This window comes from Dyadobacter sp. HNCC25DJ185, from assembly GCF_056895195.1.
In genome coordinates, this window is sequence record NZ_JBXHAR010000002.1 from 57,672 (window position 1) to 115,342 (window position 57,671).

Consider the following 57,671-nt stretch of genomic DNA (forward strand, 5'->3'; position numbering starts at 1 on the left):
TACATGATATCAAATTCAACCACTTTGAAAGGTGGCGCGACCTTGTTCTTCACAACTTTCACACGGGTACGGTTGCCAAGGATTGCATCTGCACTTTCTTTGATCTGACCTACCCGACGGATATCAAGACGTACCGAAGCATAATATTTAAGTGCATTACCACCTGTAGTCGTTTCAGGGTTTCCGAACATCACACCGATTTTCTCGCGAAGCTGGTTGATAAAAATGCAGCAGCATCCGGTCTTGTTGATCACCCCGGTCAGTTTGCGAAGAGCCTGCGACATCAACCGTGCCTGTAAGCCCATTTTACTGTCGCCCATTTCCCCTTCAAGTTCAGCCCTTGGGACCAACGCTGCAACGGAGTCGATCACAATGATATCTACCGCGCCACTACTAATCAGGTGCTCGGCGATCTCCAGCGCCTGCTCGCCGCTGTCTGGCTGGGAGATCAATAAGTTACTCGTATCAATACCCAGTTTTTCAGCATAAGACCTGTCAAAAGCATGCTCCGCATCAATAAAAGCAGCTAACCCACCCTTCTTCTGAGCCTCGGCGATACAATGCATGGACAATGTGGTTTTACCGGAAGATTCCGGCCCATATATTTCCACAACCCTGCCGCGAGGTACTCCACCAACGCCTAATGCAAGATCAAGCCCTAATGAACCGGTAGAAATAACCGGTATATCCAAAACCTTACTGTCGCTCAAGCGCATAACAGTCCCTTTTCCATAAGCTTTGTCAAGCTTTTCAAGCGTGGTCTGAAGTGCTTTTAGTTTGTTGTCTTTATCTGTGTTTGGTTGTGCCATAAAATGGTAACAAAATATTTAGTTTGTACATAAAAAAGCGGCTTTTGCGTCACAAAAACCGCTCAAAATGGGTCTTTACTGAGTTGTAAAAATATCGAATTTCGCCCGTAATTGCAAGCCGATTTTGTACCTGTTTTAATAAAGGACAACGGGGTTGGTATGTTTACGCATATTGCTAAAATGAATTTTTAACCGGCTATTTTTACTTATCAATCGGTCTTTGCGGCGCCATTATCATCTCATAAAACGAGTCACTCTTTCCAAGATACTGATCCGCTTCCCGTTGTGACCATCGATCCTTTAATACCTCGTAAATATTGGGGTAGGTATCATAGGGGATCGGCTCAAATGCGACTTTATTCGAAAATAAGCTTTTTGTTATCGTATTCGTTCTGATAGACCTCCCAACTCGTCCGATCGCAATAAACGAACAGGAAATCAACAAAATCAAACAGATCACAACAAAAAACGATTTCCTTACTTGATTCAAGAGGGTTATCCAGGAATTATATGCCAGCGGATAAAACAGGTATACGCCAATGATTAAGAGATACGGCATCATTCCCCGAAATAAGAAATCGTTTACCTTTCCTATCCGATACATGGGAAAGAGCATGAAGAACGCCATGATCAAATAGAATGGGAAAGGGTCCAGGATAAAGGAAGTCCAGTTTCTCGAATACTGGTAAAATAAAAAAAACAGCACCAGATTGATCCCGATGTTGACAAGGTATTCAATCAACCGGCTGGGCAAATGGTCAGGGAATTGCCAAATAAACCCTGATATGGGCGCCTCTTGGTGGGATAGGAAGAAAATGAGGACCGGCAAACAAGTCAAAAAAGGAATAGCGACAATTTGAACTGTAAACGCCCAATCCAATCTGAATCTTAATTGCACCCACTTCCTGACAATCAGTACGGCGGCCAGCAGTCCAGATGTAAATGCAGGAAAAACTGCCCACCAGAAAGTGAGCGCCACAGGAAAAACAATATGCTCAACGGGAAGTTGGTTTTTCAAGAGATAAACAAAAATGCCGCCCACAATAAGTGTAGGTATTACCTGATTGGGAACCCACAACAAATTCTCAAAATTGGACCAGGATTCAATCCCAAAATCACCCATTTGATACCAGACGTGGGTGAATTTATAAAATACCGTTTTGATTACGTGAGGGGTATCGCCAACGGCCGTAGCCAGCAAAGTGTAGAGGATTTTCTTATTCAGCACGATGTAAATCCACGCCAATCCCAGAAAGAATCCAAGCGCAGTCCAAATAAAAATAAAGGTTTCGCTAATACTCCCCAACCATTTGGACACGAGTGCAGGTACTACATAATAACCGTAATAATAGGAAATTACAGGCCCGGTTGAAGGGATTCGAATAGGCCATGGGTATTTGAAAAGCTCGTAAAACTTTGTATTGTGGCACCAGTGATCGAAAGTCTGATAAGATAGGCCAATGATACCGGAAACAAATGTCAGAAGAAAAGCTACGCCGGCCAGCAAAAATAAATCCTGCTTTGACAAAATCATCGCCTCATTTGACTCTTCCGACTTAATACTGCTTGCAAATGCCACAGCCAGAACCATAATACCCATTGTCGCGATTGCAGGTGCCGTCCAGTACAAGAAAAAGATCAGATTGGGGAGTAGTAAGTAACCTAGCGTTATAGGTTTAAGCAAGTTCAATTTCATGTTAGGCGGGAAGGTAATAAGTGTACATAAGGATACAAATATACCTATCTCGCCTACCCAGGCGTATTAATTTACCGTTAAGTTACTATACGGTTACGATCAGTCAATTCTATTTGTTTGACCTGCCCAAAATAGGTTGATTTGCCTAAATTTGTCAGGAATCACAATTCATCCATATATTTCCTTTGTCCTGTGCGTAGAAAATGGTTTTTAGGTTTTTTGGCGGCATTTCTTATATTGATCATCTATTATCGTGAAGTCCTCAGTTACGGATTGATGCAGGCGAAGGGGCAAATCGGTATCCTCACCAATGTTGAAGATGTGGAAGATGTTTTGAAAAACCCATCTTTCCCTGATACCCTTAAAGCGAGGATCCGGCTTATTCAGGAAATAAAAAAATTCGGGGTCGATTCCCTGGGCCTCACCCCTTCAAAAAACTACACTACCTTTTACGACCAGCACGGAAAGCCACTGATCTGGCTCATTACGGCTTCCGAGAGGTACAAGATCGAGCCTCACAAATGGCATTTTCCAATTGTAGGGACTTTCCCCTACAAAGGATTTTTCGATTCTACCAGGGCTGTTGCCGAGGAAAAAGAATTGATCAAACAAGGGCTGGACACGGATATAGGGGATGTATCGGCCTGGTCGACATTAGGCTATTTTAAAGATCCGATCCTGTCCAGTATGTTAAAAAGAAAGGATGGAAGCCTGGCCAACCTGATCCTGCACGAACTTACGCATGGTACGCTTTTTGTGAAAAATAACCTCGAGCTGAATGAAAACCTGGCCAGTTTTGTCGGGGATCAGGGGGCTATCCGATTTTTGAAATACAAGTATGGTCTGGACTCGCCCCAATTACGTACATACCAATATTCAAAAAAATACAATGATGCCTATTCCGGTCACATGCTAAGAGGCGCAGTGAAGCTGGACAGTCTTTATAAAACATTTGGAAGTGACATGTCGCCGGACAAAAGGAAAGATTCCTTAAAAAGAGCGATGATATTTAACATACTTAACGATGCTGATACACTTCTGTCAGGCAAACGTACGTTTAAAACCAAAACCGGGCTTTCAGGAGACCATTTACCTAACAATGCCTATTTTATCAGCTACCTGACTTATAAATCGAAGCAAAATATGTTTCTTGAAGCGTTTGAAAATAAGTTTGGAGGGGATTTAAAAAAATATCTGGCTTACCTGAAGACGAAATACCCCTCTATGTAATTCCTTTTTAGCATGAAGAAATCGTACCTCTTACTAGGCATTTTAACTTTACTGTTTTTACTATCTTTCCGCCAGTTCGAAGAAAAATTCGAGCAAAACAGGGTTATACCCAATAACAGTTTTGGCACAGGAGAAAGGGTTGAATATCGGGTACATTATGGTTTTATCAACGCCGCCGAGGCAAAAGTGGAAGTTTCCAAATCTGTATCAACGATTAATAGCAGGCCTTGTTTCCGGGTAAATGTGACAGGCAGAACGGTGGGTGCGTTTGACTTGATCTCCAAAGTACGGGATACATGGCGATCGTATATCGACACTTCAGCGATCCTGCCGCATCTGTTTGAGCGTCAAATCCAGGAAAACAGGTATCGTAAGGAGGAGAAAATCTATTTTAACCATAGTAAAGATCAGGCCATTTCAAGCGTAAAAGACGAAACAAAAACCTTCAATGTACCCAACAACATCCACGATATCATCAGCGGCTATTTCTTTTTGAGAACGGTCAATTTCGATAAGGTCTCGGAAGGTGAAATCATCGAGGTACCCACTTTCTTTGATGGTGAAGTTTATAAATTAAGGGTTAGATACGTTGGCAAAGATGTAATCAAAACCAAATTCGGGAAAACCCGTGTACTGCGCATCAACCCCTTAATTCCTGATAACAAATTTTTCAAAGGCGAGGGTGCCATGCGTTTATGGGTTTCCGATGACTCCAATAAAATCCCGTTGAAAGCAGAGGTCGAACTTATGATAGGCTCACTCGAAATGGACCTTAAATCGTATAAGGGACTGCGAAAAGACCTTATCTGGTTTTAATGGCAAGTCTTTTTCGGAAATTTTGCAGCTGTCGAAATGGCTGCCAGAGCCGGTTCCTGCTGATCTTTACATAGGGGACCTCCTTCGCTCCAAAGCTCCTGTAAAAAGTGGATATGCTGTCAATGTCCGGACTTTCAAAATCAAATATCTGTAAATCTTGCGCCTCAGTATTGAAGAATTGGTCCAATAGAAATGTTCTTGCATTTCCTTTTCTGCCCATCGGGTCCGCGGCATTGAATAAATAAATTGCCCTACCGGCATGTTTTACAATTATAATCCCTGCGTGGATAGTCCCCTCTTTTTGAGCATACCATAATTCCGCTCTATTTAGCATCCACATGTTCAGAAAAAGCGACTCCAATGTTTCGTAAGCCTCACGATCTACGCCACCTTCGATGCACAAAGCGTGATTTTGAACAAAAAGATAAATCAGGGGATGAATATTCCTACTTTTTATAATTTTCCAACCGACCTTTCTGCTTCTTTTCAGGTTAACGCGGCGATCCGCTGAGTAACTATGGTGTAGTGTATCGTAATCCCTGTCCAGATCCAACCAGTGCGTAATCTGCTTGGAAAAAATAACGTCACTGAACCGAGTTCGGATGTTCATGAGCAATGTGTAATTTTCGGGATTGAAATGATATGCGGATATATACGAAAAATGAGCTGAAAGGGTTTTCAGGAACACCTCAGCCTCCTCGGCAGTAAGCCGCGCTTTCGAAAAAATACCCAAGTATTGGCAAAACAACGGCTGATAAACGATCAGCTTGCCTACTTTCCTGCGGACCGGCAATGGCATTACAATCCGGTAATCGTACCGTGACGGCCAAACCAGCGCCTTCCAATCTCTGCATACGAGATCCAAATAATAAGTAAACCCATAAATGACGGATTGTTCAGATCGCTCGATAAGCTTGTTCCAGGCAAGGTTCCGGATTTTGGATCTGGGAATGAGGGCAGGTTTCAAAATGCAGTATCAGGACGAAAATAGTTTTACCTGATACTTAGACGTCTGCGTCTATTTAAAGTAACTTCTAAGCTTTTGTAAAGTTTCCTCCACGTCCGGACTTTCGCCCATCAACAGGTTTACACTTTGAATGGAATGGATCACGGTACTATGGTCGCGGCCCCCAAAATGGTACCCGATGGATTTTAACGGAAGGTCGGTATACTCTTTGGCCAGAAACATCGCAAGTTGGCGGGGATATACAACCTCCTTTTTACGGCTTTTGCTTTTAAGGTCGGCAATAGTCACCTGAAAGTAGTCGGCAATCACTTCCTGAATGGTGTCGATCGTTACTTCCTTACTCTCATTCATTACAATGTTGCGCAAGGTATTTTTTGCCAGCTCAACGTCAATTTCCCTTCTCGTTAGCGAAGCTTGCGCCATCAGGGAAACGATCACACCTTCCAGTTCACGCACATTGGAGTTGACACTATGCGCGATATATTCTATTACGTCATAATCTATGAAAATACCTTCGGACTGTATCTTTTTCTGGATGATGGCGATACGGGTTTCAAAGTCAGGAGCCTGCAAATCTGCTGTCAGTCCCCATTTAAAACGAGACAACAGGCGGTCTTGCAATCCCTGCAATTCCCTCGGAGGGCGGTCGCTCGTCATGATGATCTGCTTTCCCAGCTGATGCAGATGATTGAAAATATGAAAGAAGGTGTCCTGCGTCTTTTCTTTACCGGAAAGAAACTGGACGTCATCGATCGCAAGTACGTCCACTTTCATATAAAAGTCCGTGAAATCCTGCAGCGTGTTATTTTTAATCGAATTGATAAACTGGTTGGTGAATTTCTCGGAAGATACATATAGCACCAGCTTGTTCTGGTAGTGGTTCATAATGTAATTCCCGATGGCCTGCACCAAATGCGTTTTCCCCAATCCCACCCCTCCGTACATCATCAACGGATTAAAAGAGGTAAGTCCCGGGCGCTGCGCAACAGCAAAGCCAGCCGATCGGGCCAGCCTGTTACAATCACCTTCGATAAAATTGTCAAATGAATAATTGGGGTTCAGGTAAGTATCCAGGTTCATGGAATCCTGGTCTTTGTCCTTATGATTGGAGCCTAGCCTGGGATCCGTCACGAAATTGTCCGGCTTGGAATAATTGGGTGATTTCTGGGTAGAAACATTCATGGTCAGCGGCTGGTGCTTCTCATTGCCTGTGTCTACAATGATGGAATATTCCAGCATACCATCACGGCCAATCGCATAATCGAGCGCTTTTCGGAGAAGGTTTACGTAATTGTCTTCGAGCCACTCATAAAAAAACTGACTAGGCACTTGAATCGTAAGTACTTTACCGTAAAGCTTTAACGGCCGGATAGGTTCAAACCACGTTCTAAAACTCTCCTCCGGGATGTGCTGCTGGATCACTCGCAGGCAGGCATCCCAAATCTGGTCGACTTCTTTATATGCGTTCGTTCTTTCCAATGTATAGCTTACCAAACTCTATGCTTTATAATTTTAGGGACGGCAAAGATATAAAAATACCTGGTCTCGCAACTTTGAACCAGGGTTCAATTTAACATCAATGGCATGTTTCTCCAAACGCTAAACTAAAAACAGTTGAATTATCTTGTAGCACTTTGTTCGCGGATACACCTCCCCGTAGCCTGAAAATTATTGTTTCAAATTTGTAGCTTTGCTCTTACTCCGCATATCCTATTTATCCTGCTTAACTGAAAAAATGCCAACTACTTTGTTTTCAGAATTCGGTCCAATGGACAAAGGCGCTTGGAAAAAACAAGCGTCGAGAGAGCTGAAAGAAAAATTCAGTTCAGTTGCCAGCTGGGAAGTAGGCTCGGGATTGTATACAGATCCCTACTGTACGGCGGAGGATCTTGATACTGAAAAGGTATCAGAAATGCAGGCTTACCAGAAGAAAATACCTGGCTGGCTTAACATGCCCGTTATCACTTTTTCGGATCCTGTTTCAACCAATTTATCTTGCAGAAATGCTTTAAGCAGCGGTGCGGATGCTGCGATCATTAACTTGGGCAGATCCAACCTTGCGCAATGTGATTTCCCAAAGTTGCTTCACGGAATTCGTTTGAGCGACACACCGGTTTTCTTTCAAACTGCCGAGAATTCTGCCGATTTATTTACACTGATATCAAAAAATGCCGGTTACTATCTGAAAGGTGGAATCTTTTTTGACCCGATTGCCCACTGGATGCGAACCGGCAGGGAATTCGGCGGAGGGTTCGATGCAGCAGCAAACCTATTTAGCCGTACCAAAAACATGCGGGAGTTCAGGCCATTAATGGTTGAAACGCATATTTACCACAATAATGGTGCAAATCCCGTAGAGGAACTCGCTTTGGCAGTGGCAGCAACAGCCACCTGTATGGATTTCCTGACAGACGCGGGCATTTCGCCATTGATCGCCTTTAACAGAATGCTTTTTTCGGTGTCAATCGGGACGCAATACCTCACCGAAATTGCCAAATTAAGGGCTTTGCGGTTTTTATTGGGGAAAATCACGAGCGCATACGCATTGCCAGAAGAGTTGTGTCACCCTTATATTCATGCCCAGGGCTCGGCATTTTACCATTCAGAGGCATCGTCCCATACGAATATGGTCAGGTCGTCGTCGGAAGCAATGAGTGCCGTTGTTGGCGGCTGCAATGCGCTTACCGTTTCACAATTCCATGCGGATTCCGAACTTCGGAACGATTTTGCCGAACGCATCGCCCGCAACACCTCTTCCCTATTGAAGTATGAAAGCGGCCTTGGATCCGTTGCGGACCCGGCTGCCGGATCTTACCTGCTGGAGAGTATGTCCGCCGGACTGGCCAATGCGGCGTGGGACATGTTTCTTGATCTGGAAGAAAAAGGTGGGCTTGTCAACTGTTTCAAAAATGGAATTGTCCGGGAAATGCTCACAAATTCATTGAACAAGAAAATTGAACTGCTTGCGAGTGGACAGGTATTTGTGGGTGTAAACCGGTTTACTGAAAACGGAAAGGCTTCTGGCTTGCGGACCACTTCCGTGCTGGCCGATAACCCATTGCTTTTGCAAGACAAGAACCTTCAGGCCTGCTTTGAACAAAGATATCCCGGCTTATGAAACCTGACTTCAAAAACACCCCAATCAAGGCCGACCGGGCTGAAACCCAACCCGGTTACCCGCAGGCAAAACCTTCACAAACCGCCGAGGGGATCAGACTGAAACCGAATTTTACCCAGGAAGATATCAAAGAAGCGGAGCACCTCCATTTCGGCGCGGGCGTGGCCCCGTTCCTCCGGGGGCCTTATGCAAGTATGTATCTGGAACGCCCATGGACTATCCGTCAATATGCGGGATTTTCGACAGCGGCTGAGTCTAATACTTTTTACAAGAGCAACCTTGCGGCTGGCCAAAAAGGACTCTCAATAGCTTTCGACCTTGCGACACACAGAGGTTACGATTCGGACCACCCCAGGGTAACCGGAGATGTAGGCAAGGCTGGCGTTGCCATTGATACGATCGAGGATATGAAAATCCTCTTTGACCAAATCCCGCTGGATCAAATGTCGGTATCTATGACCATGAACGGTGCTGTGATACCCATAATGGCTTTCTTCATTGTAGCAGCGGAAGAACAGGGCGTCCGACCCGAACAATTATCCGGTACCATCCAGAATGATATCCTGAAAGAATTCATGGTCAGGAACACTTATATCTATCCTCCCGGACCTTCTATGCGTATTGTCGGGGATATTTTCGCCTACACTTCCCTGCACATGCCCAAATTCAATTCCATCAGCATCAGCGGTTACCATATGCATGAAGCTGGCGCCCCTGCACACATTGAGCTGGCATATACGCTCGCCGACGGGCTCGAATATATCCGCACCGGACTTAGGGCCGGTATTCCGATCGATGAATTTGCGCCTCGGCTGTCTTTTTTTTGGGGAATCGGGATGAGCCATTTTATGGAGATTGCTAAAATGAGGGCAGGGCGCCTGCTGTGGGCTAAAATTGTCAAACAATTTGATCCTGTCAATGAAAAATCGCTTGCGCTCCGTACCCATTGCCAAACCAGCGGTTATAGCCTGACGGAGCAGGACCCGTTCAACAATGTGGCAAGAACAACCATCGAAGCGATGGCGGCGGTCATGGGGCATACACAATCGTTGCATACCAATTCGCTGGACGAAGCGATGGCGTTGCCTACGGATTTCTCCGCCAGGATTGCCAGAAACACCCAGTTGTTTATTCAGCATGAAACAGACCTCTGCCATGCTGTAGACCCTTGGGGTGGTTCTTATTACGTCGAATACCTGACAAAAGAACTGACCGAAAAGGCTTGGCAGCTCATTGAAGAGGTTGAGCTGCTGGGGGGAATGACAAAAGCAATTGAAACTGGTTTGCCAAAGATGCGGATTGAAGAAGCCGCAGCCAGGAAACAAGCCCGGATAGACTCAGGAAAAGATGTCATTGTGGGTATCAATCGTTTCAAGATGGAGAATCCCGAACCCATCGACCTCCGCGACATCGACAATCAGACGGTGAGGATTGCGCAAATTAAGGCTCTTAGGCGAATTAAACAGGAAAGAAACCCTGAGGAAGTTGGCAAGGCGCTTGTAGCAATCACAGCGGCGTGCCGCCAGGCCGGCGGCAAGGACATGAGCAGCAATTTGCTGGCACTTGCGGTGGTTGCGGCACGTAAAAGGGCTACTTTAGGAGAAATTTCAGATGCTATGGAAAAGGAATTCGGGCGTTATAAATCAACCATTCGCTCGGTGTCGGGCGTGTACCAGGCCGAGGCTTCCGATGACGAAAATTTCCGTCTCGCCATGCAGATGTCCGATCAGTTTACAGAGCTGGAAGGTCGACGCCCGCGCATACTGGTTGCCAAAATGGGCCAGGATGGTCACGATCGCGGCGCGAAGGTTATTGCCACAAGTTTTGCCGACCTCGGATTTGATGTCGACATCGGCCCGCTCTTTCAAACGCCGGCGGAAGTAGCCAGGCAGGCTGCTGAGAATGATGTCCATGTTGTTGGTGCCTCCAGCCTCGCTGCAGGCCATAAAACCCTGATCCCGGAATTGATCGCGGAACTAAAAAACCTGGGGAGAGATGATATCATGGTGGTTGCCGGCGGAGTGATCCCGCCCCAGGATTACCAGTTTCTCTATGATGCTGGTGTGAAGGGTATATTTGGGCCCGGAACCATCATTTCGGTAGCAGCACAAAAAATTCTCGCAGAACTCATGCAGGAAGATTAGTTTACGGCCCCGAAAACCAGTGAGGTGCAATTCCCGCCAAAGCCAAACGAATTGGAAAGGGCATAGCCGATTTTCCTGTTTTCTGAAAAGCCAGATACCGGCGCCTTATCCGGTGTGCCGATCGGCGTCCGGAGGTTCAGGCTTGGATATAATTCCGAATGGACAATACTTAAAATACTGAAAATCGCTTCTATGGCACCCGCAGCCCCAAGCGTGTGCCCGGTAAAGGATTTCGTAGAACTATAAGGTGGCATATCTGCGAATAAATGGGTTAATCCATAAAACTCCACTTCGTCGTTATTTTGAGTACCGGTGCCGTGCGCATTTACATAACCAATTTCCTCAAAATCAATTCTGGCAGACTCAACTGCTTCCCGCATAGATCGGATCGCCCCGATCGCATCGTCAGACATAGCCGAAGGATGATAGGCGTCATTTGCATTTCCGTAACCGGAAACCTCTGCATACACTTTCTTATCCTTTACAAGTTCCTCCGCTTCGAGCACCAGATAACCAGCACCTTCACCCAGATTGAGCCCGTTCCTGTTTTGATCAAAAGGTCGGCAAACCGATTCTGAAAGAATTTTTAATGCATTAAATCCATTGACCGTGTATTTGGCCAGACTATCCACTCCTCCCACGATGGCCCTTTTTGCCCGGCCGGTTCTGATCAGTCGCGCTCCCATCATGATCGCATTTGCAGAAGATGAACAAGCAGTATTGATTGTATCTGTAAAACCCTGCATTTTATAGCGTCTAACCAGCTTAAGGCTATGTGCCGAACAGCCGTAGGCTTCCAGATAAGGAGATCCTGCCGAACGGAGATTTGCATCCTCATAGAGCTGATCGGTCAGGCACATTCCCCCAACCGTGCTTGCCGAGATGAGTGCAGTCTTGTAAGACGACACCTGGTCCGGAGTAAGGCCGGCATCGAGTATTGCCTCTGAGAAAGCTTTATTTGCGAGCAGGCACGTTCGGGTGTAATCGGTGCAGTCTTCCAAACCCAAGCCCTCCTTTAACTTGTCGTTGCTGATACGGCATTCACCAAAAGGCAATGTGGCGGCATAGTGAGAGTCGAAATGAGAGGCTTTGCCTATTCCGGTTCGGGCATTGCGCAAACTGGCATGGTTGTCTTTCAGGTTCTCTCCAATTGCAGAGATAATCCCCATGCCGGTAACCAGCGCTTTACTCATTTTCAGGCCGTTTTGGTATGAGCAAGAATGTACTCCGCCATATGGTTTACATCCACCAGAATTTTTCTCCCTTCCGCGGGGTTGGTGATTTTAATGCCATACTCGCGTTCAAGCAATACAACCAATTCGAGTGAATCAATAGAATCCAGCCCAAGGTCACCGCCAAACAAGGGTTCATCGTCCCTAATATCCGCCGGATTGATATCTAATAAATTCAAATACTGCACAATCTGCCCTTTAAGGATGGGCTTCAAACTTTCTATGTCCATTATGAGTTGATTATTTGCTTTCTGCGAATTCAAACTTAAATAATTCTTTCTAACCTGAGCTTAAAATACGTGCCTAATTGACAGACCAGGATAAAAACACCTAAAAAAGAGAATACATATCTCAAATCCTGCCAGCTTCCTCCTTTGAGAAACAACACGTAAAAACCTTCGAGGCACCAGTGTAAAGGCGAAAAGTTGCTCGCAAACTGCATGAAACCCGGCATCACGAAAGTCGGGACCAAAATCCCGCCGATGGCGCCGAAAACGATGATCGATATAGCACCAAACCCATTGGCCTGTTGCTCCGTCCTAGAAAATGCACCTATCATTAAAGCGTAGCTCACCGCAGCCATACTGCTGAGAAAAACGACCGCAGCCAGTGCGATAATATTTTGCGGAATAGTCAGCTCGGGAAGTCCGAGTTTGGGCAAAATCCAGATTCCCATTGAAAATGTCAGGGTCACCTGCAAAATGGCAACGACTACGTACATGGCCATTTTGCTAAACATGACCAGCATAAAGGTGGTAGGCATGGTCTTTAACCTCAGAAAACTGCCGCTCACCCTCTCCTTGACGATATTGCTACCCAGGGATACTACCATAAAAAACATGGCGAAAATCGTCCAAGCGGGTACATTGTGCTGGGTCGAATTGGGGATAGCCGTGGAATTGTTGTTACTCGCAACGATCTGATCAATGTGAACACGGTTGGCGATCATCTTTTTCTTCAAAACCTCCGACTTATTTCCAAGATCCATATTGGCATACATTCTGTCGATCATCAGCGAATTCTCGATCACACTCATATAAGACTGTATGATCCCCATTACAGAGTAGCTGTAATTCTCCTGCAATACCGGATCATTATAAAACGAGAGGCGTGGCATGTCCACTTTTCCCGAAGAACCCATGTCGTGTTCGAGACCCAAATCATCCATCAGAATGGCACTAACGTCGTTGGCATTACTCTCCAGACCAGCCGAAAATGTCCTGGGAATGTACAAGGCCAGCATTTTGCCGCGCGCTAGCAATTCTGATCTTAGTGATTTTTGCCCGATGTTGTTCTGGGAATCGACTTTGAAAAGGCCCGAGCTGTCCAGCAATGCCACCAGCTTGTTGCCTTCTTTGCCTTCATCGTGATTCACTACCAGCAACGGGATTTGGTTTTCGTTGACCATTTTATAGGCACTGTCCTGAATAATGGTAATGATGAAAACCAGCAAAAGGGGCATGAGAAAAAGCAGCGCCAGACCAATTTTATCATTGATGAGAAGCAGGAACTCCTTTCGTAAGGATGAGAATATTTTAAACATGTTTAATCCCTATATTCCTCTCCCGTCAGGCTGATGAATAAGGACTGTAAGCTCGAAACCTTGTTTTCAGTTTTCAATCCTTGCAATTCACCCTTAGCAATCACCTTTCCATGATCGATCAAGGCGATATGTTTACAGAATTCCTCAGCCTCGGACATATGATGTGAAGTATAAATTATTGTTGTCCCTGCCTGATTGACGGATTGCAGATACCGTATAATCGCATTTCGGCTTTGCACGTCCACTCCGACGGTCGGCTCATCCAGAAAAAGGATTTCAGGCTCGTGGATGATCCCGATAGCCAGGTTGATCCGTCTTTTCATGCCCCCGGAAAATGTGCCCACTTTCTTATCGGCCGATTTGGACAAACCCAAGACTTCAAGTAAATGTTCACGGCGCTCTTTCAGGATATCTTTTGAAATATTGTACATCGCACCAAAATAGTCCAGGTTCTGCCTAGGTGTAAGCTCCTGATAAAAAGCATATTCCTGAGGAACGAAGCCTATTTTGGCCTTTCTTTCGCGCTCTGAGATCCGGGACCCGCCAAAATAGTAGTTGACATGCCCCGAAGAGGGAGCAGTGATCCCGCAAAGAATAGATATCAATGTTGTTTTGCCCGCGCCGTTAGGCCCAAGCAACCCAAAAACATCTGCACGGGCAATATCCAATGACACATCCGTCAAAATATCTTGCTGAGAAGCTGTATATCTTTTTGAAACTTTCAGGATTTCAATACAAGTAGAAGTTTCCATATCCGGTCGAAGGGCTACTTTCCCAGATTGAGGCTCGAAAGTTTTTGAAACGCCTCTTTCTCGACCAGGCGGATATCCAGTAACATATCGGCGATTTCGTCAAAATCCTTTTGCTCAGTCAACCGGCCTTTGTACACACCTGCCATTTTAATGGCACTGGCACGCCACATATCTCCGGCTTTGGTGAAATCTTCCGAAATATTGGCGATACGGTCGTCTTGCATATATCCGGCCGCCTCTTCAAGAAACGCGCCGTAGAGGAAGCGAAATCCACCACCGCCTGTCCCTATTTCTTCCTGCATCCGTACGATCTGTCCTAGATAAAGACTTGCCTTCTTAAGTCCGAGCTTGTCACGCCATTTGCGGATATGGTTGGAAGTATGTCTGATGCCATTCACACCGGCAAAATTACCGGGAATGCGGATCATATCCCGCACATTACGCCGTATACCGCTCACGATTCCCTTGCGGATCGTGTCGTCGGAGATTGGACGTACTTTTTCGGGATAATAGATATGGCCTTTCGGAGCAAGCGGACCCTGTGCGAAACGGACTCGGGTCAGTTCCGGACGGGTTAAAGTGGTAACATCCTCCATCACGGGATCGCTGATTAGGTAACGATCGTCCTCCCGCCCGTAGACGATCAGGTTATGAGCGTTGAAATGGAAACGGTATTCCTTTGGAAAATAAGTCAGGTGAAACACACCTACCTGGCAGCCAACCGGCACGCCTTCCTTGACTTTCTGATCGAGGAAAGCTTCGGCAGCAGCGACATTGGAGAATTTCTTTCTGGTAACGTCCACTCCTAGGGATTTGCAAGTTCTTCTGAAGATAGCCCCAGGCATTGTCCTAAACGAGATCGCCGGGCCGTTATTGACTGTCAAAAAAGGGATCTGAATATAAAAAAGCCCCGAACCCATTCCAAAAGCCAATGGCTCGGTCATGAAATCCAGGCCATGGTAACGTAGCAGAGCTGTGGTAACCCCGTTTTCGCAATGCGCTGTTTGAACATGCCTGAACTCATCCGTCTGACTATCAATATTCACCTTGCTCAACCTTTAAAATTTTTCAATTCATCAACTGTAATATCGAAAGCACTAGCATATTTTTCAAGCTTGCGATCGCTTAATCCTTCAAAAACCGAAGGTTTCAAATGCCTCTTGATAAAAAACGGAAGAAATCCGGTATAACCCGACAGTACAGGCAAATCCATCAGCCTCAGTTCCATGAAGTAATGAACCGGGCTCTTTTCACCTCGTGCCACTGCGTTCCTTGCCTCTTGTATCCGCTCGTTCACGTCTTTCCAGGCACTGTCCAGTGCCTGTGCCTTCACCTCCCACCCCCTGCTCAGCGCTGTTTCGTATTTCCCATCGTCATTCTTGACGTAGCATACTTCCCTGGTAAATTTATCCAGTGCACCCGGGTCTTGCGGAAGATCCTGTTTTTTCATTTTGACTCTGTGACTTTTAAAATTTCTCTATTAAAGCCATACCCGGTTTTCAACACACCGTCAATAAACAGAACATGTAAGAAAAACGTGAGCTCTCAGGGACGGCAAGAAGTATTTTTTCCCCTTTTTTTAGGGCACCACAGTTGAAGACTTCTTCCAGCATCATATAAATCGAAGCGGAACCAACATTACCCTTGGTGACCAGGTTGGTATACCATTTCTCCTTTGGCACCTCGATTCCATTTTCTTTAAGAAAGGCATCGATCCTGTTTTCAAAAAAGTAACTCGAAAGGTGTGGCAAAAAATAACTTACATCATCCATGCTCATCCTCTTTCTGGTTAATATCTCTTTCAATTTGGCAAAACCCAATTTAACAATTTTTTCACTCAGCAGCTTCACGTCCTGCTTGATGCTGAAAATAGACTGATCGTTGACTTCCTCTGTCGAATAATCCTTATAACTTTTGAGACTTCCATCCGCCAGTTTTTCGGCACCCATATACATACAGGCCTCTTCCTCGTTGGCGTAGGAACATCCTTCAATCCAATCAATCTTCAGCGAAATCCCTTCAGTATTAGGTTCTGATTGCACTAAAAATGCCCCTGCCCCATCAGAAAGCATCCAACGCAGAAAATCCTTTTCAAATGACAGGTAAGGGTTTTGTTCAAGCTTTCGCAATTGCTGAACTTCTTCCTCAAACTGGCTTGCACGCAAAACGGGCGACAACCTTTCCGATGCACAGGCCACTGCATTCTGTTTTTCACCTAACCTCACGGCCATGTAGGCATATTTGAATGCATGCATACCCGCACAACAAACTCCGGAAGGCGACACAACCTCAATCGTTTTTGAGGCGGGCAGATAACCGTGTACCATTGACCCGTGAGACGGCATCAACTGGTCGGGGCTTGAGGTAGCACAGCTCAGCAAATCCATTTTACTTAGCTCATCGGGATGCTTTTCGAATAACCCTTTTACCGCCAGAGCAGCCATTTCCGCATTTGTATGCGTGGACGTTCCGTCTTTCCTAAGTGCGTAATACCTTTCCTTTATGCCATTATTCCGTAAAACAATTGCTTTCGACTTGGATGGTTTCCCGTTGATGAATCCTAAATACTCTTCCATTTCTTCATTCGAAATGGACTCATTTGGCAAAAATTTGGCAATTCTGGTAATATATGCTTCTGACATTATTATCTGTTTTCAACACCACAAAAGTATTCTTTTTTCTTCTTAATCGTATTTCTTGTAAACGGGGCAACAAGCAAATTGTAAACAAACAGGATGAGCGGTGCAACCATAAACAAGGCTATCAACAAATAGTATTTAAAAAAGCCGACCAATCTTTTTCTTTTTGCAGGCGTCGTCCCTCTTGTTTTGATCAGATTGGCCCATATCCTGAACAGCTTTTTGGCCCTCTGCTCAATGAACAAGATATCCGTTGGAATCTCAATCAATCCAGTCTGAAGAATTTCACTTTGCAACCCCGAATATGTTTGCTTTTCAAACGCGCCCTTTACAATTTCACCAAACCTCGATCCGCTATTGATGTCATCTCTGCTAACACCCGGGAAAGGAAAAATATTCCATTTTCGATCCTTACGGCCAGTCAGCATCCAGTGCAAAATGGTTACGGCGCTAATCAGGTTGGATGTTCTGTCCATCAAAGGGATGTTGCCGACCAGTTTCCCGCCGGCATCCGCAATCAACCTTTTAATGCTTTCCTGAGAGTTAAGCCACATATTCCTTCCACCGATGATGGTCACAATAGGCGTGCCTTTCATCAATTTCTGAAAACCCGCATCTTTTAGTAAAGAAGTAACCGGTAGAGAAGGAGATAAAAACCAAGGCTGGTATCCCAGCACAATAAGATCGTATTGACTGGCTGCAAACTGAAGTGGTTTTAGTTCAATGGGCTCCTCCAGAACACATTCCGGCATCTTATCGAAAAATTCGTCGGCTGTCCACGGAAATACAAAAGGCTTGGCAGGAAAAACCTCCACTCTGTCTACAATACTGCTATCAAATGGTCGTAAAAATTGGTCAATAATTTCATTCAGTTGTCCGGATTGCGAGTAATTGACGGCTAGTATTTTTTTCATTAAAATCAATCCATTTATTCGATTACTTCAAATCGGCTTCTTTGAGAATTTGGGAGTCCTTTGCATAATCAGTAATCACTGATTTCAGCTCTGCGTCAAGTTGACCGTAGCCTTCGACAATCGCTTGCTTGTCCTCGGCCAGCGCTTTATTATATTTCAAAATGCCCGGCGCGTGTTCCTGTACTGTCAGCCTCAGAAATCGGAACTCGGTGTTGGACGGATTGCTCTTGATCTCGGCTTCCAGCAAACGGGCTCCTACCTTAAAAGTTTTCACCTTTCCCCCGGCCCCCTTCACAAAACCCGCTTTTTTCATAATCAATGCACCTTTGTACGCATTAACTTTTGAAGACCCTCTCTCGCTTTCAAGCATGGCCAGTACCTTGTCCATGCCTGCTTCGTCCCCACCAGACAGCGCCTTGTAATAAGCAACTCTGTTCGTCTGTGCGAATATGCAAGTGAACCAGGTCAGAAAACTTATAAAGAAAACCAGTGTGCCCCGCTTCATGTCATCCAAGTATTTACGAATTCTTTTCTCAAAAGGATTATGCTACCTTTTTTTTCTGCATTCAAGAATTGTATGATAGCTGTCCCCGATCAACGGATAAGTTTCAACGACTTCAAATCCGGCCCTAAATACCAAGTCCTTCATAACGCCTATCCTGTACATTTTACTATTTCCGTTAGCCATGATTGTAAAGTACAAGGATGTAGCCACCAGACTGTAATGTGCTGCAGGATAATTCTGGTTGTCAAAAAATGGTTCCAGAATGAATAACGTAGTGTCTTCCGAGGCTGCCTGACAAGCATTCTCGAGAATTTGTACAATCTGTTCTTCTGAAAAGCAATCCAGGAACTGGCTCATCCAGATTACATCCGCGCCCTGGGGTATTTTTTGCTCAGCATCGAGCAAATCAATCGCATGGAAATCGATACGGTCCAGCAATTCTTTTTCTGTGGCGTTCGCTTTTGCAACTTTGAGCTGAACGGGCAGGTCCAATATCCTGATCTTAACATCACTGTTGTAAGCACAACACGCAAAAGACCATTTTCCGGTATTCCCACCAATATCGAAAAGCACTTTGGGACTCTTCCGGAAGACTATTTTTAATGCCTCCGGGAATGCATTATCGGAGTAATAATGATCGAATTCAAACCAGGAAGTTTTCGCCGGCTCGGGAAGTATAGAAAGCCCTTCGTAGATCGTGGGCCAGTCTCCCAACACCTTGAGCCCCTCCGGTTTTCCTTTGATGAAGCTCTCCGTCATGCTCTTTGCGCCCAGATAGCATACGTCGTTCATAAAGTTCATATTGACCCGGGTCATCTCATCCTTCAAAAGGAAAAATCCGGTCTTGCTGATCTTCACAATATCCTCTTCAATTTCAACCACTCCCAGTATTTCAGCAGCTTCAAGAAGCAGATTAACCGCATATCCCGATGCAGAGATGTTCTCAACAATTTCAGAAATAGCTACCCCCTTGCGGTGATTGCTTATAAATTGTAAAATCCCCAAATTCCTCAGCGCAATGACAGACTGAAAATACATCGGGCCAAACGCTATCTTCTGTGCTTCATACTTGGCCTCGACGGCTGATAATTCTTTTTTCATTTTAAACTATTGTGGTTCTTTATTCTGCACAGATGAAGGTATCATTCTGTCTTTGTATTTCTTTCTGAGCTTTTTTGTCTTAAGGTCTTCCTCGTTCCAGATGATATTCTTGCCCATAGTCCCTTTGAAACGCTGGAAAAAGTTTTCCCTATCAGATAGTTTAACAAATTCCGGCCGGATTGTGCTCCGATTGTCAATTTTAGGCTCGTACACATTTATAACTTTAAGTGTGTCTATCACCGTAGGCAATAGCCCGATCGGCAAATCAAACCGTTTGATAAACTTACGCATGTAGCTGGTCTGGACAGGGTCTGTTGCAAGCGCAATTTTTACAAACCCTGAATCTTTTGCAAGCCGGTAGGAATAATATACGTTTTCTGTACTATGCTGGGCCCGTTCCTCGGTAAACAAATGTTCGCGCGGGACACCCAGTGCTTCGGCATAATTGGCCATCACGCGGCTCTCAATATAAGGAGTCGCCACGGCAGCGCCCGAAAAAATAATGTTTTTGGTATATCCCTTGGAATAAAGGTAGTAGGCCCAGTGTATCCGCATCTGGAGCACCATATCCCATTTCTGACCGTTGTAAGGGAATCCCGGAACAATCACTGCATCGTAGGGACTGTCTTTGAGACCTTTGTGAAATGCTTTTTCGGCAGAGCGATACAGCATTTTCCCGCATCCGGAAAAAAGAAAAGAAACGAGCAGTGAGAAGACCAATGATTTGATTCGCACGATAGTGGGTTATCAATTTAAACAGTAAGCTGTGACTTGTTTACCGGTTGCTGGTAAACAAGTCACAGCTTACAAAAAGATGCTATGGTATCGGTAATGAAATCTGGTTTTAAAAATAAGAAATTCTATTCATTTTCTATGCTTTGTACGACTTACTCCATTTTTTATATAGTTTCGAGTCGATCTCCTGATTGATTTTGTACACGCCACCTGCCCAGTAGTTGCGGAAACCAAATCCGCCGGCCTTGCCTTCTACCTTTTCCGTATAGAGTACTTTCTTGGTTTTGAGATCTATAAACGTTACCCAGACATTCAGCTTCTCTGCGGTTTTATTCAAAGACTCCACCACGTAAACAATACCGACACCGTCGTTTTCACTCAAGGTATAGCCCGCAACCGATTTCTTAACCTGATCCTCGGTGATCGCATAGTCCGATTCAGTAATGTTGTCGGCCACATTTGCAGCCTTGTTATGCTTAATCATATCCCCTACTTTGGAAGCATATTGGTCATCTTTCAGGTTAAATGCCTTCTGAAGCGAGAATTTCTTGGGCTCCATTTCGATCAGGTTGTTCCAGCTTGCCATGTGCTGGTTCTGGATAGCTGCAGGATCGGTGAACCCTGCCGCGCCGATATACTTGGCTTGTGTAAAATCCAGTCCAAGAAATACAAGCTTTGTTTTTCCGGCAAAAAGGTCCGCCATCGTGTTATCGGCCGAAGCAAATCCGGCACTCAACATTGCAAGTGCAAAAAATAACAACTTTTTCATCATGCGAGATTGGTTAGAAACATTGATTATTTGAGCTTTTTCTCAAGAAACGACGCCAGCGTCTTGCCTGCTTTGGCATAAGATTCGGCTAGCCGGGCGCCTGTATCGAAGTCCATTCCCAAAGCCATGCTGCCTGGCACGTTTCTCATAGCAAATTCTGCAACGGTGTTGGATTTATTGGCTGATTCGACCAGATCGATCTCGTAGTCAACATATGCATTTTTCCGCATTACACCCACATTAAAACCTGGTTCCACGAATGTGGTATGAACAACCATTGTGTATTTGGCATCCGGCCGCGACTGAACAACCTGCAGCCCCTTGTCTTCCATTCCTTTATTGAAAAGTTCTTCAAATTTGGGTTCGTAGCGTGCCTTGCGGTCGGCTACCCAGGACTTCTTCCAGTTATCGCCTTTCCCCGGTTCTTTCGCATTGTACTCGGCAGATTTTTTGTCGAGGTATTCCTGTTCGGTTGCGAACTTTCCAACTCCAAATTTGGAATAATCGTACTCGATATTGACTATCTTTTGATCTGATAAAACGTCCACGTCACCTGATCTTAATTCAACTCTCTGGGCTTGTGAAACGGTGGCGACCATTGCCATAATGGCCAAAAGGGGAGCATAAACAAACTTTTCCATCTGAGTAATTTTATTTAAAATGGTAATAGAGGCGTCAAATATAGATCAATTTTTCAGGTTTGCGTTTCTCCTGTTTGTATATTCGAAAGCTAAGTTCTTCAGCGGTCACGAAGTCCAAGGCAGGACTCACCCGGAGCCTTGATTTGAACAATGAATGCAGCATTTCCTTGAAAACCGCAGTCTGTAAACTCATCGGCAAAAGGACGGTAACCTCATCATTCCCATATTCATTTTTAGACACGACGACTTGGTACAATTCGATTTCTTTCACCATATCCAGTACGTCAAAAAGCGCTGGCGGAAAAATGGTAGTCCCCTTAAACTTGATCATTTGCTGCTTTCTGCCCACTACCGGTCCTAGTCTCGGGCTTGTTCTCCCGCAATTGCACGGGCTGTAATAAACATGGCACAAGTCCCCTGTTTTGTATCGGAGCAGCGGCATTCCTTCCACGCCCAACGTTGTTACCACTACTTCTCCCAGCCCTCCTTCGCCTACCGCATTTCCATCCTCGTCCACCACTTCCAGAATAAGCAGATCGGGATTCAGGTGGCCCCCCTTTCCTTCACCGCATTCGGTAAAAGCAGCACCCATCTCGGTAGAGGCATAGGTAGAGTAAAGCTTTACATTCCATTGGGAGGTGATTCTTTTACCCAGCTCATTTAAAGTAAAATCAGGATTACGGATCGGCTCGCCAATGCAAATGATCGATTTGACGGTCGATGATTGGAAGTCGATACTGTTGGCGATCGCATAGTCAATCAACCTGGGGATAAAAGAAGGGATAGCAATGATTACTGTCGGTGAAAACCGCTGAATCGACTCCCACTGCAGAAATGGCGCCCCTGGCCCTACCCTGATCATCCCGGCCCCCATTTTTCTTGCGCCCATCCAATAAGCAAGGCCTGCCATAAAACGACGGTCAAGGGTGGTCATCAATTGGTAAACATCATTTTCATTACCCCCAGCGCACTGGAATGATGCTGCTTCATTGGTCGCTAATCGTTCGATATCCGAGTCGGTAAGATAAAAGGCAACCGGATCGCTTAGTGTACCCGACGTGGTCACAAAATCTGCTATCCTGCTTTTAGGCACACAGAGAAAATCATCGTTGGCGGCAGCCAGATCGTCCTTTGTGGTAAATGGCAGCTCTACAAGGTCGCCAGCGACGACAATCGATTCGATATCAATCTTTTGCTCACGAAAGACCCGCTGATAATAAGGAGAATGGTCACTGACGTAGGACAATAAGTATTTGAGTTTATGCTCAGGCGTCTCGTGGTGCATCTCTGTCATTTGGAATCGGATTTGAAATAAAAACCGGAATGGGTAACCTTCTTGCAATCAGAAATTTTGCTCCTGATCGATTCTTCCTCATCTAACGAAGATACGTTGTGCCTCATGGCCTCCCGGTAGTAACCTATTGCCTTTTTAAAGTTTTCTTTCTTCTTAAAATAATCACCCAGGAACAGATAAGTAAGATAACTCTCCGGGTTATTGGATATAAATGACTTTTCGGCATCAGGCAAGAGGACAAAAGGCACGTCCAATAGTACGTACTTACTGATTTTCTGCTTGGTTTCCTTAAAAGCCTCAAACTTTTTATAATCCGCCGACCTCAAAAACGGGTCTTCCTGTATTTGCAGAGAATCGACTGTACCGAATTTCTTTTTCCCGGAAAACACATCGTTCAGGTTGTAACAAATGAATTCGCCAAGCTGATAAGGCGGTGTAGAAATCCATAATTCCTTTTTCTCAGGCTTAAAAAGGATCCCATGGTGGGCAATTAACTGGTTAAGCGATTTGGAATTACCGTATCCAATGAATTGATCATCAACGCCTTCTTTATCCCTCAATATGTTTGCGGCTTCTTCTGCATCAATGGGAGAAGACCGTCCTATGAGCTGCGTCATGCGGTCAAACCGTGATTTAGAATCTGAATCTTTAATGTTTTCAATGTTGACCGAATCCTTAATGAATGCGCTTCCCTGATAGTGATTGGCACAAACCAGGAAATCCTTCCCGGAATCGTACAAGTCCATTTTTTGCGGCGACTTTTCAATAATAACTGCCTTATCGTCTGCGGCGGAGCCAATCAACAGCGATTCGGACACGAAAGTCTGACTTTTCCCCGCGATCCTGTGGGCCTCTTCAATCGTTCCCGCATACTGCAGAATCTGACGCGCCAGGATAGAAATGGGCTCTTTGGCAGCAAATGGAATATCTGATTTTGAAGCATTAAGCGTAACTGTAATGCCTTTTTCATTCATACCCGACACCACACCCGTAAGCCCTGCCCATGCGTAAGAAGCGAATTTGTAACCTTTGTCAGGTTTCATAAAAACGATCAGTTTATCTTCTGCAAAGGCATCACCCATGTAGAAATCGAAGTTCCTTGCAATAAGTAATGTCGAATCCTTTGACAGTGCATGGTTTACGGCAAATGAAGTGCAGCCCACCATGTTCAGGTCGGCAAGCGCATGCCCTATATCATGTGCCGCGTGGTAATTAAGTATCCGGTAATACTTAGGGCCAATGTAGTCGAACTGGTCTGAAAATGATTGGGAAACTCCATAGATCTCCTGCTGATTTTCCTCAGGTATATACTTATAGATATCCCTGTTGAACCAACCGACGAACCCTTTCAGAATCTGCAAGACAAACCTGCTTGGAACCAGTTCCCTGATCTGGCTCACGAAATGTACTTCCTGCTTCTCCATTAACTCCTTTGCAAGCATTCCATAGATCAGTCCGCGCTCATACGGTGCCCCTTCCAGGTACATTTCCCAAATGCCATATTTGTTCTTTTTAAGCCAGCATTTCCCAATTCTATAATGGTTTTCCGCAACTTTAACGCGCTTGTAACTTTCCGTAGTTTTAGTACTTTCAAGGTCGGGGGAAGGTACTCTGATCCGCCAGATGAATATTCCGAAGACAATGCCGATCAACAGGAATAAAATACCGAAAAATTTAAGGACACTTCTTGCAATTTTATTTTGGGGCCACATATCCGGGAAAGAACAGGCTTGATTTTTTGCCTGTTTCAGATCAAAATTAACAATAAATGGGGATCAGTTATATAAAAAGGCTTTCGGAAGATGCGACACTAGGACTTTGGAACGTCACCGAAACCGGTCAGGAATTAAAGGCTTTGCTCGATTTGTCGCCCAAAGATCAGGAGTTACTGGCAGCAAAAAAGACAGAGGCACGAAAGCAGGAATGGCTTGCCTGCCGGGTTTTGCTGAAAAACATGGTCGGGTTTAATGCAGAAATCGGTTATCACGACAGCGGGAAACCGTTCCTGCAAGACCATGACCAGTTTATATCGATGTCACATTCCGGCTCCTTTGTTTGCGTATATCTCCACAAAACCAATTCAGCCGGCATTGATATTCAGATCGTTAAAACCGACATTTCCAATGGGGCCGATTTTTTTCTGAGTGAAGCCGAATTACACTGGATCGACCTGCAAAATAATATTTTACTACACACGGTATGGTCGGCCAAGGAGTCTGTTTTCAAATATGCGGGCGACCGTGATATAGATTTCAAAAAACATATCATTACCAAACCGTTTTCAGGCAACCAAAATGGCTCTATTGAGGTTACCTTGCTGAAACAAAATCACAAGCAAACAATCCAGGTCCAGTACGAGAATTTTGAAGATTACGTAATGGCCTGGACCATCTGAAGACTAAATAAATAACCTAACCCCGACATGTCGAGATTTTTTACCTTCCTGTTACTTCTGTTTGCATTGCGGCTTTCGGCCCAGGTACCCTCACTTTCCGCGAGTGAGATCTACCAAAACATCAAAAAACTAAATGTACTTGGCTCGGTGCTCTATATAGCCGCGCATCCCGACGACGAGAATACATTAATGCTGTCCTACTTATCCAAAGACCAGCTCGTCCGGACGGGCTACCTCTCCTTAACAAGAGGCGACGGCGGCCAAAACCTCATCGGCGCCGAGCAGGGATATAATATTGGCGTCATCAGGACGCAGGAATTGCTTGGGGCAAGGAAAATCGACGGTGCGCAACAGTTCTTTTCGAGGGCTTACGACTTTGGTTTTTCCAAAACGCGCGAAGAGACTTTGGAATTCTGGGATAAGGATAAGGTATTGGGAGACGTGGTGTGGATGATCCGCAAATTCCACCCGGATGTGATCATCACGCGATTTCCGCCCGACCCGCGCGCAGGTCACGGCCATCATCAGACTTCCGCTTATCTCGCCGAAGAAGGCTTTGGCCTTGCCGCAGATCCAAAAGCTTATCCTGATCAATTGAAGTATGTTAAACCCTGGCAGGCGAAACGGCTCGTCTGGAATAGCTACACGCCGAACTTTACCAACAACCAACCAACCGAAGAAAAGAGCCCTTATATCTCGATCGAAATTGGCGGCTATAATCCCATTCTTGGCAAGTCCTACACAGAAATCGCCGCAGAAAGTCGTAGCCAACATAAAAGCCAGGGATTCGGAAGTGCACCCCAGCGTGGCAAGCGAACAGATTATTTCTTGCATAAAGCAGGACAGCCAGCCGAAAAAGGCCTTTTCGATGGTATCGACATTTCGTGGAAGCGGATTAAAGGAAGTGGTAAAATTCAGGCTCTGATCACTCAAACCATCCAGAATTTCGCGGTTAACAAGCCATCCGCCTCCCTTCCCGAATTGTTGAAAATCAATACTGAACTCTCCAGACTGGATTCGTCCGATATTTATATAAAAGCCAAGAAAGAAGAAGTGCGGGATCTGATTGTCCAGTGTGCGGGTTTGTGGTTTGAAACCAACCCGGATGATTTCTCGGCGGTTTCAAGCGACCAGACGGGTATTAAGATTTCATTTGTAAAAAGGTCTGATTACCCTGTCAAATTCGTTTCCATCCGTTATACAGGCTCCGATCGGGACAGTTCTTTGAACCTTAATACGGAAAGCAACAATCTGTACGCTTTCCCGATCAAGACAGTTTTGCCAGCGAAACTGAAAATCAGCCAGCCCTATTGGATTGAAAAACCGCTGGACAAAGGGATTTTCCAGATCGACAACCAACTGGACATTGGCTATCCGGAAAACCGACTAGAAACGAGTACCACATTTACATTTGAAATAGGTGGGCAGACATTTACTGTGACAAGGCCCTGGATCTACAAATTCACCGACCCGGCTGCCGGCGAGATTTACCGGCCATTTGAAATCCGTCCGGCTGTTACCATGACCATCAGCGAGCCGGTGTATATTTTCCCCTCGCCGGAGCCCAAAACCATCACCATAGTTGTACAGGCCCAGCGCGAGCATGTGAAAGGTTCCGTCCGTCCTCAGCTGGCTTCAGGCTGGAAATCAGTACCCGAATCTGCCGAATTTAGCTTGACCTACAAATACCAGCAACAGTACGTTTCATTTGTGGTCACGCCGCCGGCCGGGAATCAGGAATCAGATTTCAAGGCAATTGCTACGGTTGATGGAAAGACCTATGATAAATCAATCAAAACCATTGCTTATCAGCACATTCCAAGTCAGACTATTTTCCCTGCCGCCACGGCAAAACTTGCGAAGATTGACGTAAAAACAACTGCAAAACAGATTGGCTATATTGCCGGAGCCGGCGACGATGTGCCAACCGCATTACGGCAAATGGATTGTCAGGTTACCATGTTGAACGAAGCTGGGTTGTCCAAAGATTTGAGCAAATATGACGCGATAGTGGTCGGTGTGAGAGCCTACAATACCGAAGATTATCTGGCCAATTACCAGGACAGGCTGATGGAATATGTCAAAAACGGGGGTACCGTCGTGGTCCAGTATACCATTCCCGGGCAGAAAGTAAATCAGATCGGGCCGTTTAACATTGAACTTGGACGTGACAGGGTTACCGAAGAAGATGCGGAAATGCGTCCGCTATTGCCGGACAGTCCACTTTTAAATTATCCAAATAAGATTACCGACAAGGATTTTCAGGGCTGGATTCAGGAGCGCGGATTGTATTTTGCGCAGAAGTGGGATACCAAAAACTATCAGGCCTTGTTTTCTGCCCATGATAAGGGGGAAGCGCCCAAAGAAGGCAGCGTGCTATATGCCCAGTACGGCAAAGGACATTACATTTACACCGGATTGTCCTTTTTCCGAGAATTACCTGCCGGCGTAACCGGCGCATATCGCCTCTTTGCCAACATGATTTCCGTTGGCAAAAAGTGACAATGCGTTACTTGACGTTTTTCCTGCGGTTACGTTGGAAATCTTCCAAAACAAACCCGCCCAATCCCTGGAGGTTGCTGTAATAAGCCCGTCCATTGTTGACCTGTGTGAAATTCTGCACAAACTGTTTGAGATAGGGATCGGTCGCGATCATGAAGGTTGTGACAGGAATATCAAGCTTGCGGCATTGGGCGGCAAGTGTCAGTGTTTTATTAATAATTTTCCGATCCAGTCCGAAACTGTTTTTGTAATAACGGATCCCTTCTTTCAAACAGGTTGGCTTGCCGTCTGTGATCATGAAAATCTGTTTGTTCCGCGTTTTTTTACGGCGCAAAATATCCATCGCGAGTTCCAGGCCTGCAACCGTGTTGGTATGGTACGGCCCTACCTCCAGATAAGGCAAATCCTTGATCTGAATCTGCCAGGCATCATTTCCAAAAACAATGATATCCAGGGAGTCTTTCGGGTATTTGCTCCTGATAAGTTCTGCTAATGCAAGCGCCACTTTTTTAGCGGGAGTTATACGATCTTCCCCGTACAGAATCATGGAGTGGCTGATATCGATCATCACAACCGTTGCAGTAGTCGTTTTCTGCTCACGTTCTACCACCTCCAGGTCATTTTCCATGAGCATAAAATCGCCTATGCCGTGGTTTACCTGCGCGTTTTTAATAGATTCGGTCATCGCAATCTGGTCCAACGTATCGCCGAACTGAAAATCACGGATATCACTGCTCAGCTCATCACCAACGCCCATGTGCGGCGTATGATGGTTACCGCCCGTTTTTGACCTTTTAAGCTTCCCAAATATTTCATCCAGGGCACTTTTCCGAATGCTTTTCTCCGACTTGGGCGTCATCACAAGCCGGCTCTTTCCATCCTCCTTCTCTTCGGTGATGTAACCTTTCTTTTTCAGGTCGTCAAAAAAATCACCGATGCCGTAGGAATCGTTTGTCAGGTTATACTGACGGTCCAATTCGCTGAGCCATGACATCGCCTCACTGACATCTCCCGAAGTCATCAAAAGCAATTGCTGGAAAATATCAAACAGTTGGTCGAACTTGCTGTTCGCATTTTGCTCCGGTGGGATATATTTTAAAAAACGATGTCCGCGCATAGTCGTAATATTGAAAGAGTGCCTTAAAAGAGACGGCTACTTTCAAAGTTATTCGAAAGTAGCCGTATTAAATAATGGTTCCCGCCTGAATTAAGCTTCCTCAGCGCAGAATTCTTCAAATGCCATTTGCAGATGTTGGGCGATCATCTCCGCAGATCGTCCTTCAATGTGATGGCGTTCGACGAAATGAATCAACTCTCCATCTTTGAAAAGCGCAACAGCCGGAGAAGAAGGTGGGTATGGCAACGTGTATTCACGCATTTTCGCAGTAGCTTCAAGATCTGCACCTGCAAAAACAGTAGCAAGGTGATCAGGCTTGATTTCGCTACGTGACAATGCAGCTCTCACACCAGGGCGTGCAGCACCCGCAGCACAGCCACATACAGAATTGATCACTACCAGGGCAGTACCTTTTGTGTTTTGCATGAAGTTATCAACTTCCTCGGCCGATGTCAGGTCCTGAAAACCAACATTTACCAATTCGGCTTTCATTGGGGCCACTAATTGCGGTGGATACATATTTTTATTGTTTAAAGTTATTGTTATTTGTTTTGTAGCTTTTAGCGGTTGGATGTTCGCTTGTTATTGGTCTCGTTCAAAAGGACGCCTACATAAACCCAAGCTCCAGCTTGGCCTCTTCCGACATCATTTCTGTAGTGTAGGGAGGGTCAAAGGTCAGTTCGACACTCACGTCATTCACGCCTTCTACTTCCCTGATCTTCTGCTCCACTTCTCCTGGTAACGTTCCGGCGGATGGGCAGGAGGGAGAAGTTAAGGTCATGGAAACAAATACATTGTTAACCGGGAAAACCTTCAAATCATAAATAAGCCCCAACTCGTAAACATCAACCGGAATCTCCGGGTCGTAAACCGTTTTGATGGCTTTTACCACCTCTTCCCTTAATTCTGAATCTGACATTTTATTTATAGGTTAATGTCTTTAAGCATTGATTGATCTGGCCTGAAAAGCAAAGCCATAAGCTTTCATTTGTTTGAGCATCGCTGCCAGCCCATTCGATCTGGTTTGCGCAAGATGTTGATGTAGCCCTACGCGCTCCATAAAATAAAGATCCGCTTTTGAAATGTCTTCAGGCGTATGCCCAGACAACACCTTCACCAGCATACTTACCAGCCCCCGGACAATAATGGCATCGCTATCTGCCTCGAATTTTAAAAGATCGCCGTCCATGTAAGCATTCAGCCAAACCCTCGACTGGCATCCTTTGATGATATTTTCCTCGGTCTTGTATTGTTCTTCGAGTGGTGGGAACTGCTTTCCGAGATCAATAATATACTCGTACTTGCTCTCCCAGTCATCAAACAATTCAAAATCAGAAATTAGTTCGTCCTGTATCTCGTTTATCGTCATTGTTATAATTCTGATCGTGGTTTTGAGAGATGTCTGATCGTTAAAATCTCAATACTATCATTTTTTGATATTACTATAGATGATTCTGTACGTACCAGCAACAAGGTTAGTCTTCATGCAGGAAGTAATTTAGGCAAAATTATCCGAGCATTTTCTTCACCTTGTGCAACCCGGTAACCAGCTTGTCTATTTCTTCGATTGTATTGTAAACAGCGAAAGAAGCACGTGAGGTTCCTGTAATGTTAAACCGGTTCATCAAAGGCTGCGTGCAATGGTGGCCCGTCCGGATAGCGATTCCCTGCTGATCCAAAAGAACGCCGATATCCTGGTGATGAATGCCATCGATCACAAAAGACAGCACGCTAACTTTGTTTTTGGCTTTACCTATTATACGCAGGCCCGCTATCTCGCTTACAACCTCGGTTGCGTATTTCAACAATTCATTTTCATAGGCGGCAATATTTGGTTTGCCCAGTTGGTCCACATAATCCAATGCGAACTTTGCCGCCACCACATCCGCAATATTAGGAGTACCAGCTTCAAATTTGTAGGGAAGCTCATTATAGGTAGTTTTTTCAAAAGTAACTTCCTTGATCATCTCCCCCCCACCCCGATACGGCGGCATGGCATTCAGCAGATCTTTCTTCCCGTACAAGATACCCATTCCGGTAGGCCCGTATATTTTATGAAGGGATAATGAATAAAAATCACAGTCCAGGTCCTGCACATCAATTTCAAGGTGCGAACTTGCCTGAGCGCCGTCCAGCAACACCTTCGCCCCCACTGCATGCGCTTTCGAAATGATTTCCTTCACGGGATTAATTGTGCCCAGTGAATTGGAAACATGCACTACCGACACGAACTTCGTCCGCTCCGTCAGCAATTTATCATATTCCTCCATCAGGATCTCTCCCTCATCGCTGATCGGGATCACTTTCAGGATACAACCTTTTTCTTCGCAGAGCATTTGCCACGGTACAATATTGGAGTGGTGCTCCATCGTCGAAATGATGATCTCATCGCCTGTTTTCAGAAACGTCCTGCCGTAGCTCGACGCCACAAGGTTAATACCGTCCGTGGTTCCGTAGGTGAAAATAATTTCTTCAGGGCTGGCCGCATTCAAAAAGGCCTGCAATCTCCTGCGTGACAGCTCAAATGCAGATGTCGCTTTCTCAGCCAAATGATGGATCCCCCTGTGAATGTTCGCGTTATAATGCTCATAATACCCCGAAAGCGCATCCAGCACCAGTCTCGGCTTCTGAGTGGTAGCGGCATTGTCAAAATACACCAGCTGCTTTCCGTTAATTACCTCATTCAGAATAGGAAAATCATTTCTGATGGAATTTATATCAAGAGAGTTGCTCATTGGAAATCATTTTTAGAAAAAAACCCAACCCAAAGAATTCAAGGTCGGGTTGCAATAAATAGATGCCGGATCAGCCGGATATTTTTAGGAAGCCAGTTTCTTAGCAATCACGTTTTCAAGGTATTCTCTCACAAAATCAATTTTGATCTGAGACACCACATCCGCGCAAAATGCGTACATCAAAAGGGCCATCGCCTCGGGCCTGGATATTCCCCGAGAACGCATATAAAACAAAGCCTCCTCGTCGATCTGGCCCGTTGTAGTTCCGTGCGAACATTTGACATCATCCGCAAAAATCTCTAGCTGAGGCTTCGTGTTCATCGTTGCGTCTGGTGACAGCACAATGTTCTTACAGGATTGGAACGCATTGGTTTTCTGGGCATCCGGCCGGACGAAAATCTTGCCGTTGAAAACACCCTTGGACCTATCCCTCAGAATTCCCTTATACAGTTCATTGCTTTCGGAATTCGCCTTACAATGGTCAGCAACAGTATGATTATCAACATGCTGCGCGCCGTCTGGAAAATACAATCCATACATATGCGCATCACAATGCTCGCCATCAATCACGATATTGAGGTTATTGCGGGTAAAACGTCCGTTCAGGGTAACGGTACCTGCATAAAAATGGGAACGGTCCTGCATACGCACCTGGGTAGTCCCGATGTGATAGGCGTTGTCACTCTCATTCTGGATCTTGTAATATTCGACCTGCGCTTCCTCAGCCACGTAAATCTCTGTAACCGAGTTGGTAAAAGACCGCTCCGCTCCCAAAGTTCTGAACGCCTCTGCGAGCTTTACATTGGAATTGCGGCCTACCGCCACGATATTACGTGGCTGACTTCCCACATTCTGGCTTCTGGCATCGCTTATAAAACGGAGAATTACCGGATGCGTTACTGTTTGATTATCAGGAACATGAATAAATATACCATCCTGTGTAAAAGCCGTATTCAATGCTGTGAAAGCATCCTGGTCCTTCTTGGCCAACTCATTGAAATAAGAGGTAACTAAAGAAGGGTTTTTCTTATAGGCTTCTGACAAAGAGCTGATGGTAATCTCGTTTTCAGGGGAAATGAGCCTGGATAACCCGGCTGCAAAATGCCCATTTACGAAATAAATGATATTGGCCTCCTGCTCGGGTATGTTAAGGTCTTGCAGATCTGCAAGACTGACCGAGCTTTCCGCACTGAAGTTATAAGAAGCATTGATCAGGTCCTTTACACTGGTATATTTCCACTCCTCGTGTTTGATCGTCGGAAACCCCAGTTGCTCGAACTGAGCTAACGCCGCGCGTTTCTTTTGATGAAATTCCGACGACGCTTCACCATTCATAACGGATTCACGGGCGTGAAAATCGGCGATCAGCTTCGTTTTTAAATCTATTGTTTCGGTACTCATTGATACGTAAATGTTACTTAACTTACTGCTTCGACTTCGGCTTTGATCCAATCATAACCCTTTTCTTCCAATTCCAAAGCAAGCTCTTTCGGACCCGATTTGACAATCCTGCCTTTATAAAGAACATGCACGAAATCCGGAACGATGTAATCCAGCAGACGCTGATAGTGCGTAACAACAATTGCAGAACGCTCGGGCGAACGAAGCGAGTTCACACCCTCTGCAACAATACGTAAGGCATCTATATCAAGACCAGAATCGGTCTCATCCAGGATAGCAAGCTTGGGTTCTAAAACTGCCATCTGAAATATTTCATTTCTCTTTTTCTCTCCACCCGAAAACCCTTCATTCAAAGCCCTCTTTAAAAGAGAATCATTCATGCTTACCAGCTTCGCTTTCTCACGCACCATTTTCAGAAACTGTGCAGCATCCAATGGATTTTCACCCCTGTACTTGCGGATCTCGTTGACTGCTGTTTTAAGAAAATTGATCGTAGTGACGCCAGGGATTTCAACAGGATACTGAAAAGCAAGAAAAATCCCCTCCGCCGCCCTGTGCTCGGGCGCCATTTCCAGTATCTCTTTACCATCAAATATGACATTCCCTCCGGTAACTTCGTATTCCTCTCTCCCGGCCAAAACAGATGCCAATGTACTTTTTCCGGAACCATTAGGTCCCATAATCGCATGCACTTCACCCGGTTTCACTTCCAGATTGATGCCTTTTAATATTTCCTTACCTTCAACTGAGGCACGCAAGTCATTAATAGAGAGCATAATTGATTTTATACTTAGAATATAGTTCGTGGTAATTTACCGCAAAAGTAACACGCTTTGACCGTAAAAGAAAATGAGGCCATGGACCCAAATTCGCTGACCGTCCACACCTTACAACCCTTTTGTCACCTGCCTTGTTCCCACGACAGGCATATTTCTGAACGAAATAGCCACGCTGCCAGACAGTTGTATCGTGCATGTTTTTATTTGAAAAAGAAACATTTACCTTGCGGCAATGGCTTTTCAACACTTCACGCATGACAACGGGCACAAAAACTGATTTTGCTATCAACGTTTCTACCGAAACAGGCACATTAAAAAGGCTATTGATCCATAGTCCCGACCGCGGTCTCGGGAAGGTGGTGCCCAGCAAAGCGCAGGACTGGCTGTTTGAAGACATTGTACACCTGGATACGATGCGAAAGGGTGAGTACGATTATTATGTCAAACTCCTGCTTTATTTTCTCGATCCCGACAAAATCAAGGGCCGACTGGCAGAGATTGACAATGACCCTTCCCGCTCGTTCTACATTCCCGGATCGGAAAATTACTTCGCATCTGATTGTGTTGTAGACATCCAGAGGTTATTGGAAGAAATTTTGGAAAATCAGCAAACCAGGGTAAAACTGACCGCGGCTATCTGCGGTATTGAACGCTGTGCCTATCATATCCAGGAAGAACTAAATACCTACGCCCCTCACGAGCTGGCCAAAATTTTCATTTCCGGGTCATTTTCAGACAAAAGGATGCTGTTTGCCCCATTGCCGAACCTGATCTTTACAAGGGATATCGGCATTGTCATCAACGATCACATTTTGCTGAACAAACCCGCCAAAAATGCCCGCACACGTGAATCCATTCTGGCACAATTCGTTTTCTTTTACCACCCTATTTTTGGGCATATCAGGAACAACCTGATCGAAATCCCGGAGAATGAGCGGCATTTTCTCTTACCAGACGATGAAAAAGCCTCTGATTTCCATCGTTGTACCCTGGAAGGCGGCGACGTTATGATGGTCGCGCCGAATCATTTGCTGATCGGATGCAGCGAACGAACTTCCCTGTATGCGGCGCAACAGGTGATGAAAATAGTATTTGAGAAAAATATTGTTGAAAAGATATCGATCATCAAAATCCCGAAAAAAAGGGATTACATGCATATAGACACGATTTTTACACAGGTCAAGAAGAATGTCTGGGTGCTGCTCGGATCGCTGGCACGCATCGGCGACGAAGCTAAAAAGAAAGATGTCCTGCATTTCTTTGCGCCTACAGATAATCGCAGCGAGTTTCGGATCCTGCAATTCTACAAGGGGAATGAGCAGCCGAAAGAAATATATAACCTCGAAGAGCTCCTGACCCAAATCAGCCTGGAAGACCTGCACTCGACTGAACCAGTACGGTTCATCTATTCCGGTGGAAACGAATTTCCTTACGGCGAAAGAGAACAATGGACTGATTCCTGCAATTTGCTGGCCTTAAAGGACGGGGTTGTAATAGGCTATGACAGGAACGACAAGACGCTGGAAGCGTTTCGCAACGAAGGGTTTAACGTCATCAGCGCCAAAGACCTCCTGACTGAGTTTGAAAACGACACCCTTTCTCCCGCTACCCTCACCGACACCTTCATCATGCTTCCTTCCGCTGAACTTTCCAGGGCGCGGGGCGGATCGCACTGCATGAGTATGCCATTACTACGCGATTTTTTGTAAATTAGACTTGCCAAGTCTTAAAAAAAACTCCCATGCGTTCCATCACTTCATCTGCCCAGATTCAGCCTCAATCAACCTCACGGATCATGATGATCAGGCCCGTGCGTTTCGGCTTTAATGTTGAAACAGCCGGAAGCAATGAATTTCAGCAGCATTCTTTTGCAGCCAGCACCAAGGAAACCGCACAGCAGGAGGCCAGGGAGGAATTCGACCTCATGATCGATCAGTTGGAACACGTTGGGGTCGACCTGCATATCTTCAATGATACCGATGACAGTCATCGCCCCGATGCGGTGTTTTCCAATAACTGGGTCTCTTTTCATCAAAGCGGCAAAGTGGTTCTGTATCCAATGATGGCCGAAAATCGTCGTTTGGAACGTAGGCCAGATATTATTGAAGCCTTAAAGGAAAAATATAAAGTAGAAGAAATCATTGATCTTACACATTTTGAAGCAGAGGGCAAGTACTTGGAGGGCACAGGAAGCATGGTGCTCGACCGGCGCTATAAAATTGCCTATGCCTGTCTTTCTCCCCGCACACATCCCGAAGTACTCCATGCTTTCGCGGGTGCGTTGGGATACGAAGTCGTCGCATTTTCAGCGTCTGACGAAAACGACAAACCAATCTATCATACCAATGTACTGATGTGCGTGGGGGATATTTTCGCGGTTGTTTGTCTCGAGGCGATCAAAAATCCGGACGAACGGCTGATGGTACGCTCAACTCTCGAGGAAACCAACAAGTATATCGTGGAAATTACCTTAGAACAGGTCAGGCATTTTGCAGGTAATATGCTAATGGTCCGCAACACCAGGGGGGATAAATTTCTTGTCATGTCTACGCAGGCATACGATTCCCTGACCGCCAAGCAAAAGCAGGTCTTAAGCGACTATGCAAGGCTCGTGCACACCGACCTTTCCGTGATCGAAGGGAACGGAGGAGGGTCAGCACGGTGCATGATGACCGAAATACATCTTCCCCGGAAGTGACCAAACAAAAAATGCTCCTACCAGGAGCATTTTTTGTCATTCCTAACCCTCATATTCTTAATCCTTTAATCTTTCAAATCTGCTTTTACCTTGGCGATTTTCTCCTCGGTATTTGCCTTAAATGTGTCCCACTTGTCGGCAGTTTCATTTTCCACCTTTTTCCAAGAGGCTTTCAGGTCATCTTTTTCCTGATTTAATTCAGCCTTACGCTCTCTCCATTTTGCCTTTTCTTTCTCCGCGGCCTTATCCATTTTCGCATCTGCTTCTTCTATTTTTTTATCGAGCTTGGCAACAGCATTCTCGATATCTTCTTTTAATGAAGCCTTGTCCGCTTTTACCTTGTCTTCAAAATCATTGCCAGCTTCTTTAATATCTGCTTTGGCTTCGGCCACATTCTTATCCATATCATCTTTAGCTTCTTCAACTGTTTCGTTGGCCGACTCCTTCGTTTTGTCCGAGCAACTGGTGAAAGTCAGTGTTCCCATTAACATCATGGAAGCCACCATCCAAGTGATCTTTTTCATAAATTGAGGTTTTGTTTGTAATAACCTTTTACTGTTAAACTCTTTACAAATCCAGTTAAAAAAATCTTACCAGACCACTATACGCGGGAAAAAAGCTTCATTGTAGAATTTTATTCTCAAAGCATCCTCATTTTGAACTTCGAAATACCGCAGTGGGTTAACTCCAGGTAATCATATCGGCCTACTTCAATCATATGTATCGAATTTCTATTCCTAACCTGCTGTTCACGTTCTTCATACTCACTCATCACGGAAAAGCCCAAACGCCTTCCGATTCTCTGAAATCACTTGATTTACAAGTAGTAACCATCCACGCCTTTGAGTCAAAGGCTGGCCCGCTGACCACCACGGCAACAGTTGCCCTGCTTACGCCGAGAACGCTGCAAAGGTTTTCGACCAACACCTGGGCAAATGCCGTTAACACGATTCCCGGCGTCAAAATGGAGGAACGTTCTCCCGGCAGTTACCGGTTTTCGATTCGCGGGAGCCTCATACGCTCACCTTTCGGGGTCAGAAATGTCAAATTCTATTGGAACGGGATCCCTTTTACGGATGCGAGCGGAAACACACCACTTAACTCATTGGATTACAACTCAGTGCAGGGGATGGAAATCATCAAAGGCCCCGGAAGCAGTATTTATGGCGCAGGCACGGGCGGTGTTGTACTCTTGCAAAGTCATCCCGAAAACGCCACGCAAAACCGTGTCGAACAAAGTGTAAGTTTTGGTAAGTATGGCTTTCAAAGTCGCAATTCTACTGTCCAGGTGGGCGATATTTCTTTGCAATATGGTCATAGCGAGCAGGACGGCTACCGTAACAACAGTGCCATGGCCCGGGATGCGGTGCGGTTCACATCTTCCTCTAAAATGGGCGAAGGAACGCTGTCGTTACTGGGAATGTATTCCGATTTATACTATCAGACACCTGGCGGCATTAACCTGGCCCAATATCAGACCAATCCGAAGCTGGCACGCCAGTCTACTCCTACTGTTCCAGGAAGCGAAGCGCAGCATGCAGCTATTTATACTAAAATGGCCCTGCTCGGTGGAAATTATATCCTGCCGCTATCGGATACCTGGACGCAGTCGACTGCGCTTTATCTGACTTACACGGATTTTGCCAATCCTTTTATTACGAACTATGAAAAACGGGATGAAAATGGAATTGGCGGACGCAATATCTGGCAAAACAGGTCTCAGATCGGCGATGTGAAGACAAATTGGACAAGCGGCTTTGAATGGCAGTACGGCAAATCTGCGCAAAGGAATTATGACAACCTCGGCGGACTGCCGGATAAACAGCAGACCGTCGAAGACCTTCGCACCACAAACCTGTCCGTTTTCAGTCAGCTCGAAGCCGTTTTCTTTAACGACCTTACATTGAGCGCAGGCGTCAGCTACAATACATTCAAATACAAATACGAGCGCTTTTTCCCGCTGCCTTATAACAAGGACCAGAAGGTTTTTGACGGAATATTTGTGCCTCGCTTTGCTGCAAACAAAGTAATTGCAAAAAATTGGGCAGTAACGGCTTCGTACAGCGGCGGCTTCTCGCCACCTACCCTTCAGGAAGTACGTCCGTCAGCAGGAGGTTTTCGCAAAGATCTTGAACCAGAAAAAGGCAACAACGCGGAGATTGGTATCCGCCGCGCCGGTACACGTATCTCGGGGGAAATTAGCCTTTACCATTTTGGACTCAGGCAAAGCATCGTGCGACGTACGAATGAAGCCGGCGCCGAGTATTTTATCAACGCAGGAAAGACCCGTCAGAATGGCCTGGAGTGGACAATCGCTTATGATATCATTTCCAATCCTCAATCACCCGTGCTGCTGAAATTGTGGAATACAGGAACCTGGACGAGATATACATTTGAAAATTTTCGGCAGGCAGATGTAGACCTTTCCGGTAAACTGATCCCGGGTATCCCTCGTTTTTCACAGAGTTCGGGCCTTGACGCATTGTTCAAATACGGCCTTTCGGTTTTCCTGACTTATCAATCGGGTGACTCTTTTTACCTGAACGATGCCAATACAGTTAAGAACACGGCTTATAATCAATTTATCGGCCGCGTCAGCTGGAAAAAAAGCTGGGGTCAGCATTTTTACAGTGAATTATCCGTATCTGGTGAAAAAGTGAAAGCTGGCATTTATAGCCTTGGCTATGACCTGAACGCCTTTGGAAACCGGTATTACAATGGCGCGCCGAAAAACAACCTCTGGGCAGGTGTGAAAGTCGGCTGGGAGTGGCAGAAAAATTCCAGATAATGCACTTATACGTTCATATTCCCTTTTGCAGGCAGGCTTGTCACTATTGTGATTTTCATTTCAGCACCAACACGTCCAATAAGAAAGCCATTGTAGACGCAATTGCCCGGGAAATCGTTTTGCGGAAAGCCTATCTGCAGAAGGGATACATTGAAACCATTTATTTCGGTGGGGGCACGCCTTCCATGCTCGACCAACAGGAGCTGGACTTACTGCTTCTCACGATCTATCAAAACTTTCAGGTATCGGACAATGCCGAAATTACCCTCGAGGCCAACCCCGACGACTTGGACACCCGTACACTGCAACAGCTTTTCAATGCGGGAATAAACAGGTTAAGCATTGGAATCCAATCATTTGACAACAGCCATCTTCAATTCCTCAACCGGATCCATTCGGCGGGTGAGGCCGAACTTTGCGTTCATAAGGCCCAGGAAATCGGAATCGACAATATTTCAATCGATCTGATTTACGCCATCCCTGCAGATGGTCATGCTATTCTCGAAAGTGACCTTCAAAAAGCATTCGCCCTGAACGTATCCCATCTGTCGGCCTATTGCCTGACGATCGAGCCGCAAACTGCATTTGGAAGCTGGCTCAAAAAAAAGAAGATCAAGCCCATTGATGAGGAATTTGCAGCGGGTCAATTTGAAATACTGGTAAAAACGCTGTCGGAAAACGGCTACGAGCAATACGAGATTTCCAATTTCGCCCGCGATCAAAAGTACAGCAGGCATAACAGCTCCTATTGGAAGCAAAGGCCCTACCTGGGGGTAGGCCCCAGCGCTCATTCTTACAATGGGATAAGCCGGGAGTATAATGTTTCGAACAATGCCAAATACCTCGAAGCGATCGGGAAAGGCATCATTCCCTCCACTTATGAACTGTTGTCGGCAGCCGATCAGACAAATGAGTACTTACTGACCGGGCTAAGGACCAAATGGGGTGTCAGCAAAGAGAAGCTGGAAATATTGTCCGGAGGGTTATTTCAGGCTATTCACAAAAAAGATCTTGAAAAAATGGCCGATATGAACTGGATTTGGGAAGATGCGGATTCCCTGTTCCTGACCAGCGCCGGAAAATTATTCGCAGACCGGATCGCAAGCGACCTGTTTATCGACTGATTTGCTCCGGCAAAACAATCTACCATTATCAATTGATACGCAGGCTGTCCTTGCCATCATACCGGTAACCCCATTGCTGCATGTATTCGTCTGCCGTCAGGAATTGATCGTTCGCTTCCGCTAACTTGGCTTGCAATGTTTTTTCCAGCTTAGCCTGCACCGCGCCATACCCTTTTCGCCGACAAGATTTTTAAGCTGATACGGATCCTTGTCATTGTCGTACAACAGCCACGGCCGTTTTAAATCCCTCACATAAGTATACTGCCTTGTCCGGATGGCACGATATTCCCGGCCGCCATTTGAAAAATTGTACTCATGGAAAGGTACGGGCAGTTGAACCAGGGCCGCTTCCTCACCGGTCGGCTCTTGTTTGCCCGTCAATAACGAAGTATGATTTTTACCCTCCACGGATGCAGGGATTTTCATGTTACTTAATCCCAATAATGTAGGAAGAATATCGATATGGCTGAAAGGAAAAGTGAGTTCACGCTTTTTAAGTCCCAGCCCGGCGGGGTAATGGACGATCAACGGCACCAGCAGCGACTCATCCCACGGCTTTTGCTTCCTCAGCTTCCCTTGCGAATACAGCATATCTCCGTGATCGGAAGTAAAAACGACTATCGTATTTTCTTCAATTCCAGCCCTTTGCAAAGCTGCCAGCAAATCCCCGGCCGATTTGTCCAGCGCCGTGCAATGTGCATAATACCCTGCGAGGTCCTTTCTCGCCTTTGCTTTGAGCGAATCGGGAACATTTGGCCGTAATGCCAGCTTTTGAGGATCATACAATTGCTGGTATTCGACTGGCGCAGTCAGATAAGGATCGTGTGGCGGCCCCCAGGCAAGGACCAGCAGAAATGGTTTTGCTTTGTTTTGATCAATAAAACTGATCGCGCTGTCGGTTTGCGGAAAAGCGTCGTAGCCAGGCCAGTCGTGTCTTAAGTCGTTTTCGTCAAAATAGAACGAGTTATTGTAATCGTGCGTCACTTCACGTGCTTTCCAATAGTCAAAACCCTGGCGGCGATCTTTGGGGACAGGGCGGTTACGCGCAGCGAATTGCTTTTCAAAATTCTGCTGGCCGTTCACGTGCCATTTGCCAATGTACCCCGTTGCATATCCTGCTCCCTTATAAATCTCCGCCATCGTCAGCGCTTGATTGCGAAGCGGCCTGTCATTGTAGAAGACACCATGCGTAAGTGGGTATTGCCCTGTCAGCAGGCTGGCCCGTGCCGGACTGCATACCGGCATTACCGAAACGGCTGTCCGGCACACCACGCTCCGCGCAGCCAGTTTGTCCAGATTCGGGGTTTTCACATCCCTATTTCCGGCGTACCCAAACGACTGGGCATTCCATTGGTCGGCAATGACAATGATGATATTGGGCCTAGTCGATTGTTGAGGTATGGCACGGTGACCCGGGCTTTCCGAAGTAAAGCCGGTCGCCAGCCACATCAAAAAGCCAATGCATAGCGACTGGCGAACATTTTTTTTCATAGGGGTCCGGGAAACTGGTTATTCGGACGCAGGATACACCTTCCTTAACAAAGTGGACATTTCCCCTACCGTGATGATAAAATTGTTGTCTTTGGCCAGGTTGGTGAATTCATTCGGATCCTTTTGGTGGTCATACAACTCAGTCCCCACCTTGCCTTCGTCCCATTCTGTATAGCGAAAACGTTCATTGCGTACACTACGGCCCATGATCTGACCTCTTTTTACCTGGGTATATGCTGGCTTGTCCCAGATAAAATGGGGGTCTTCCAGCAACGGTACCAGGCTTTTACCCTGCAATTTCTGGCCAGGCGGAAGACCGCAGAGCTCGGCCAGCGTTGGATAAATGTCCAGCAGTTCAACCGTACGTGCCGAAGATTTTCCTTTTGTTCCTCCGGGCACCGAGAAGATCAGCGGTACACGCGCGGAATTTTCAAACAGACTTTGCTTCATCCACTGGCCGTGCTGTCCCACATTATAACCGTGATCGCTCCATAACACGATGATGGTTTTATCGGTCAATCTCAGCTTGTCCAAAGCATCCAGTACTTTGCCGACTTGCGCGTCCATGAATGAGATAGTCGCGTAATATCCCCTTAAAGCTTCCTTCCTCTGCTCCACAGGTAAGCCCCAATGCGGAGGTTTGGTAAACAGCGCAGCGTCCGGAACGTCGTCCAGGTCGTTAGGGACCTCTTTGGGCAAGGGAACCTGGTCTACCGGATACATGTCGAAATATTTCTTGGGAGCCACGTAAGGGGTATGCGGCCTGAAAAACCCTACCGCAAGGAAAAACGGGTCAGCCTTTTTCTCCGTCATGATTTTGATCGCTTCATTGGCAATCATCCCGTCCGTTTGCTCATCGTCGCTCCCTTCGCTGGCATACCACGACAGCGCACTGCCGAGCGCGCGGTCGGGTGTCAGGTTTTTGATCAGCGACTCTTCGGTTTTGTCCCGGCCTTTGGGGTTTACCTTTTGATCCCACGAAATCGGATCATCCAGGCCGTCTGTACCAATCTGGCCCGGGACGCCGTAATGGAATATTTTACCAACCCTTGCGCTGTAGTAGTCGTTGTTTTTGAATAATTGCGGAATAGTAACCACGTCTGGCAGAATCTTACGGAAATGCGTTTGCAACTCATAGATCTTGGTTACATCCGGCCTTTGCCCGGTTAGCAGCGACGAACGGCTAGGGCTGCAAAGCGGGAACTGGGTATAAGCCCGGTCGAATTTCACGCCTCTTTTGGCAAGACGGTCAATATTAGGAGTTTTTACAAAAGTGTTTCCGTAACAGCCAAGATCATTATTAAGGTCGTCGACAGCGATGAACAAAACATTGTATTTCTTTTTGGGCCTGCTGCCTTTTACCTGCGCCAAGCCTTCCTGGACAAACAAAGTCGGCGCCAACGCAAAAGCAAGTAGTAACGCCGTAGCAAAACGGTACTTTTTCATCATGAGATCGTTTGGTTTATTCTTTTCCTTCTTTGACGGTTGGTGCGTCTTTGGCGTTTAACACAGGCAATGATTTGGCCAGCCTGGCTTTTATAGCGGCAAATTTTCCGTCTTTTGCCAGATTTTTCCACTCCTGGGGATCTACCTCATGGTCATATAATTCCTCCGAACCATCATGATAGCGTATATATCTCCATTTTTCCGACCGGACCGCATGATTTCCGAATCCATGCGTCGTAACCGAAGGATGGTCCCACGTTGCGGAAGGATTTTTCAGTAAAGGCACAATGCTGTTTCCTTCCAGGCCCTTTTTGGCGGGCAAATTACACAGTTCTGTCAGTGTTGGGTAAATATCCATCAGATTCACAGTACGTTCCGAAACGGAGCCAGGTTTAGACAAGCCTGGTGCATACACAATAAAGGGCACGCGCGATGCTTCTTCCCACAAAGCAAATTTTCTCCAATGCTCCTTTTCGCCCAGGTGCCAGCCATGGTCCCCGAAGAAAACAATGATCGTATTTTTGGCATACTCACTTTTCTCCAATGCATCCAACAATCGTCCGATTTGCCCATCGGCAAAGGTGATGCTCGCCAGATAACCCTGCACCGCCCTTTCCCATTGTTTATTTTCTACAATGAATTTGTGGTCGCCTTCGGGTTTGGCGATTTTGACGCCGGCAGCCGGAACATCCGCCAGGTCGTTGTCAATCACTTTCGGCCTTTTGATGGATTCCAGTGGGTACAGATCGAAATATTTCTGAGGCACATACCAGGGCAAATGCGGGCGGGTAAAGCCGATTGCCAGGAAAAATGGTTTTTCATGCTTTTTACCAAAAAAATCAATTCCCTGGTTGACGATCTTAAAATCCCCCATATCCTCGTCTTTCGCATCGATTGCACTCCAGTCAAAATTGGCAAAACCATTGACCGGCTTCTTAGGCGGCTCCGGGGATTTTGGAATTTCAAAATATTTCGGCCAGGAAGCGTCGTCGTTGAAGGAATTGTGATAGATCTTACCCGCGCCTTCTACTTCGTAACCGTTGGCTGTAAAATACTGAGGCAGGGTAATTGCATCCTTCAAAACAGGCCGCCAGGGTTGGTTGTTATGATAAACGCCGGAACTGGCTGGCCTCACGCCTGTCAATAAAGCGGCCCGTGAAGGGTTACATGCAGGCGCAGCGCAATAGGCTCGCGTGAAAATCACCCCCTTTTGGGCAAGTTTGTCGATGTTGGGTGTTTTAATGCCCGGATACCCGCCAAAAGGCCCGATCCAATCGTTCATATCGTCGACCGCAATGAAGAGGACATTGTATTTGGGTTTGGCGGTTTGGGCACCCCCTTTATTCAAAAAGGCAAAAAAGTATGTCAATGCGAATGTCAGTGCGTATTTTGGTTTCATATTGATCTTGATTTCGTATTCAGGAAGTCATTATAGGGCTTTGGATCTTGGACGACGATTTGGTTTCTATAAACAGGACGCTCCTCGGAGCCACTTTGCAAAGCCAAATACCGCAGAGCGGTTTACCTGCTTACAGAAAATAATTGTATAGGGGTTGTTTAAACCCCGTCGGGGTTTCCGATTGCACCATGCTTCAATCCCCTTTTTCTGCAAAGGCAGGGTCCAATTCCAATCCGGGCAACACCACTTTGGCTACCCCCGGATCACCAAATTTCCACTGCGGAAGCTTTGCCAGTTCTGCTGCAAAAACCTTGCGCCTTTTCTCGCCTTCTGTACCTGCCTTACCCTCCGCAACCGGACTTTTTTCCTCGATATCCTTATCCAGGTCATAGAAACGTCCATCCGAATACAATTTAAAATGACGGTCCCTGATAAACCGGGCCGATTGTTTATTGACTGCTTCCGAATGGATCGGCTGGTAATGCGAGAAGATCCAATCACGCGGCTTGCCCTTTTCCCCTCTGATCTGTGGCAGAAAACTATGGCCATCGGTATCCCATTCTGTTGGTACTTTCACCTGCATGGCTTCTGCAAGCGTCGGCAGCATATCTGTGAAATCGATCAGATTGTCGGTTTCGTGGGTTTTGTATTTGCCGCTTCCCCAATTCACGATCAGCGGCACATGGTGCCCGCGATCTATTGTCAGACCCTTACCTCCTTTTATGGTACTGCCGTCTTTCAAAGGCGTTACAATTGGCCGACCGGTACCATTATCCCCGGTAAAAATGATGATCGTATTTTCATAAATACCCAAGTCTTTCAGCTTCTGAATGATCTTCCCAACGTTCTTATCGGTGTAAGCCACCATATCCCGGAAGTTGAGCGTGTCACTTTTCTGACGTCCAGGCACATCCGATTTCCAGCTTTTACTGTCGGGCGTAGGATAAAACGGGTCATGTACCAGAGCCATCGGGTAATAGGCCAGGAATTTCCCGTCCTTGTTTTTTTCAATAAAGTCCAGCATATAATCCGTAAAAATATCCGGTCCGTAATCATCGTCCGTCGTTTTCAGGATCTGGCCGTCCTTATCGATCAGCGGTTTGGCATAACGTTCACCGTCCCTCCTTGGTTTATCCAGCTGCCAGAGACAATACTGGTCAAAACCAAAATGTTTGGGCAGCTTATTATTGGCGCCTAACTGCCATTTTCCTGCAATTGCTGTGGCATAACCCGCCTCTTTCGCCAGATGCGCGAAAGTCTTCTGATCCTGATTCAGGTGCCCAAATTGCGAGTAATTCTTGTAATTGTATTTCCCCGTCATGATCTGCACGCGTGAAGGCGTACATAGCGGCTGGGCAAACCCGTAATTGAACTTCAGACCTTCTTTGGCCAGCTTGTCGATGTTGGGCGTTTTGTAAGTACTTCCATAAGCGCCAATGCACTCCTTGCCCATATCATCAGCGAGAATCAGGACGATGTTGGGCGATTTTTTCAGCGCCAGAGCATTGGATATCAGGGCAATTACACCCAGAAATAAGAGAAAGTAACGGGAAATCTTGGTGGTATCCAGGTTCATCGCGGTCGCTTTAGCATTACATTATTTATTTGTGGGCAGCCGCTTCTGCTTTGGCCTTATCATAGTCATAAAACCATTTGAATGTCTTGTCAAACTCTTCCGCTCCTACCCTTTTGTACCATTCGTCATATTTGGCAACGAGCCTTTTAGCGACTTCGGGTTGTTTTGTAAACTGATCATCCAACTCCGTGCGGTCTCTTTCCACATCGTACAATTGCCATTTTTCGGTCTTTTCGGCAACGAGTTTCCACTTGCCGTCGCGCAATGCGCGGTTTCCTTCATGTTCCCAATAAATCGGGTTCTTGCGGTGGAGGGGTTTACCGGTGAATGCGGGCCTCAGGCTTGTACCTTCCAGCGGCTGAATGGTATTTCCTTCAAAAGTCGCCGGATATTTGGCACCACCCAGGTCCACCAACGTGGCCATGATGTCGACAATATGTGCAGGTTGCTTTTCGAATTTTCCATTGCGTGAAGCCGGGATTCCATTGGGCCAGGAAATAATGCCCGGTGACGAAATGCCGCCCTCATGCGTATGATGCTTGTATGCCCAGAAAGGTGTACACGCCGCCTCAGCCCATCCTTGTCCGAGAAAAACAGTTGATTTGGCATCCCCCGGTTTGTCGCCTTCGTACCTTCCCTCTATACCAGGTTCGGCATTGCCGCCATTATCTGAAACGAACAATATGACCGTGTCATCGAAAACGCCGCGTTTTTTCAAACCAGCCACCAGGTCTCCAATGCTTTTATCCAACCGGTAAATGACGGCCGCATAAATCGCCATCATGTCGTCATACCGTTTCTTTTCCTGTTCGCTCAAACTTTCCCAGCGCGTCACGTTCGGGTTAATGGGCGGCAATTTCCAGGAAGGGTCGATCAACCCCAGCCTGATCTGCTTTTCATAGCGCTCCTGTCTTAGTTTTTCCCAGCCTTTCAGGTACTTACCCCTGAACTTCGCAATGTCCTCTTCGGAGGCCTGCAATGGGAAATGGGGCGCATTGTGTGCGAGATAAAGCATAAACGGTTTCTTTTCAGCAATCGCCTCGTCGATAAAACGCAAACCGTAATCTGTCCACAGATCCGTGGAATACCAGTTTTTCGGAAGCTTATCAGAGTTGTTAGGAATCTCGGTACCATTTAAAAACAGCTTTGCATTGGTTCCTTCCGGGTTATAAAAACCGCCGGTAGGCGCATGTAGCGAACGTTGGAACCCGCGGTTCGAAGGATACACACCGTGTTGGTGACCAACATGCCACTTACCGGTCATGGCAGTAAAGTAGCCCGCGGTGTTCATGACCTCGGCAATGGTAACACTGTTGTGGTTCAACTGACCGCGGTAAGCAGGATGGTCAACACCCTTGTCTTCCATCATGTGGCCAATGCCCGCCTGATGCGCGTAAACGCCCGTCAGTAAAGTTGCGCGCGTCGGGCAGCAGCGGGCGGTGTTGTAAAAGCTGGTCATGCGAACACCATTTTGTGCTAGCTTGTCCAGGTTCGGCGTAGGGATTTCACTTCCGTAGCAACCCAGATCGGCATAACCGAGGTCATCGGCGAGGATAACGATGATGTTTGGTTTTTTCTGGGCGAAAGACGCGTGCGCGGCGAGCAGCGCAATCATTACAATTCTAAAGTTTGCTTTCATCTGAATGATTATCGTCATCCTGAGCGGAGTCGAAGGACGTTACTGGCTTGGCAATGTGTCCTTTGTGCATAGTGCTTCCCTCACTTCGGCTTCGCTCAGTGTGACAAGGTTATGTTACATGTTATTCATATTTAATCGTCACCTTCTTCAACTTCCCGGTAAAAGCATAAGGCGCTTTGTATTGGTCCGAAACCGCATTTTTCTGATCCCGTCCCACATCCGTTCCGTCCAGATTTCTTGGCCCCTGGATTTGCCCCTGCTCCGCGGTGAAGCTTCTCTCCCCTACTTTTTCATCATTGATATAAACCGTTTCTTTCCCGACCGACTTACCCGCCTCCGCCGGTCCCGAATGTTCGTAAACCAGCCTGAAATTCACTTTTCCTTTTGGAATCGCATTGGCAGAAGAAATATTGAAAACATCCTTTGCTGTTTTGTGCGTATAATGGAACTTGCCGTCTTTGACGAACAGACTGATCCCGCTTTTATCCCCGCCCACCGCAAACAAAACGCCCTCTTCCTGCCCGGAAACGATTTCTGCTTCCGCATTGACTGTAAATGACCTGCCGTCGTACAGCGGGCTGCTCACACCCACCAGGTTGTCGACGCCCGGAAAAAGCGTGATGTTTGGCATTTTTCCATATACCGTCCTTCCGGCTGGCATGTCGTGCGCGGTGAAGTCTTTTAATGGATATACATTGTATTTTTTGGCTTCCTGATCAAAAACCGCCTGCAATTCTTTCAGCTTCGCCGGTTTTTTGGCGGCGAGGTTATTCCGCTCGTTAAAATCTTCATTGAGGTTATAGAGTTCCCACACATCCTTGCTGAAATCTACTTTTCCGCCGGTTGGGTCCGCTTTACCAGATCGTCCCTCCAAACCTTCCCAGACATCATGGCCCCGGGAAGCTTTCCAGCCGTCTTTGTAAATCGAAAGCGCACCGGCGATTTCATAATATTGAATGGTATGCTTTGATGGCGCTTTTGCATTGTCAATTGCATAGGCCAAACTGGTTCCCTCGATCGGTTCCTGCTTATAACCATTGATCAGTTTCGGCGACTCGCCTTTGATGATCTCCAAGGTTGTCGGCAGCATGTCGATAACGTGACCGTACTGGTGACGAATACCTCCTTGATCCTTGATCCCTTTAGGATAATATAAGATCATCGGATTGCGCGTGCCGCCTTCGGTATTGGCATCGGCCTTCCAGTAGCGGAAAGGCGTATTGGCCGCAGCGGCCCAGCCGATTGGATAGTCTGTACTGGATTCGTCTGTACCTATTAAATCTCTGGCATTCAGGATCGCGTCAATTCGTGCTTCCCCTTGAAGCCTGTTGATCTGCGGATTAATCGTGCCGTGCTGGGTCCCCCCTTTGCTGGCCCCATTATCGCCCAGAATAACCGCGATCACTGTGTTATCCAGCTGGTCGATTTGTTCGAGATAGTTGACGATCCTGCCGATTTCGTAGTCAGTATAGGAATAAAAGGCGGCGTATACTTCCATGAAATGCGCATAGGCCTTCTTTTCCTTCTCAGATAAGGCTGCCCATTCTTTTACACCCGGATTCCGTTCGGGCAAAACGGCGTTTTGGGGTATAATGCCCAGTTTTTTCTGATTTTCAATCACGATCTCCCGGTACTTATCCCAGCCCAGGTCAAACTTCCCTTTGTATTTGTCGATCCACTCTTTGGCTACCTGATGCGGCGAGTGCGTTGCGCCAGTGGCGAGGTACAGGAAAAATGGCTTTTCGGCATCGACGGATTTCTGATTGGCAATGTATTTGATGGCTTTGTCGGCCAATAGCTCGTTCAAATGCTTGGTATTGGGTTCAATGTCCAGCTTGGTCGCATCCTCCCAAAGTTCAGGATGCCATTGGTCCGTGGCTCCCGGCAGGAAACCGTAGTAATGGTCAAAGCCTCTTCCGGTCGGCCAGCGGTTAAAGGGACCGGCCTGCGAGTTCTCTGTCACCGGCGTCAAATGCCATTTACCCAATGCAAATGTGCTGTAACCATTTTCACGCAAAACTTCGGCAGCTGTCGCTTTTTCGAATGGCATATAGGTATCGTAGCCTGGATAATCAACCGCGGCAGGAGTAAGCAGCCCCACGTGGGCCGAATGGTGGTTTCGTCCTGTCAGCAATGCCGCACGGGTCGGGGAACAGATGGCCGTGGTATGAAAATTCGTAAAACGAAGCCCTTGGTTCGCGAGTTTCTGAATGTTAGGCGTCTCCACCAATCCGCCAAAAGCCGTCGTCGCGCCAAATCCTGCATCGTCGATCAGGATCCAGACCACATTCGGCGCACCTTTCGGGGCCTTTTTGTTGTATTCGATTTTGTATGGGGTCGATTCCTGCAAGGTCTTGCCGAATTTCCCGTTCCAGGGCTGTTGCGGGCTGTTTTGTGCCAGAACCTGACCGGACACGCACCCTGCCAGTACCGATGCCACTATTTTTAAACCAATTTTCATAAAAATATCCTTGTTAAAAGATTATTTGCCTGTTGCTGCGGGAGCATATTCCGGATTTAATTGGGTAGGTACTGGCGCATGCGTTTTGGCTTTCCATGCATCCAGCTTGTCTTTCAGTTCCTTCGTTTTCGCCGGATGGGTCTTCGACAGATCGTTGCTTTCGCCTATGTCCGTCTTGATATTGTAGAGCTCAACGCGCCCGTCCTCATAAAATTCATGGAGCTTGAAATCGCCCGATCGAACGGTGCTCGTGGGCCGCGTCCTGAATGCGTCGCTGTTGCGCTTATCGTCTTTGTAGGCTTCGAGATAGGCCGGAAAATGCCAGAAAATATCCCTGGCAGGCGTCGTTTTCTGAGCCAGAAGCGGCGCAAAGCTCTGGCCGTCGAATTCAGAATGCAATGGTTTTTTAATACTGGCGATTTCAAGCAGTGTCGGGTAAAAGTCGACGCCAATTACCGGCGTATCTGTGGTTGTACCAGGTCTGGTTTTGCCCGGCCATTTTACAATTAAAGGAACTCGTATTCCTCCTTCGTAGAGCATCCCCTTTGACCCACGAAGCGGATATTGGCTTGTATTTGCACCCTGTCCGCCATTGTCCGAGAAGAAAATGACCAAGGTATTTTCAGATAGCTTCAACGACTCCAAGGTCTTTAAAACTCTGCCGATCCCTTCGTCGGCACTCTGTATCATGGCCGCATAGGTCGGATTATTGTGGTATTCATCGCCCTTCTTTGCCTTGTATTTCTCTATAATGTCTGGTTTAGCTTCAACCGGCGTATGTACGGCGAAATAAGAAAGGTACAGGAAAAACGGCTTTTTTTGATTGGAATCAAGGAATTTAACTGCTTCGTCGGTCAGGCGATCGGTAATATACTCACCTTCTTTGCCGGTTGTAATACCTTCATGCGGTGTGGGTTTCCCGTTTTTGGAATAGGGGTAAAAGTAAGAAGGAGTCCCTTCACTGTTTCCGATCACGTAATCAAAGCCCTGCGCATGTGCATCCGCATTTTCGCTCTTCTCACCCAATTGCCATTTTCCTATCAAACCCGTGTTATAACCGACATTTTTAAGTTCTTCGGCAATCGTCACGAAGGACGGGCTTAACACCGTAATGTTTTTGATCGGTATCAATTTTCGGTCCGTGGACTGGCCGCGGTCCGGGTTACCCACCGTGTAAATGCCATGGCGCGGCGTGTATTTCCCGGTCATCAGGGATGCCCTGCTGGGCGCACAATTTGGTCCGACCGAATAAGCCTGGGTAAATTTCAGCCCTTGCGTAGCCAGCTTGTCGATATTCGGCGTCTCATAGTATTTACTTCCTGCCGAACTCAAATCAGTCCAGCCCCAGTCATCGACCAGGATGAAGAGGATATTAGGGCGTTTTTCAGCATTTCCCTGGGAATAGGTAGCTGGGGAGACGATGGTAAGAAGGAGGATAAAAATTGGAAATATCTTCATGCGATTAGTTTTTAACTCGTTTCTACATCTGCATGGTTGATGTTACCCGGGGGAACCGAAGAAACCGAGCCGGTGAGGTCGCCCTCTTTTTTTGAATTCCGTACCCGATCACGACCACTTCATCCAGCACATGGGCAGTTTTCATCATGATTTCGGAGGGCTCGTCAGACAACTCGTAAATATCAATTTCCTGTTGCTGGTATCCCGTGGCGTTGACTTGCAGGGTAAAAGGGAAATCCTTGGGTGCTGCGATATTGAACTTGCCACGCAGGTCGCTGCCGGTATTTTTGGAGGTGCCCTGCAAAATAACGGTTGCTCTGCGAATCGTCTCCCCGGAAGCATCTCTAACAACTCCGGTCGATGTATCCTGGGCGGAAAGAACATCAAAGGCCATGAAAAACGCGAGGTACACGTACTTTTTCATTGAAATTTAAGCGGGTAAAATGGAAGATGGCGGTTGCCAAGCATTAAGGGGATGATATTTGGCATAAGCACCCCCAATGCCGCCAATGGTAGCATTGACGGCATTCACTATACGTTGACAAAAGTTATTTTACAGCTGCAAACCTTTCAAGTTTCTCCTTTTCCTGTTCCAGCCTTTTGCTATCCGGCTTCAGATAACCAAACTGGCGCAGGTCTTTACCGGCATTTGCGGCCACCCAAAGCAGGAATTTCTTGGCCTCAGGATTTGAATTGTGCTTGTCGATCGAAAAGTGGATATACTCGACAGGCACGTTCCTGACTTTTTCATTTTCAAGGCTGGTCAGTACCTGATCCAGGTTATCCAGCGCTTTCTCCTCTTTCGATATCCTGCCGTTTCCGTCCTGGTCTACCGGAATAATGGTAATCCCGTCCAGAGGCTTTCTTGTCTGTAAGTCATAGGCAAGGCCTGGCGTCGTGTAGGTAATACCCGTTTCGTCTTTCAGCAGAGCTCTAATCAAATGTTCGTCAGCACCTGCAATGGCTTTTCCTTTAATCTGCTGTTGCTCATAGCCAAAATATTTCGCGAAAGTCAGCGGTGCCCCGGCTTTTTGCAAGCGGGTATAAATGGTGTAATTGGTGGGCAGCGTATTATCTTTTTCGGCGTAGATATCATGGAAGAAGATTTGTTTGTAAGTCTTTTCATTTAGCCCTTTATCGCCGTATTCTTTGGCAAACGCAGATTTTGCATTGGCAATGGGCAGCAAAGCATAGCGCCCTACTGAAATATATTCTCGTGTTTCCCTCACTTCTTTTTCCTGTTCGTAGGCTTCGATCAGCAGGTCATATTTCTGCGGATCTGTGATCGTCCGGGTTTCAATGACGATCTGGGCTTGGGGGTTCAAAGCCGTGTACTCTTTAATCCACTTTTCCACCAAAGGATAAGCAAATCGAACGCCCGTGATAATTACTTTATTATCAGCAGTTTCCTGAGCAAAGCCGGATGCGGCCAGCAGCGAAAAGACAGAAGAGAATAATAGGGATTTCAGTTTGTTCATGATTGTGATATTAATTAAATAACCCGACCGGAAAATCCGCAAAACGGATCAACCCAACAGATTTTACAGTTGAATAACAGGAATGAAATATGGTTTCAAGAGCCGTTTAAGGCCCGTCAGAAAATTCAATAAGGGCGGCAACAACATTCGGACAGTTGCCGGAATTCAGGATTGGATACCACCATAGGCGCAACTTGCCGTCGCGAAGAATGTACATTCATCGAATTCATCAGTGAAAATGACTATGTTTTTCTCCTGTGCTGGTGGTTAACAAAAGAGAAATCTACTAATTTGATAGACAAAGTAAATTTAAAGAAAATCAAATAGCAAGAAATTTCTTTAAATTAAGCGGAATGAGTATTTTGAAGGTTACTTACCCGACGGGCACCAAACAGTTCCGGGGCTCAGCGAAGTATATTTTTTGACGTCAATATCGTCAGTAGTTCAAGTATATCTTCCGTGCGACTACTTCCAGATGAGCATCCTTCTATCTTAATATTGGCCCGTTTCTTCAATTAATCCGCTTAGTCAATTTGTCCAACTGGGCTTGCGTGGGCGTGGCCGAAGGTATGCCGTTTTGGGGAGGATCGATCTTAGCGGTCCAGGCAATTGCGTTCAGTACCAGCTTCCGGATCTGATCGTTTTGCCAATTGTTGTGAACATGCCCACCCGAAAACCCGAATCCACGGCCACCGCCAGGCCGATCGTATGCCCAGGCCAGGGTTTGCGGCTCCCTTTTTGTCAAAACGGCTTCCCTCACATCCGGATTATTGGAATGGGTGCCGTCAGGACGGTTCAATGTTCTTTCGGGCGGCAGGGCCTGTAAAATGGGGGTGATATTCATGGAATCGTCGGCAAAGCGCATATGGTAATACCATTCATCCATAATCCCAAAAGGCTTTATGCCGCGCGCGACGGGATGATCGGGAAATCGGGCGAAATGGGCTTCCCAAAGCGGGTTGACGGACCAATTGATCTCAAAGTAACCCCCGATCCATTTTTTGAAATAGTTTCCCGCTTCGCCTTTTGGAACTTCCAATGCAAAATGAAGGACAACAAGGCCGATACCTTTGACCATTAACTGATCCATTTCTCTCAAATGCGGCATCACCATGTGGCTGTCACCACCATCGCCGTACAGCACAATTGCATCGGCATCTTCAAGCACCCTTATATCTTTGGGCCAGCCTCCCTCTATCACTACTGCGTTCACACCCGAAATGCTTTCATTGAGCGCCTTAGCCAGCAATGTGCACCCGCCTTTGTGCTCATGCTCCCCCTTTCCATGACTGTCCGGCCCGGCTACAAAGACGATCTTTTTCTTTTCTGGCAACGTTTTCGAACTTGCATCCTGGCTCAGCGCTGAAGGAATAATGCTCAGAAAAATAAATAATAAATTAATGTTCAGCACCTTAACCATAATCACTACCGGGTTTAATTTCGAAAAATCAACTTCGTAATTAACTGAATTGGTAACGACTGATATAAAAATCAGGCCAAATGGTCCATTCTACCCCGCTTTATAGTTTCAAAAATCGGACGGAGGTAACCGCTTTCAAGTCTGTGCCGAAGAGTTTCAGAATATACAGTCCGCTTGCCAGCCCGGTGATGTCGATGCTGTTTTGATCCTGCACCAGCAAACCGGAAAGTTTCGCATCCGCTACTGTCCCATTTAGCCCGTAAATGGACGCATTCAGGTTTTTAACCTTGCTATCAACTTTAAAAATCAACCGGTCTGTCACTGGATTCGGCGCCAGCACTATGACTGTACCCACAGCGGCTTCGCACGAAGAAGCTATAATGCGCGTGTATTGCACTTTTCCGTCATAATCTGTCTCAGCGATCCTGTAATAATTCCTTGGGGCTGCCCCTGATAGATCATTGAAACGATATTCTTTTCTTTCCAGCGAATTCCCCGAAGCATCGACGTGCCCGATGGAATACCATTGGACTGCGTCACTACTTTTTTGTACCTCAAAAAAGGCGGCATTGACTTCCTCCGACGTCGCCCATTCGAGTTTCACATCGTCGCCGATGCACGTGCCATTGAAGGCACTAAAGGTAACGGGCAATGGATCGGAAACTTTAGTGAGGGTATTGTTCCGGGTAATCAGCCAAAGTTCCGGGTCAAAAACCACCTGGTCCGGTACAAAACCCAGGTTCTCCGTAAATACCTGACCATTTGATGTGTTGTTCAGGATTACCAGCTTTTGTTCACCAGTGGCCGTTTTTTTGAAAAGCAGCGGAACGGGCAGCTGAAAAAAGGCCACCGACGCGTCGGAGGTATTCTGGCTGAGTTTGATCTGAACTGAATTATTACCGGGAAACCAGTCGACATGATAGGAAGGATATCCCTGGCCGGTAAACCACTGGTCAAAAAAGTATGTCAGGTCCCTGCCGCTGGCGTTTTCCAGGTGGCTTTTGAATTTGGCCGTCGTGGCAAAGCCATAAGCCGAAGTAGGGTCGGCCAGGTAGTTTTTTACAGCGGAAATAAAAACCGCATCGCCCAAAATCCAGCGCAACATATACAACACATGTGACCCTTTATAGTAGCTCAACCTTTGGTTAAAAATTGCGTCAATGCTGGTAACATCCTGCACTTTCACCGATCCGCCCGGCATTGATGTAATGTACTGGATTTCTGCATTGCGCCGGGTAAGCGTATTTGCCGGAGATTTATTTTCCAGGTACATGCTGGCCAAATGCGTCGCAAAACCTTCGTTGAGCCAGATATCCTCCCAATTCCCACAAGTAACTTTGTCCCCAAACCATTGATGCGCGAGTTCATGGGCTACGAGTTCGTTGTTCATATTTACCATAAATGAGCAGGTCTGGTGCTCCATTCCTCCTCCCCAACCCCACTGGACATGGCCGTATTTCTCCTTTCGGAATGGATATTTTTCAAAAAGATTCGTGTAAAAATCAATCTGGGCTAAAGCTTCTACAGCCCCGGCTCCAAAACTCGCCTGACTTTCGGGATAACAAAATGTTTGCATCGCGATCTGTTCGCCGGAAACATTTGCCGTGTGATTTAAAACAACATAATTGGAAACCGCCATACAAACCAGATAGCTGGCAATGGGGTAGCGATGCTTCCAATAGGAAACCATTTTATTCCCCGGAAGAGCGGTCTGGCTTTGCAGAAGTCCGTTTGAGACAGCTTGATACTGAGCAGGATGGGTAATATAAATATCAACAGAATCCGCCTTATCATCCAGGCCATTTTTGCAGGGCCACCAGTCTTTGCTGCCAAAAGGTTCACTTAATGTCCACATAATCGGTGCCAGCGTTGCGCCGGAACCGTGGGTTGTCACTTCAAACGAGCCGTCGGGGGAAAACGGCGCCCCATTGTAAGCAATGCTGATCGAATCTTTCACTCCGGCCGCAACAGCCGCAGGAAATAACACATCGATTGTGCCGCCCAAATGCGTGAACGATAAGGGAATGCCCCGCTGGGTCACGGAGGAAACGGTAAGATTATCCGCAAGATCAAATGAGATCGTGTTTCCGGCCGATGTCATCACATAATGCGTCGTGACCGTTCCAGCTATCGCCCGTACATTCGGGTCGACCTCCCATTCACAACGGTAGTATTTAACATCAAAATGATTCGATGAACTGGCCCTGAGCATTCGCCGAGGATCGTCAAAAAATAATCTGTGAGCACGCTTTTCCATTGCGGATACTTGCTCCAGAGTCGTAAAATCTTCCTTCTTCTGTGCCAGGACACTTGAACACGCCAGAAGGAATAACACCAGTACTCTTGCTCTCATACAATACGGCTTTCCGATGGTGATAAATGATACGAACTTAATTATTCCCCCGGATATACCTATCTTAAACAGATTCTAATGAGCAAAACGGGGATTTATCAAAACGATCGGTCGCAAAAGTCCAGCAGCGCGACCAGATCGGCTTCGCATCTGAAGTTGACCTTAGTTTTACGGAAGTAACGGAGCAGCTCTGACTTGTTCCGGGAATAGATCCTTAAAAAGACCGCCTTGCCTGCTTCGTGAAAACGGTGGTTATAGTCGATCAGGTAAAAAGTCGGTTTGAGCTGATGTACTTCCGGAGATGAATTATTCTGCCACTGAAAGCTGCCATCCTGATTGCTTATGAATGCAGCAGCGGGCTGACTGCTGCTTTCTGCGGTAAATTTCTGATCGGAATGATCACGCTTATTACCTGCCGGGGACCAGCTGATTTTCTTTGCAAGAGACACTTGAACAGCCTGCTTCACCAATTCAAGTTCACCATATTCGTCACTTGGATAAAATAC

At 46.4% G+C, this 57,671-nt stretch carries 49 protein-coding genes (2 of these 49 cut by a window edge); 10 read left to right on the forward strand and 39 right to left on the reverse strand.

The genetic code is table 11. From position 1 onward, the window contains the following. Positions 1–809, reverse strand: the 5' portion of a protein-coding gene (gene recA / locus AC1XUF_RS05575) for a recombinase RecA (protein ID WP_483340679.1). Its footprint begins 259 nt before the window's first position; only the first 809 of its 1,068 coding nucleotides appear in the window; its start codon is at positions 807–809; the stop codon falls past the left edge of the window. A gap of 202 nt (positions 810–1,011) precedes the next feature. Next, positions 1,012–2,505, reverse strand: a complete 1,494-nt coding sequence (locus AC1XUF_RS05580) for a hypothetical protein (RefSeq protein WP_483340680.1) — start codon at positions 2,503–2,505, stop codon at positions 1,012–1,014. A 219-nt stretch (positions 2,506–2,724) separates the two neighbouring features. On the opposite strand from AC1XUF_RS05580, the gene AC1XUF_RS05585 reads away from it, so the two are divergent. Continuing rightward, complete coding sequence (locus AC1XUF_RS05585; RefSeq protein WP_483340681.1) at positions 2,725–3,735, forward strand: aminopeptidase; 1,011 nt, start codon at positions 2,725–2,727, stop codon at positions 3,733–3,735. 12 nt (positions 3,736–3,747) lie between these two features. After that, entirely contained in the window at positions 3,748–4,551 is an 804-nt protein-coding gene (locus AC1XUF_RS05590) for a DUF3108 domain-containing protein (RefSeq protein WP_483340682.1), read from the forward strand. On the opposite strand, the gene AC1XUF_RS05595 is transcribed toward AC1XUF_RS05590, so the two are convergent. Both AC1XUF_RS05595 and dnaA read right to left on the reverse strand, forming a co-directional pair. Continuing rightward, a complete protein-coding gene (locus tag AC1XUF_RS05595; protein ID WP_483340683.1) occupies positions 4,538–5,518 on the reverse strand; it encodes a GNAT family N-acetyltransferase in 981 nt (326 codons plus the stop codon). The two genes, AC1XUF_RS05590 and AC1XUF_RS05595, sit on opposite strands and share 14 nt — an antisense overlap. 51 nt (positions 5,519–5,569) lie before the next feature. Continuing rightward, positions 5,570–6,997: a chromosomal replication initiator protein DnaA gene (dnaA, locus tag AC1XUF_RS05600; RefSeq protein ID WP_483340684.1), complete on the reverse strand. Its 1,428-nt coding sequence runs from the start codon at positions 6,995–6,997 to the stop codon at positions 5,570–5,572. Positions 6,998–7,253: 256 nt separating this feature from the next. On the opposite strand from dnaA, the gene AC1XUF_RS05605 reads away from it, so the two are divergent. Together AC1XUF_RS05605 and scpA are read left to right on the forward strand one after the other, a co-directional pair. After that, the gene (locus tag AC1XUF_RS05605; RefSeq protein WP_483340685.1) at positions 7,254–8,636 is read left to right on the forward strand and encodes a methylmalonyl-CoA mutase family protein; all 1,383 of its coding nucleotides are present in this window, start codon (positions 7,254–7,256) and stop codon (positions 8,634–8,636) included. Beyond that, positions 8,633–10,780 (forward strand): methylmalonyl-CoA mutase, encoded by a 2,148-nt coding sequence (gene scpA, locus AC1XUF_RS05610; protein WP_483340686.1) that lies wholly within the window; start codon positions 8,633–8,635, stop codon positions 10,778–10,780. Before AC1XUF_RS05605 ends, scpA begins: the two co-directional genes overlap by 4 nt. Here the strand turns inward: scpA and AC1XUF_RS05615 are convergent. The 15 genes from AC1XUF_RS05615 to AC1XUF_RS05685 all read right to left on the reverse strand — a co-directional run bounded on the left by AC1XUF_RS05615 (position 10,777) and on the right by AC1XUF_RS05685 (position 24,617). After that, entirely contained in the window at positions 10,777–11,973 is a 1,197-nt protein-coding gene (locus tag AC1XUF_RS05615) for a beta-ketoacyl-[acyl-carrier-protein] synthase family protein (RefSeq protein WP_483340687.1), read from the reverse strand. The two genes, scpA and AC1XUF_RS05615, sit on opposite strands and share 4 nt — an antisense overlap. A 2-nt stretch (positions 11,974–11,975) precedes the next feature. Next, positions 11,976–12,242, reverse strand: a complete 267-nt coding sequence (locus AC1XUF_RS05620) for a phosphopantetheine-binding protein (protein ID WP_483340688.1) — start codon at positions 12,240–12,242, stop codon at positions 11,976–11,978. A gap of 35 nt (positions 12,243–12,277) precedes the next feature. Next, positions 12,278–13,555, reverse strand: coding sequence for an ABC transporter permease (locus AC1XUF_RS05625; protein ID WP_483340689.1), 1,278 nt, complete (start codon positions 13,553–13,555; stop codon positions 12,278–12,280). 2 nt (positions 13,556–13,557) lie between these two features. Next, positions 13,558–14,307: an ABC transporter ATP-binding protein gene (locus tag AC1XUF_RS05630; protein WP_483340690.1), complete on the reverse strand. Its 750-nt coding sequence runs from the start codon at positions 14,305–14,307 to the stop codon at positions 13,558–13,560. A gap of 14 nt (positions 14,308–14,321) precedes the next feature. After that, positions 14,322–15,353: a BtrH-related acyltransferase DarH gene (darH, locus tag AC1XUF_RS05635; RefSeq protein ID WP_483340691.1), complete on the reverse strand. Its 1,032-nt coding sequence runs from the start codon at positions 15,351–15,353 to the stop codon at positions 14,322–14,324. A gap of 5 nt (positions 15,354–15,358) precedes the next feature. Further along, a complete protein-coding gene (DarG, locus tag AC1XUF_RS05640) occupies positions 15,359–15,757 on the reverse strand; it encodes a flexirubin biosynthesis protein DarG (RefSeq protein ID WP_483340692.1) in 399 nt (132 codons plus the stop codon). A gap of 49 nt (positions 15,758–15,806) precedes the next feature. Next, positions 15,807–16,949 (reverse strand): dialkylresorcinol biosynthesis protein DarB, encoded by a 1,143-nt coding sequence (gene darB, locus AC1XUF_RS05645; protein WP_483340693.1) that lies wholly within the window; start codon positions 16,947–16,949, stop codon positions 15,807–15,809. Positions 16,950–16,951: 2 nt separating this feature from the next. Further along, positions 16,952–17,860, reverse strand: coding sequence for a hypothetical protein (locus tag AC1XUF_RS05650; RefSeq protein WP_483340694.1), 909 nt, complete (start codon positions 17,858–17,860; stop codon positions 16,952–16,954). 22 nt (positions 17,861–17,882) lie between these two features. Then, on the reverse strand, positions 17,883–18,365 hold the full coding sequence (locus AC1XUF_RS05655; protein WP_483340695.1) for a hypothetical protein: 483 nt from the start codon (positions 18,363–18,365) through the stop codon (positions 17,883–17,885). 42 nt (positions 18,366–18,407) lie between these two features. Beyond that, on the reverse strand, positions 18,408–19,466 hold the full coding sequence (locus AC1XUF_RS05660; protein WP_483340696.1) for a methyltransferase: 1,059 nt from the start codon (positions 19,464–19,466) through the stop codon (positions 18,408–18,410). A gap of 6 nt (positions 19,467–19,472) precedes the next feature. Next, positions 19,473–20,201, reverse strand: coding sequence for a YdcF family protein (locus AC1XUF_RS05665; protein WP_483340697.1), 729 nt, complete (start codon positions 20,199–20,201; stop codon positions 19,473–19,475). 136 nt (positions 20,202–20,337) lie between these two features. Then, entirely contained in the window at positions 20,338–20,973 is a 636-nt protein-coding gene (locus AC1XUF_RS05670) for a hypothetical protein (protein ID WP_483340698.1), read from the reverse strand. Positions 20,974–20,996: 23 nt separating this feature from the next. Next, positions 20,997–21,611, reverse strand: a complete 615-nt coding sequence (locus tag AC1XUF_RS05675; RefSeq protein ID WP_483340699.1) for a hypothetical protein — start codon at positions 21,609–21,611, stop codon at positions 20,997–20,999. Between the two features lie 34 nt (positions 21,612–21,645). Further along, the gene (flxY, locus tag AC1XUF_RS05680) at positions 21,646–22,905 is read right to left on the reverse strand and encodes a flexirubin biosynthesis putative acyl-CoA ligase FlxY (RefSeq protein ID WP_483340700.1); all 1,260 of its coding nucleotides are present in this window, start codon (positions 22,903–22,905) and stop codon (positions 21,646–21,648) included. After that, on the reverse strand, positions 22,902–24,617 hold the full coding sequence (locus tag AC1XUF_RS05685) for a C45 family autoproteolytic acyltransferase/hydrolase (RefSeq protein ID WP_483340701.1): 1,716 nt from the start codon (positions 24,615–24,617) through the stop codon (positions 22,902–22,904). The genes flxY and AC1XUF_RS05685 overlap by 4 nt, the downstream gene beginning before the upstream one ends. Positions 24,618–24,673: 56 nt before the next feature. Between AC1XUF_RS05685 and AC1XUF_RS05690 the strand changes: the two genes are divergently transcribed. Further along, the gene (locus AC1XUF_RS05690) at positions 24,674–25,300 is read left to right on the forward strand and encodes a 4'-phosphopantetheinyl transferase family protein (RefSeq protein WP_483340702.1); all 627 of its coding nucleotides are present in this window, start codon (positions 24,674–24,676) and stop codon (positions 25,298–25,300) included. 27 nt (positions 25,301–25,327) lie between these two features. Continuing rightward, entirely contained in the window at positions 25,328–27,802 is a 2,475-nt protein-coding gene (locus AC1XUF_RS05695) for a PIG-L family deacetylase (protein ID WP_483340703.1), read from the forward strand. 7 nt (positions 27,803–27,809) lie between these two features. On the opposite strand, the gene AC1XUF_RS05700 is transcribed toward AC1XUF_RS05695, so the two are convergent. From AC1XUF_RS05700 to sufC, 7 genes are all read right to left on the reverse strand, one after another. Beyond that, a complete protein-coding gene (locus AC1XUF_RS05700) occupies positions 27,810–28,919 on the reverse strand; it encodes a vWA domain-containing protein (RefSeq protein WP_483340704.1) in 1,110 nt (369 codons plus the stop codon). A gap of 90 nt (positions 28,920–29,009) precedes the next feature. Further along, entirely contained in the window at positions 29,010–29,438 is a 429-nt protein-coding gene (locus AC1XUF_RS05705; RefSeq protein ID WP_056282904.1) for a BrxA/BrxB family bacilliredoxin, read from the reverse strand. 88 nt (positions 29,439–29,526) lie between these two features. Continuing rightward, on the reverse strand, positions 29,527–29,838 hold the full coding sequence (locus AC1XUF_RS05710) for an SUF system Fe-S cluster assembly protein (protein WP_031527608.1): 312 nt from the start codon (positions 29,836–29,838) through the stop codon (positions 29,527–29,529). A gap of 21 nt (positions 29,839–29,859) precedes the next feature. After that, positions 29,860–30,288, reverse strand: a complete 429-nt coding sequence (locus AC1XUF_RS05715) for a SufE family protein (protein ID WP_483340705.1) — start codon at positions 30,286–30,288, stop codon at positions 29,860–29,862. Between the two features lie 139 nt (positions 30,289–30,427). Continuing rightward, positions 30,428–31,654, reverse strand: a complete 1,227-nt coding sequence (locus AC1XUF_RS05720; RefSeq protein ID WP_483340706.1) for a SufS family cysteine desulfurase — start codon at positions 31,652–31,654, stop codon at positions 30,428–30,430. A gap of 84 nt (positions 31,655–31,738) precedes the next feature. Then, positions 31,739–33,055 (reverse strand): Fe-S cluster assembly protein SufD, encoded by a 1,317-nt coding sequence (sufD, locus tag AC1XUF_RS05725; protein ID WP_483340707.1) that lies wholly within the window; start codon positions 33,053–33,055, stop codon positions 31,739–31,741. A gap of 17 nt (positions 33,056–33,072) precedes the next feature. Continuing rightward, positions 33,073–33,831 carry a Fe-S cluster assembly ATPase SufC gene (gene sufC, locus AC1XUF_RS05730; RefSeq protein WP_483340708.1) on the reverse strand — a complete coding sequence of 253 codons (759 nt, stop codon included), beginning with the start codon at positions 33,829–33,831 and terminating at the stop codon, positions 33,073–33,075. 257 nt (positions 33,832–34,088) lie between these two features. Between sufC and AC1XUF_RS05735 the strand changes: the two genes are divergently transcribed. Beyond that, the gene (locus tag AC1XUF_RS05735) at positions 34,089–35,543 is read left to right on the forward strand and encodes an arginine deiminase family protein (protein WP_483340709.1); all 1,455 of its coding nucleotides are present in this window, start codon (positions 34,089–34,091) and stop codon (positions 35,541–35,543) included. A gap of 32 nt (positions 35,544–35,575) precedes the next feature. Continuing rightward, positions 35,576–36,532 carry a citrulline utilization hydrolase CtlX gene (gene ctlX / locus AC1XUF_RS05740; RefSeq protein WP_483340710.1) on the forward strand — a complete coding sequence of 319 codons (957 nt, stop codon included), beginning with the start codon at positions 35,576–35,578 and terminating at the stop codon, positions 36,530–36,532. 65 nt (positions 36,533–36,597) lie between these two features. On the opposite strand, the gene AC1XUF_RS05745 is transcribed toward ctlX, so the two are convergent. Then, positions 36,598–37,056 carry a hypothetical protein gene (locus tag AC1XUF_RS05745; RefSeq protein ID WP_483340711.1) on the reverse strand — a complete coding sequence of 153 codons (459 nt, stop codon included), beginning with the start codon at positions 37,054–37,056 and terminating at the stop codon, positions 36,598–36,600. 194 nt (positions 37,057–37,250) lie between these two features. Here AC1XUF_RS05745 and AC1XUF_RS05750 point away from each other — a divergent pair, with 194 nt between their 5' ends. Next, positions 37,251–39,320 carry a TonB-dependent receptor gene (locus AC1XUF_RS05750; protein ID WP_483340712.1) on the forward strand — a complete coding sequence of 690 codons (2,070 nt, stop codon included), beginning with the start codon at positions 37,251–37,253 and terminating at the stop codon, positions 39,318–39,320. Then, complete coding sequence (hemW, locus tag AC1XUF_RS05755; RefSeq protein ID WP_483340713.1) at positions 39,320–40,444, forward strand: radical SAM family heme chaperone HemW; 1,125 nt, start codon at positions 39,320–39,322, stop codon at positions 40,442–40,444. Before AC1XUF_RS05750 ends, hemW begins: the two co-directional genes overlap by 1 nt. A 120-nt stretch (positions 40,445–40,564) precedes the next feature. Here the strand turns inward: hemW and AC1XUF_RS05760 are convergent, their stop codons facing one another. The 12 genes from AC1XUF_RS05760 to AC1XUF_RS05815 all read right to left on the reverse strand — a co-directional run. Then, positions 40,565–41,935, reverse strand: coding sequence for a sulfatase family protein (locus AC1XUF_RS05760; RefSeq protein ID WP_483340714.1), 1,371 nt, complete (start codon positions 41,933–41,935; stop codon positions 40,565–40,567). Positions 41,936–41,953: 18 nt separating this feature from the next. Further along, positions 41,954–43,384: a sulfatase gene (locus tag AC1XUF_RS05765; protein WP_483340715.1), complete on the reverse strand. Its 1,431-nt coding sequence runs from the start codon at positions 43,382–43,384 to the stop codon at positions 41,954–41,956. 13 nt (positions 43,385–43,397) lie between these two features. Continuing rightward, a complete protein-coding gene (locus AC1XUF_RS05770; protein ID WP_483340716.1) occupies positions 43,398–44,780 on the reverse strand; it encodes a sulfatase in 1,383 nt (460 codons plus the stop codon). Positions 44,781–44,973: 193 nt separating this feature from the next. After that, on the reverse strand, positions 44,974–46,356 hold the full coding sequence (locus AC1XUF_RS05775) for a sulfatase family protein (protein WP_483340717.1): 1,383 nt from the start codon (positions 46,354–46,356) through the stop codon (positions 44,974–44,976). Positions 46,357–46,381: 25 nt separating this feature from the next. Beyond that, positions 46,382–47,995: an arylsulfatase gene (locus AC1XUF_RS05780; RefSeq protein WP_483340718.1), complete on the reverse strand. Its 1,614-nt coding sequence runs from the start codon at positions 47,993–47,995 to the stop codon at positions 46,382–46,384. A 121-nt stretch (positions 47,996–48,116) separates the two neighbouring features. Then, a complete protein-coding gene (locus tag AC1XUF_RS05785; protein WP_483340719.1) occupies positions 48,117–50,456 on the reverse strand; it encodes an arylsulfatase in 2,340 nt (779 codons plus the stop codon). 21 nt (positions 50,457–50,477) lie between these two features. Next, the gene (locus AC1XUF_RS05790; protein WP_483340720.1) at positions 50,478–51,914 is read right to left on the reverse strand and encodes a sulfatase; all 1,437 of its coding nucleotides are present in this window, start codon (positions 51,912–51,914) and stop codon (positions 50,478–50,480) included. 22 nt (positions 51,915–51,936) lie between these two features. Next, entirely contained in the window at positions 51,937–52,338 is a 402-nt protein-coding gene (locus AC1XUF_RS05795; protein ID WP_483340721.1) for a carboxypeptidase-like regulatory domain-containing protein, read from the reverse strand. A 124-nt stretch (positions 52,339–52,462) separates the two neighbouring features. Next, positions 52,463–53,392, reverse strand: a complete 930-nt coding sequence (locus AC1XUF_RS05800) for a type 2 periplasmic-binding domain-containing protein (protein ID WP_483340722.1) — start codon at positions 53,390–53,392, stop codon at positions 52,463–52,465. A gap of 511 nt (positions 53,393–53,903) precedes the next feature. Continuing rightward, complete coding sequence (locus tag AC1XUF_RS05805; protein ID WP_483340723.1) at positions 53,904–54,812, reverse strand: ThuA domain-containing protein; 909 nt, start codon at positions 54,810–54,812, stop codon at positions 53,904–53,906. A gap of 100 nt (positions 54,813–54,912) precedes the next feature. Beyond that, the gene (locus tag AC1XUF_RS05810) at positions 54,913–57,165 is read right to left on the reverse strand and encodes a M1 family metallopeptidase (protein WP_483340724.1); all 2,253 of its coding nucleotides are present in this window, start codon (positions 57,163–57,165) and stop codon (positions 54,913–54,915) included. A 98-nt stretch (positions 57,166–57,263) separates the two neighbouring features. After that, positions 57,264–57,671, reverse strand: partial view of a hypothetical protein gene (locus AC1XUF_RS05815; RefSeq protein WP_483340725.1) — the 3' portion only. 273 nt of this gene lie beyond the right edge of the window; only the last 408 of its 681 coding nucleotides appear in the window; its start codon lies off the right edge, out of view; its stop codon occupies positions 57,264–57,266.

Excerpts from the sequence above, each read along its gene's own strand:
- AC1XUF_RS05580 (WP_483340680.1), bottom strand. The coding sequence starts at position 2,505 with ATGAAATTGAACTTGCTTAAACCTATAACGCTAGGTTACTTACTACTC.
- AC1XUF_RS05745 (WP_483340711.1), bottom strand. The coding sequence starts at position 37,056 with ATGAAAAAGATCACTTGGATGGTGGCTTCCATGATGTTAATGGGAACA.
- AC1XUF_RS05705 (WP_056282904.1), bottom strand. The coding sequence starts at position 29,438 with ATGTATCCACCGCAATTAGTGGCCCCAATGAAAGCCGAATTGGTAAAT.
- AC1XUF_RS05605 (WP_483340685.1), top strand. The coding sequence starts at position 7,254 with ATGCCAACTACTTTGTTTTCAGAATTCGGTCCAATGGACAAAGGCGCT.
- flxY (WP_483340700.1), bottom strand. The coding sequence starts at position 22,905 with ATGACAGAGATGCACCACGAGACGCCTGAGCATAAACTCAAATACTTA.
- AC1XUF_RS05670 (WP_483340698.1), bottom strand. The coding sequence starts at position 20,973 with ATGATGAAAAAGTTGTTATTTTTTGCACTTGCAATGTTGAGTGCCGGA.
- AC1XUF_RS05590 (WP_483340682.1), top strand. The coding sequence starts at position 3,748 with ATGAAGAAATCGTACCTCTTACTAGGCATTTTAACTTTACTGTTTTTA.
- AC1XUF_RS05675 (WP_483340699.1), bottom strand. The coding sequence starts at position 21,611 with ATGGAAAAGTTTGTTTATGCTCCCCTTTTGGCCATTATGGCAATGGTC.
- AC1XUF_RS05655 (WP_483340695.1), bottom strand. The coding sequence starts at position 18,365 with ATGAAGCGGGGCACACTGGTTTTCTTTATAAGTTTTCTGACCTGGTTC.
- AC1XUF_RS05625 (WP_483340689.1), bottom strand. The coding sequence starts at position 13,555 with ATGTTTAAAATATTCTCATCCTTACGAAAGGAGTTCCTGCTTCTCATC.
- AC1XUF_RS05775 (WP_483340717.1), bottom strand. The coding sequence starts at position 46,356 with ATGAACCTGGATACCACCAAGATTTCCCGTTACTTTCTCTTATTTCTG.
- AC1XUF_RS05715 (WP_483340705.1), bottom strand. The coding sequence starts at position 30,288 with ATGACGATAAACGAGATACAGGACGAACTAATTTCTGATTTTGAATTG.
- AC1XUF_RS05660 (WP_483340696.1), bottom strand. The coding sequence starts at position 19,466 with ATGAAAAAAGAATTATCAGCCGTCGAGGCCAAGTATGAAGCACAGAAG.
- sufD (WP_483340707.1), bottom strand. The coding sequence starts at position 33,055 with ATGAGTACCGAAACAATAGATTTAAAAACGAAGCTGATCGCCGATTTT.
- AC1XUF_RS05795 (WP_483340721.1), bottom strand. The coding sequence starts at position 52,338 with ATGAAAAAGTACGTGTACCTCGCGTTTTTCATGGCCTTTGATGTTCTT.
- ctlX (WP_483340710.1), top strand. The coding sequence starts at position 35,576 with ATGCGTTCCATCACTTCATCTGCCCAGATTCAGCCTCAATCAACCTCA.
- AC1XUF_RS05810 (WP_483340724.1), bottom strand. The coding sequence starts at position 57,165 with ATGAGAGCAAGAGTACTGGTGTTATTCCTTCTGGCGTGTTCAAGTGTC.
- AC1XUF_RS05735 (WP_483340709.1), top strand. The coding sequence starts at position 34,089 with ATGACAACGGGCACAAAAACTGATTTTGCTATCAACGTTTCTACCGAA.
- darB (WP_483340693.1), bottom strand. The coding sequence starts at position 16,949 with ATGTCAGAAGCATATATTACCAGAATTGCCAAATTTTTGCCAAATGAG.
- hemW (WP_483340713.1), top strand. The coding sequence starts at position 39,320 with ATGCACTTATACGTTCATATTCCCTTTTGCAGGCAGGCTTGTCACTAT.
- AC1XUF_RS05760 (WP_483340714.1), bottom strand. The coding sequence starts at position 41,935 with ATGAAAAAAAATGTTCGCCAGTCGCTATGCATTGGCTTTTTGATGTGG.
- AC1XUF_RS05615 (WP_483340687.1), bottom strand. The coding sequence starts at position 11,973 with ATGAGTAAAGCGCTGGTTACCGGCATGGGGATTATCTCTGCAATTGGA.
- DarG (WP_483340692.1), bottom strand. The coding sequence starts at position 15,757 with ATGAAAAAACAGGATCTTCCGCAAGACCCGGGTGCACTGGATAAATTT.
- AC1XUF_RS05700 (WP_483340704.1), bottom strand. The coding sequence starts at position 28,919 with ATGCGCGGACATCGTTTTTTAAAATATATCCCACCGGAGCAAAATGCG.
- AC1XUF_RS05630 (WP_483340690.1), bottom strand. The coding sequence starts at position 14,307 with ATGGAAACTTCTACTTGTATTGAAATCCTGAAAGTTTCAAAAAGATAT.
- AC1XUF_RS05790 (WP_483340720.1), bottom strand. The coding sequence starts at position 51,914 with ATGAAGATATTTCCAATTTTTATCCTCCTTCTTACCATCGTCTCCCCA.
- AC1XUF_RS05695 (WP_483340703.1), top strand. The coding sequence starts at position 25,328 with ATGTCGAGATTTTTTACCTTCCTGTTACTTCTGTTTGCATTGCGGCTT.
- AC1XUF_RS05780 (WP_483340718.1), bottom strand. The coding sequence starts at position 47,995 with ATGAAAGCAAACTTTAGAATTGTAATGATTGCGCTGCTCGCCGCGCAC.
- AC1XUF_RS05765 (WP_483340715.1), bottom strand. The coding sequence starts at position 43,384 with ATGATGAAAAAGTACCGTTTTGCTACGGCGTTACTACTTGCTTTTGCG.
- sufC (WP_483340708.1), bottom strand. The coding sequence starts at position 33,831 with ATGCTCTCTATTAATGACTTGCGTGCCTCAGTTGAAGGTAAGGAAATA.
- AC1XUF_RS05685 (WP_483340701.1), bottom strand. The coding sequence starts at position 24,617 with ATGTGGCCCCAAAATAAAATTGCAAGAAGTGTCCTTAAATTTTTCGGT.
- AC1XUF_RS05800 (WP_483340722.1), bottom strand. The coding sequence starts at position 53,392 with ATGAACAAACTGAAATCCCTATTATTCTCTTCTGTCTTTTCGCTGCTG.
- AC1XUF_RS05710 (WP_031527608.1), bottom strand. The coding sequence starts at position 29,838 with ATGTCAGATTCAGAATTAAGGGAAGAGGTGGTAAAAGCCATCAAAACG.
- scpA (WP_483340686.1), top strand. The coding sequence starts at position 8,633 with ATGAAACCTGACTTCAAAAACACCCCAATCAAGGCCGACCGGGCTGAA.
- AC1XUF_RS05750 (WP_483340712.1), top strand. The coding sequence starts at position 37,251 with ATGTATCGAATTTCTATTCCTAACCTGCTGTTCACGTTCTTCATACTC.
- AC1XUF_RS05720 (WP_483340706.1), bottom strand. The coding sequence starts at position 31,654 with ATGAGCAACTCTCTTGATATAAATTCCATCAGAAATGATTTTCCTATT.
- AC1XUF_RS05620 (WP_483340688.1), bottom strand. The coding sequence starts at position 12,242 with ATGGACATAGAAAGTTTGAAGCCCATCCTTAAAGGGCAGATTGTGCAG.
- AC1XUF_RS05770 (WP_483340716.1), bottom strand. The coding sequence starts at position 44,780 with ATGAAACCAAAATACGCACTGACATTCGCATTGACATACTTTTTTGCC.
- AC1XUF_RS05785 (WP_483340719.1), bottom strand. The coding sequence starts at position 50,456 with ATGAAAATTGGTTTAAAAATAGTGGCATCGGTACTGGCAGGGTGCGTG.
- AC1XUF_RS05690 (WP_483340702.1), top strand. The coding sequence starts at position 24,674 with ATGGGGATCAGTTATATAAAAAGGCTTTCGGAAGATGCGACACTAGGA.
- AC1XUF_RS05650 (WP_483340694.1), bottom strand. The coding sequence starts at position 17,860 with ATGAAAAAAATACTAGCCGTCAATTACTCGCAATCCGGACAACTGAAT.
- AC1XUF_RS05805 (WP_483340723.1), bottom strand. The coding sequence starts at position 54,812 with ATGGTTAAGGTGCTGAACATTAATTTATTATTTATTTTTCTGAGCATT.